General features: G+C 47.4%; 55 protein-coding genes and 2 riboswitches (2 of these 57 only partly in view). Of the genes, 8 read left to right on the forward strand and 47 right to left on the reverse strand.

The genetic code is table 11. The features are described 5' to 3' along the window. The 14 genes from AXG56_RS15940 to AXG56_RS16005 form a co-directional block, all read right to left on the reverse strand. Positions 1-1450, reverse strand: the 5' portion of a protein-coding gene (locus AXG56_RS15940) for a M4 family metallopeptidase (RefSeq protein WP_062515422.1). It extends 209 nt beyond the left edge of the window; only the first 1450 of its 1659 coding nucleotides appear in the window; it begins with the start codon at positions 1448-1450; its stop codon lies beyond the left edge, outside the window. A gap of 43 nt (positions 1451-1493) precedes the next feature. After that, positions 1494-2090, reverse strand: coding sequence for a CalY family protein (locus AXG56_RS15945; protein WP_008633821.1), 597 nt, complete (start codon positions 2088-2090; stop codon positions 1494-1496). Between the two features lie 54 nt (positions 2091-2144). Then, complete coding sequence (sipW, locus tag AXG56_RS15950) at positions 2145-2711, reverse strand: signal peptidase I SipW (protein ID WP_008633823.1); 567 nt, start codon at positions 2709-2711, stop codon at positions 2145-2147. Then, the gene (locus tag AXG56_RS15955) at positions 2708-3460 is read right to left on the reverse strand and encodes a hypothetical protein (RefSeq protein WP_062515424.1); all 753 of its coding nucleotides are present in this window, start codon (positions 3458-3460) and stop codon (positions 2708-2710) included. The genes sipW and AXG56_RS15955 overlap by 4 nt, the downstream gene beginning before the upstream one ends. A 164-nt stretch (positions 3461-3624) precedes the next feature. Next, positions 3625-4275 carry a response regulator transcription factor gene (locus AXG56_RS15960; protein ID WP_062515425.1) on the reverse strand — a complete coding sequence of 217 codons (651 nt, stop codon included), beginning with the start codon at positions 4273-4275 and terminating at the stop codon, positions 3625-3627. Between the two features lie 288 nt (positions 4276-4563). Next, entirely contained in the window at positions 4564-6987 is a 2424-nt protein-coding gene (locus AXG56_RS15965) for a bifunctional diguanylate cyclase/phosphodiesterase (protein WP_026578666.1), read from the reverse strand. A gap of 161 nt (positions 6988-7148) precedes the next feature. Continuing rightward, positions 7149-9341: a Z1 domain-containing protein gene (locus AXG56_RS15970; protein ID WP_062515429.1), complete on the reverse strand. Its 2193-nt coding sequence runs from the start codon at positions 9339-9341 to the stop codon at positions 7149-7151. 68 nt (positions 9342-9409) lie between these two features. After that, positions 9410-9844, reverse strand: a complete 435-nt coding sequence (locus AXG56_RS15975) for a YkvA family protein (protein ID WP_008633841.1) — start codon at positions 9842-9844, stop codon at positions 9410-9412. A gap of 110 nt (positions 9845-9954) precedes the next feature. Further along, positions 9955-11274 (reverse strand): alpha-glucosidase/alpha-galactosidase, encoded by a 1320-nt coding sequence (locus AXG56_RS15980; RefSeq protein ID WP_008633842.1) that lies wholly within the window; start codon positions 11272-11274, stop codon positions 9955-9957. A 26-nt stretch (positions 11275-11300) separates the two neighbouring features. Continuing rightward, positions 11301-12131, reverse strand: coding sequence for a carbohydrate ABC transporter permease (locus tag AXG56_RS15985; RefSeq protein ID WP_026578669.1), 831 nt, complete (start codon positions 12129-12131; stop codon positions 11301-11303). Then, positions 12128-13072, reverse strand: a complete 945-nt coding sequence (locus AXG56_RS15990) for a carbohydrate ABC transporter permease (protein WP_008633844.1) — start codon at positions 13070-13072, stop codon at positions 12128-12130. The genes AXG56_RS15985 and AXG56_RS15990 overlap by 4 nt, the downstream gene beginning before the upstream one ends. A 56-nt stretch (positions 13073-13128) precedes the next feature. Continuing rightward, a complete protein-coding gene (locus tag AXG56_RS15995) occupies positions 13129-14382 on the reverse strand; it encodes an ABC transporter substrate-binding protein (RefSeq protein WP_062515431.1) in 1254 nt (417 codons plus the stop codon). Positions 14383-14600: 218 nt separating this feature from the next. Further along, entirely contained in the window at positions 14601-15650 is a 1050-nt protein-coding gene (locus AXG56_RS16000; protein WP_008633849.1) for a LacI family DNA-binding transcriptional regulator, read from the reverse strand. Positions 15651-15889: 239 nt separating this feature from the next. After that, a complete protein-coding gene (locus AXG56_RS16005; protein WP_008633850.1) occupies positions 15890-16087 on the reverse strand; it encodes a cold-shock protein in 198 nt (65 codons plus the stop codon). 331 nt (positions 16088-16418) lie between these two features. Here AXG56_RS16005 and brnQ point away from each other — a divergent pair, with 331 nt between their 5' ends. After that, the gene (gene brnQ / locus AXG56_RS16010) at positions 16419-17783 is read left to right on the forward strand and encodes a branched-chain amino acid transport system II carrier protein (protein ID WP_035388630.1); all 1365 of its coding nucleotides are present in this window, start codon (positions 16419-16421) and stop codon (positions 17781-17783) included. Positions 17784-17944: 161 nt separating this feature from the next. Here brnQ and AXG56_RS16015 read toward each other — a convergent pair whose 3' ends face one another. The 16 genes from AXG56_RS16015 to AXG56_RS16090 all read right to left on the reverse strand — a co-directional run bounded on the left by AXG56_RS16015 (position 17945) and on the right by AXG56_RS16090 (position 32901). Further along, positions 17945-18358 carry a bifunctional adenosylcobinamide kinase/adenosylcobinamide-phosphate guanylyltransferase gene (locus tag AXG56_RS16015; protein WP_026578673.1) on the reverse strand — a complete coding sequence of 138 codons (414 nt, stop codon included), beginning with the start codon at positions 18356-18358 and terminating at the stop codon, positions 17945-17947. Beyond that, a complete protein-coding gene (locus AXG56_RS16020; protein ID WP_008633858.1) occupies positions 18289-18927 on the reverse strand; it encodes a histidine phosphatase family protein in 639 nt (212 codons plus the stop codon). Before AXG56_RS16020 ends, AXG56_RS16015 begins: the two co-directional genes overlap by 70 nt. Continuing rightward, on the reverse strand, positions 18879-19646 hold the full coding sequence (locus AXG56_RS16025; protein WP_008633860.1) for an adenosylcobinamide-GDP ribazoletransferase: 768 nt from the start codon (positions 19644-19646) through the stop codon (positions 18879-18881). The genes AXG56_RS16020 and AXG56_RS16025 overlap by 49 nt, the downstream gene beginning before the upstream one ends. Then, the gene (locus AXG56_RS16030) at positions 19643-20182 is read right to left on the reverse strand and encodes a bifunctional adenosylcobinamide kinase/adenosylcobinamide-phosphate guanylyltransferase (RefSeq protein ID WP_008633862.1); all 540 of its coding nucleotides are present in this window, start codon (positions 20180-20182) and stop codon (positions 19643-19645) included. Before AXG56_RS16030 ends, AXG56_RS16025 begins: the two co-directional genes overlap by 4 nt. Beyond that, on the reverse strand, positions 20167-21234 hold the full coding sequence (cobD, locus tag AXG56_RS16035; protein ID WP_062515432.1) for a threonine-phosphate decarboxylase CobD: 1068 nt from the start codon (positions 21232-21234) through the stop codon (positions 20167-20169). The genes AXG56_RS16030 and cobD overlap by 16 nt, the downstream gene beginning before the upstream one ends. Positions 21235-21252: 18 nt before the next feature. Continuing rightward, positions 21253-22212 carry an adenosylcobinamide-phosphate synthase CbiB gene (gene cbiB, locus AXG56_RS16040; RefSeq protein ID WP_026578676.1) on the reverse strand — a complete coding sequence of 320 codons (960 nt, stop codon included), beginning with the start codon at positions 22210-22212 and terminating at the stop codon, positions 21253-21255. Continuing rightward, a complete protein-coding gene (locus AXG56_RS16045; protein ID WP_062515434.1) occupies positions 22212-23663 on the reverse strand; it encodes an adenosylcobinamide amidohydrolase in 1452 nt (483 codons plus the stop codon). Before AXG56_RS16045 ends, cbiB begins: the two co-directional genes overlap by 1 nt. Continuing rightward, positions 23660-24730 (reverse strand): iron ABC transporter permease, encoded by a 1071-nt coding sequence (locus AXG56_RS16050; protein ID WP_008633876.1) that lies wholly within the window; start codon positions 24728-24730, stop codon positions 23660-23662. Before AXG56_RS16050 ends, AXG56_RS16045 begins: the two co-directional genes overlap by 4 nt. After that, complete coding sequence (locus tag AXG56_RS16055; RefSeq protein WP_026578678.1) at positions 24693-25676, reverse strand: ABC transporter substrate-binding protein; 984 nt, start codon at positions 25674-25676, stop codon at positions 24693-24695. Before AXG56_RS16055 ends, AXG56_RS16050 begins: the two co-directional genes overlap by 38 nt. A 143-nt stretch (positions 25677-25819) precedes the next feature. Further along, a riboswitch (cobalamin riboswitch) is annotated at positions 25820-25994 on the reverse strand. 83 nt (positions 25995-26077) lie between these two features. Next, a complete protein-coding gene (locus tag AXG56_RS16060; protein ID WP_062515436.1) occupies positions 26078-27553 on the reverse strand; it encodes a cobyric acid synthase in 1476 nt (491 codons plus the stop codon). Further along, on the reverse strand, positions 27550-28905 hold the full coding sequence (locus AXG56_RS16065) for a cobyrinate a,c-diamide synthase (protein WP_062515438.1): 1356 nt from the start codon (positions 28903-28905) through the stop codon (positions 27550-27552). Before AXG56_RS16065 ends, AXG56_RS16060 begins: the two co-directional genes overlap by 4 nt. Then, on the reverse strand, positions 28905-29450 hold the full coding sequence (locus tag AXG56_RS16070) for a cob(I)yrinic acid a,c-diamide adenosyltransferase (RefSeq protein ID WP_008633884.1): 546 nt from the start codon (positions 29448-29450) through the stop codon (positions 28905-28907). Before AXG56_RS16070 ends, AXG56_RS16065 begins: the two co-directional genes overlap by 1 nt. 186 nt (positions 29451-29636) lie before the next feature. Beyond that, entirely contained in the window at positions 29637-30170 is a 534-nt protein-coding gene (locus tag AXG56_RS16075) for a GNAT family N-acetyltransferase (protein WP_062515440.1), read from the reverse strand. A 96-nt stretch (positions 30171-30266) separates the two neighbouring features. Further along, positions 30267-30566, reverse strand: a complete 300-nt coding sequence (locus AXG56_RS16080; RefSeq protein WP_062515442.1) for a hypothetical protein — start codon at positions 30564-30566, stop codon at positions 30267-30269. A gap of 86 nt (positions 30567-30652) precedes the next feature. After that, the gene (locus AXG56_RS16085) at positions 30653-32005 is read right to left on the reverse strand and encodes an MATE family efflux transporter (protein ID WP_062515445.1); all 1353 of its coding nucleotides are present in this window, start codon (positions 32003-32005) and stop codon (positions 30653-30655) included. Between the two features lie 56 nt (positions 32006-32061). Next, positions 32062-32901 carry a MerR family transcriptional regulator gene (locus AXG56_RS16090; protein ID WP_026578684.1) on the reverse strand — a complete coding sequence of 280 codons (840 nt, stop codon included), beginning with the start codon at positions 32899-32901 and terminating at the stop codon, positions 32062-32064. A 118-nt stretch (positions 32902-33019) separates the two neighbouring features. On the opposite strand from AXG56_RS16090, the gene AXG56_RS16095 reads away from it, so the two are divergent. Both AXG56_RS16095 and AXG56_RS16100 read left to right on the forward strand, forming a co-directional pair. Then, positions 33020-33211, forward strand: coding sequence for a helix-turn-helix transcriptional regulator (locus AXG56_RS16095; protein ID WP_008633898.1), 192 nt, complete (start codon positions 33020-33022; stop codon positions 33209-33211). Then, positions 33211-33684 carry a hypothetical protein gene (locus AXG56_RS16100; RefSeq protein ID WP_026578685.1) on the forward strand — a complete coding sequence of 158 codons (474 nt, stop codon included), beginning with the start codon at positions 33211-33213 and terminating at the stop codon, positions 33682-33684. Before AXG56_RS16095 ends, AXG56_RS16100 begins: the two co-directional genes overlap by 1 nt. Positions 33685-33765: 81 nt before the next feature. Here AXG56_RS16100 and AXG56_RS16105 read toward each other — a convergent pair whose 3' ends face one another. The 10 genes from AXG56_RS16105 to mmuP form a co-directional block, all read right to left on the reverse strand. Continuing rightward, positions 33766-34866: an NADH:flavin oxidoreductase gene (locus tag AXG56_RS16105; protein WP_062515446.1), complete on the reverse strand. Its 1101-nt coding sequence runs from the start codon at positions 34864-34866 to the stop codon at positions 33766-33768. Positions 34867-35020: 154 nt separating this feature from the next. Then, positions 35021-37249: a YhgE/Pip domain-containing protein gene (locus AXG56_RS16110; RefSeq protein ID WP_201029324.1), complete on the reverse strand. Its 2229-nt coding sequence runs from the start codon at positions 37247-37249 to the stop codon at positions 35021-35023. 25 nt (positions 37250-37274) lie between these two features. After that, positions 37275-37715, reverse strand: coding sequence for a MarR family winged helix-turn-helix transcriptional regulator (locus AXG56_RS16115; RefSeq protein WP_062515448.1), 441 nt, complete (start codon positions 37713-37715; stop codon positions 37275-37277). A gap of 160 nt (positions 37716-37875) precedes the next feature. Continuing rightward, positions 37876-38304: a MarR family winged helix-turn-helix transcriptional regulator gene (locus AXG56_RS16120; RefSeq protein WP_008633915.1), complete on the reverse strand. Its 429-nt coding sequence runs from the start codon at positions 38302-38304 to the stop codon at positions 37876-37878. A 162-nt stretch (positions 38305-38466) separates the two neighbouring features. Further along, a complete protein-coding gene (locus AXG56_RS16125; protein ID WP_008633916.1) occupies positions 38467-39879 on the reverse strand; it encodes an NAD-dependent succinate-semialdehyde dehydrogenase in 1413 nt (470 codons plus the stop codon). Between the two features lie 15 nt (positions 39880-39894). Further along, positions 39895-41286 (reverse strand): APC family permease, encoded by a 1392-nt coding sequence (locus tag AXG56_RS16130; protein ID WP_062515449.1) that lies wholly within the window; start codon positions 41284-41286, stop codon positions 39895-39897. Between the two features lie 18 nt (positions 41287-41304). Next, entirely contained in the window at positions 41305-42663 is a 1359-nt protein-coding gene (gene gabT, locus AXG56_RS16135; protein ID WP_062515450.1) for a 4-aminobutyrate--2-oxoglutarate transaminase, read from the reverse strand. Positions 42664-42682: 19 nt separating this feature from the next. Further along, on the reverse strand, positions 42683-43333 hold the full coding sequence (locus AXG56_RS16140) for a GntR family transcriptional regulator (RefSeq protein WP_062515452.1): 651 nt from the start codon (positions 43331-43333) through the stop codon (positions 42683-42685). A 186-nt stretch (positions 43334-43519) separates the two neighbouring features. Further along, positions 43520-44470 (reverse strand): homocysteine S-methyltransferase, encoded by a 951-nt coding sequence (gene mmuM, locus AXG56_RS16145; RefSeq protein ID WP_062515453.1) that lies wholly within the window; start codon positions 44468-44470, stop codon positions 43520-43522. Next, complete coding sequence (gene mmuP / locus AXG56_RS16150; RefSeq protein WP_008633923.1) at positions 44436-45842, reverse strand: S-methylmethionine permease; 1407 nt, start codon at positions 45840-45842, stop codon at positions 44436-44438. Before mmuP ends, mmuM begins: the two co-directional genes overlap by 35 nt. A gap of 89 nt (positions 45843-45931) precedes the next feature. Continuing rightward, a riboswitch (SAM riboswitch) is annotated at positions 45932-46041 on the reverse strand. Positions 46042-46243: 202 nt separating this feature from the next. Here mmuP and AXG56_RS16155 point away from each other — a divergent pair. The 4 genes from AXG56_RS16155 to AXG56_RS16170 are packed head-to-tail and all read left to right on the forward strand — an operon-like array spanning position 46244 to position 49449. After that, on the forward strand, positions 46244-46879 hold the full coding sequence (locus AXG56_RS16155; RefSeq protein WP_008633925.1) for a hypothetical protein: 636 nt from the start codon (positions 46244-46246) through the stop codon (positions 46877-46879). A gap of 17 nt (positions 46880-46896) precedes the next feature. Further along, positions 46897-47445 carry a DUF4247 domain-containing protein gene (locus tag AXG56_RS16160; RefSeq protein ID WP_026578693.1) on the forward strand — a complete coding sequence of 183 codons (549 nt, stop codon included), beginning with the start codon at positions 46897-46899 and terminating at the stop codon, positions 47443-47445. Between the two features lie 23 nt (positions 47446-47468). Continuing rightward, positions 47469-47891 carry a DUF350 domain-containing protein gene (locus tag AXG56_RS16165; protein WP_008633930.1) on the forward strand — a complete coding sequence of 141 codons (423 nt, stop codon included), beginning with the start codon at positions 47469-47471 and terminating at the stop codon, positions 47889-47891. A gap of 22 nt (positions 47892-47913) precedes the next feature. Then, complete coding sequence (locus AXG56_RS16170) at positions 47914-49449, forward strand: polyamine aminopropyltransferase (RefSeq protein ID WP_008633932.1); 1536 nt, start codon at positions 47914-47916, stop codon at positions 49447-49449. Positions 49450-49491: 42 nt separating this feature from the next. On the opposite strand, the gene AXG56_RS16175 is transcribed toward AXG56_RS16170, so the two are convergent. The 4 genes from AXG56_RS16175 to AXG56_RS16190 form a co-directional block, all read right to left on the reverse strand. After that, on the reverse strand, positions 49492-51000 hold the full coding sequence (locus AXG56_RS16175) for an alkaline phosphatase (RefSeq protein WP_062515455.1): 1509 nt from the start codon (positions 50998-51000) through the stop codon (positions 49492-49494). A 139-nt stretch (positions 51001-51139) separates the two neighbouring features. Then, positions 51140-52579, reverse strand: coding sequence for a YdiU family protein (locus AXG56_RS16180; RefSeq protein WP_062515705.1), 1440 nt, complete (start codon positions 52577-52579; stop codon positions 51140-51142). A 102-nt stretch (positions 52580-52681) separates the two neighbouring features. Next, on the reverse strand, positions 52682-53524 hold the full coding sequence (locus AXG56_RS16185; RefSeq protein ID WP_026578696.1) for an aldo/keto reductase: 843 nt from the start codon (positions 53522-53524) through the stop codon (positions 52682-52684). 90 nt (positions 53525-53614) lie between these two features. After that, a complete protein-coding gene (locus AXG56_RS16190) occupies positions 53615-54508 on the reverse strand; it encodes a LysR family transcriptional regulator (protein ID WP_062515456.1) in 894 nt (297 codons plus the stop codon). 110 nt (positions 54509-54618) lie between these two features. Between AXG56_RS16190 and AXG56_RS16195 the strand changes: the two genes are divergently transcribed. Further along, entirely contained in the window at positions 54619-55170 is a 552-nt protein-coding gene (locus AXG56_RS16195; protein ID WP_062515458.1) for a flavodoxin family protein, read from the forward strand. Between the two features lie 76 nt (positions 55171-55246). Here AXG56_RS16195 and AXG56_RS16200 read toward each other — a convergent pair whose 3' ends face one another. The 3 genes in view from AXG56_RS16200 to AXG56_RS16210 are tightly spaced (at most 13 nt apart) and all read right to left on the reverse strand, a layout consistent with a single transcriptional unit that may run on beyond the window. Then, on the reverse strand, positions 55247-56218 hold the full coding sequence (locus tag AXG56_RS16200; protein WP_008633950.1) for an ABC transporter ATP-binding protein: 972 nt from the start codon (positions 56216-56218) through the stop codon (positions 55247-55249). Then, positions 56215-57186: an ABC transporter ATP-binding protein gene (locus AXG56_RS16205; RefSeq protein ID WP_039870743.1), complete on the reverse strand. Its 972-nt coding sequence runs from the start codon at positions 57184-57186 to the stop codon at positions 56215-56217. Before AXG56_RS16205 ends, AXG56_RS16200 begins: the two co-directional genes overlap by 4 nt. Positions 57187-57199: 13 nt before the next feature. Beyond that, a protein-coding gene (locus tag AXG56_RS16210) for an ABC transporter permease subunit (RefSeq protein WP_008633954.1) crosses the window boundary here: on the reverse strand, positions 57200-57671 show its 3' portion. It continues 407 nt past the right edge of the window; the window shows 472 of its 879 coding nt (coding positions 408-879); its start codon lies beyond the right edge, outside the window — the gene reads right to left on this strand; the stop codon is at positions 57200-57202.

Consider the following 57671-nt stretch of genomic DNA (forward strand, 5'->3'; position numbering starts at 1 on the left):
CGCCTTCTGCAAGGAGATACGCTGCTTTGTTATTGATACTCGAATTGATGTGAACGCCTCCGTTATCCAGATCGCCTGTGTACAATTCGCTGTAGTGATCCGGATATCCTCGATCCGGATAGAATGGATGTGGAATAGAGGACGGGTCTTCCATAGAACGAAGCGGCTCACCGTCGACGCCTACTTCTTCCCCCATCAACCAGTCGTCCCGGTCGACCATCGCTCCGAAAATGTCCGACATCGATTCATTGAGTGCCCCTGGTTCATCCTGATAAACAAGATCCGCAGACCGGTCTGTGACAGCGTGCGCCAATTCATGGGCAATGACATCGACTGCTCCGGAGAATGGAAGGTATGTTTCCCCGTCACCGTCGCCGTACATCATCTGCACGCCGTTCCATGCGGCATTATTCCACTTATCTCCGACATGGACAGAAGAAATCATCCGGGCACCTTCGTCATCAAAGGAATCGCGGTCGAAGGTATCTTTGAAGTAGTCATAGACAATGCCGGCATTCTTATGCGCACTGACCGCAGCCGGATCGCTGAAGAACTTATGGTCGCTTGTCACTTCATCTCCATGATAGCCCAACAGCTGGGAGAATAGATTGAAGAGGAACGGATCCATATTTAAAGCGTCAAATGTGTGGATGCCATCGCCCCTCGTTTCATCGAACAAGTAATAGCTTCCCTCTTCGTAAACGGCTTCGAACATTGCCTTGTCTCCATTTACTTCTTCACCGAACGCTTTGACATGATCGATGGCATTATAATGGTTCACAATGTCACCTGTTTTAGCGTCAACGAAATAATGGAAGTATCCCGGTGCCGGCTCAGAAGTGGAGGCTTTCACTAAGAACGCAAGGTGGAAATCACCTTCATATTCATAGAAATACAAATCACTGGACGGCTCCGCATCATATGCTTCTACTTTTCCGATTTCGTCCTCAATGGAAGCCTTGGCAATCTCTACTGCTTCCTTATCCGTCAGTTCCGGTTTGGAATCCAGCTCTTTCGCTTCCAGATTGGGAACGACTTGACCAAAGAAAGCCTGCACTTCTTTCTTATCGTTCAACGCGACCGTCTGATGTGCCCCATATACAGGTACGCCGTCATATTGTTCGATCAACCTTACATGGGATGTCCCGTTCTCTTCATCCTTTAAAGTATCAAGCACTTGGAAGTTGTCCTTGCTGTTCCCTTTCAGCTTAAACAAATCACTCTTATAGTTCAGATAAGAAAGAGCGATGCTTTCGACTGTTGCTTTCTCACTGGAAGCCGCCTTCATCTTCGGCATTTCCCACTTTTCTATGATATACGATGGTGTGCCGTAGGTATCATTGTTCTTCACCTTCGCTGCCTCTTCTGCAGAGACGCTCCCTGCTCCGAAACCGAAACCACTTAAAGCCAGTGTCAAGGCAAGTGTCGACGTAACGACTCGTTTCTTCATTCCATCACTCCTCGATTTTTTTAAAAGAATGGCTGGTATTCATTTATTCGTGATCGACGCCGTCTTCCTGATTCGCCTGGAATTTCCATGTGAGATTCATGCTGTCACCCTGGAACACATTCTGGTCCTCTCCATTATCGACGAATTCAAATTGCACCCAAAGTGTGTCTTCTGCACCGACATCAAGTCCCCCGCGCTGCTTCCATAGAGGATCAAATACGTCTTTAGCTACTGTATCTGGATCCATCGCTTGGAGCTCGCTTAAAGTCGTCTGAAATACAGGCTCGCTCTCCTTGTCCCAGTTCCAGAGGAAGTTCACCCGGATATGATCTCCCATATCTTCTCCGGCATTATCACCGGCAGCATCCGTCACACTGTAGTCTGTCAGTAGATTGATAGACTTGATATCAAGCGTTCCTTCGTTACCCAGTTTAAATTCACGAAGCACCGTATCGCCGGGCTTCAAATTATCGATATCAACGATAACCTCAGGATCCACGGAAACATCCAGTGTCCCTAACCCGAATGTGTTACTCGTCTCTTCCGTATCACTGAAATACGCATATGTCCCTCCTCCCATCAAAGATAGACCTAAAGATGCAGTCACCACACCAGCACTAACCTTCTTGAAAAAACTCATGACATCTCCTCCTTATATGATTAGACTCTTATGTAGAAAAACATAAGAAATGGATCACCTTTGTGCAGGTTCTGTCTGTTCATGCTGTTTCTTGAAATCAACTACGGCTTTTCTAAAAGTCAAACCGCCGTATAAGAACAATAGGATACCTGGGACGAATAGCAGCAAAGCCGATCCCATTTTGGACCCGGCATAATTAAGGACGAAGCCGAGGTAAGGAATTGTGAAACCGGTATAGGAGCCAAGGACATTCCCGGAAAGGACTGGATCGAGATCCGCGCCGTCGTTATTGTCTCCCTGCGTCGTGTACAAAACATCCCCGCCTGCCTCCTGTACGTCTATCACCCGGTGTGTGACGACCTGCTCCTTTTTATCAATGAAAGTAAGGACGTCCCCTTCCTTATAAACAGACGGATCTTCCGTCATTTCAATCGCGATCACAGACCCGGTCTGAAACGTCGGTTCCATCGATCCTGACAGCACCGTCTTCATTTGATAGCCGAATAGTGTAGGCTCGCCGCCGCTCGCCTTGACCGCAATGACGACGATTGCCAAAGCAACAATCAAACCAACAGCCGTCACGGATAACGTCTTATAAATCATGCGTAATGCCGTTTTCATGAAGCATCCTCCTTTTCCTTCTCTTCCTGTAATTCACCTTCCGTCGTTTCCGTATCTGCAGGGCTGTCTGTTTCTTCTGTCTCCATGTTTTCTGTATGGGATGGCTCCGCCTCTGCATTCTCCTCTGCTTCCGTTTGCTCTGTCTCAACCGAAGGCTGTGATGGTGATTTTTCCTTTTCTTTTTCCACTTCCGTTTCTTTCCGGCCCTGAACTTCCTGTTGTTCTTTTGCCTTTTCCTGTTCTGCTTTCTTTTTCTCTACTTCCTTCTGTCGCTTCTCTTCTTCCTCCGCCTTTCCTTTCTCCTCTACCAGCGCTTGTAAGGAACGGCTGTCCATTTTGGCGTACTCCATATGGAGGGTGTCTAAGTCCATAAGTGCTTCCGACACATAGTCGATATCATCCTGCCCTGCCCAAGCATGGAGAGCCTTCTCATACAAACTCTCGTAAACATCGGCTGCCCGTTCAAACTCCTGCACACTTTCCTTCAATTCTGCCAAAGAATGGTCTGCGGCCTGTATATCATCGTATAGAGACGCAGCTTGCTCGTATGCTTCCCTGATGTCCTCCACCGTCTCCTGAGCAGCTTCCGGAAAAACCGAAGCCGTTTCGATCGTTATAGATCGCTTCTCATAATCATGGAACGAAGCTTCTGTACCGGATACCAAATGAGCTGACAAGGAGAAGAACATGGGTATGTATAAAACAGGGAGGATCAGAGGAACGATCTTGCTTCTTTGTTTCCGTTTCATAAGAACCTCCCAAACTCTAATGTCTTATATCTATCATCCTCTACATTCCTCGACGTTACCATTCGCCATCCGGTATATTTGCATACGACATAGGTTGTAAGACGGATCTATACCAAAAGTAGTAGCCTGCTCCAAAAAAGAAAAAACCCTCCATAAATGGAGGGTCACTCAAAAGATTCTATCGGCAGCAGCAACTGATTCCTGACTGCATAGAGGATCGCCTGAGAACGACTTTTCACCTGAAGCTTCCGATAGATATTACTGATATGAATTTTCACTGTTTTATCGCTGATAAACAAGGAGTGTGCTATTTCTTTGTTCGTAAAGCCTTTGACAAGCTCCTGAAGTACTTCCTGTTCCCGCTGTGTAAGCGTAGAGGGCTTCTTTGTATGACGGCCGCCCGTTTTATCTGTTAACAAATGGGCCGTCATGGAAGGAGGGATCACGCAGTAGCCTTTGTACACGTTTCGGACTCCGTGGATCAGCTCTTCACTTGATGTTTCCTTCAATAAGTAACCGGAGGCCCCCGCTTGCAGTGCTTGCTTCAAATACATTTCTTCATCCTCAATCGTCAGCATCAACACTTTCATTTCAGGGTATTCATCCCTTATAAACCTGGTAAGCTCAATCCCCGACTCCTCCTGAAGATGGATGTCCATCAATAGAATATCCGGTTGGACAATCGGCACCTTCCTTCTTACTTCCTCCGCAGTACCTGCCTGAGCAACGACTTCCATATCCTTCTCTAACTGGAAGACAAGGGCGATTCCATCACGCAGCACAGCATGATCGTCTACAATCATTACTCGAATCATCTTTCGTAAAACCTCCCATAGTTAGACAAAATCAGATCCTTCTCTTTCCATCATTCGACATAACGAACAATCATTCATCCACTTCCCTCTTAAAACAGAGCAAGTTACCCTAAGACAGAAGAGCACCTGCACAACGTTTTAGGAGGGTTTAGACGTATCATGCACCTACCCTAACCTCTATGTATGATACATATTTTACCATCAGGTATACATTTTTTCTACTGCCTGTGTAATATTTCGTTCTCAATCGCGTTCATCTAGGAACTCCAGCTTATACAGGAGTTCCTATTATTGACTAAGCGCACACTTTTTCAGTAGAGTCCACACTTTTTCACTGGAAAGCGGAGGGCTGAAATAATATCCCTGGTACTCTTCACATCCGACTCCTTGTAAATATTCGAGCTGCTCGAGTGTTTCTACCCCCTCTGCAATGACAGAGAGATCAAGCTTGGCAGCGATACTGATAATAGCATCAACGACCGCACGTTCCTTATAGTTTTCATTTATCGTCTGTATAAACGATTTGTCGATTTTCAGGGTGTCGAGCGGGAAGTCTTTAAGATAGCTGAGAGAAGAATATCCGGTACCGAAATCATCCAAAGAAAGAGTGAACCCCCGTCGTTTAAGTTCATGCATGACGGGAATCGCGGTTTCAGAATCCTGTACAATAGATTCCGTTAACTCAAACTCCAAGTGTCGGGGAGCCATTCCCGTTTCTTCCATCACTCTTTCTACAACCTTTAAGAAGGAGGGCTGGCGAAACTGAACCGAAGAAAGATTGACTGCAATCCGTTCTACTTTATACCCTGCGTCCACCCATTTCTGAAATTGAACACAGGCCTCCCGCAATACCAGTTCCCCCAAAGGAATGATGAGCTTCGTTTCTTCTGCAATAGGGATGAATTCAGCCGGGGATATCATACCCAGATGCGGGTGACGCCATCTTACTAATGCTTCAAATCCAATCACATCCCCCGTACTGACTTTAATCTGAGGCTGATAATGAACCTCTATTTCGCCTCTCTCCACTGCTTTTCTAAGACCTGCTTCCAGCTGTACTTTCCTTGAAATCATGGCACTGATTTGATTCGTGAAGAAGACATATTGATTTCCACCGCTTTGCTTCGCCTGATACATCGCAGTATCGGCATGCTTCAATATAAGCTCCGAATCATGTCCATCTTTCGGAAAGAGCGAGATTCCAATAGATACAGACATGTAGATTTCCCGGTCATCAATAAGAAATGGCAAAGCCATTGCTTTCATGATGCTTTCAGCCTTCCTGCGGGCTTCTCCCTCAGAAGGCTCCGGTAGAACAACGACGAATTCATCTCCACTCTGCCTGACAAGTAAATCCTCCTCGTCGAGACAGCCTCTCATCCTTTCGGCCGTTTCGCTCAGAAGTAAATCACCGATCCTATGACCATACACATCGTTCACATGTTTGAAGCGATCCAAGTCAAGGAACATGACAGCCGATGAAGCATCGCTCTTTTCCTTCTGCATGGATTCAAACAAATATTCATACAACGCACGACGGTTTGGCAGCTGAGTCAAATCATCCTTGAAAACGAGCTCTTGTATCCTTGCATGAGCTTCCTTTCTTTCGGTTATATCACGAATGATGCCTATGTAAAAGACCTTTCCATGGTCATCGATCTTAGCCAGTGACAATTCGACTGGAAACGTATGGCCGGCTTTATGCAGCCCCTCCAGCTCTACTGTCCTTCCGATTACTTGAACCATCTTAGAAAGGTCACCTTCTTCGTAGGGACCCGGAGTGAGCTTCCGAAGACTTTTTCCGTACATATCTTCTTTTCTGTGACCGAAAATCCGTTCCGCAGCCCTGTTCCAAGAGAGGACACGACCCGACGCATCCGAAGTGATCACCGCATCGTTCGCTGACTCCACGATGGACTTGTACATCTGATTCGCCAAATGAAGACGGTCGGTCGTGGACTCCATCTTCGTATCAAATGCAATCAACTTAATGAGAAAACCGATGGTCGCCATGACACCAAAAGCGATACACAAACCGAGAAGGGTCGGATCGATCACCGGTACTGCGGAGGAAATTTTTTCTTCCTCCATTGGATGGAAAGAGGCCGAATACATTCCTGTATAATGCATGCCGGAAATGGCTGCTCCCATGCCTAAAGAACTTCCCCACCATTTTAAATTGGTATAGTCGGCTTCTTCTCTCTTTACGTTCGCAGAGATCGTAAATAATTGGAGTGCAGCAAAAGAGGCAGCCAATGCGATACCAATGGATAGGGCGACCCAAAGGGGGTCATACTCAATACGCATCCCCATTTCCATCGCGTCCATCCCTATATAATGCATGGAGACGATACTCAGTCCGATCAGGACACTCCCCAAGATATGATGAAACCATCTTCTCTCTTTCCTGCTGATAAGATAGAAGGCGAGAAAACTGGAGAATATTGCTGCTATAACACTAAGCGTTACTCCCCATGCTTTATAGGTAACGACCATATCCATTTTGTACGCGAGCATGGCGACGAAATGCATCGACCAAATACCCACTCCGAAGGTCAAACTTCCGATAAGCAGCCACTTCCAGCGGACAGCTCCTTCCGTCTGCATCATCCTCCTTACGAGGAGCAGTGCTGTATATGAAGACAGAATGGAGACGGCGATGGATAAGACCACCAGCCACCAATTATACTGTCCCAGTATTTCTTCATGCATGAACTTTCTCCCCTTTGCTTCCCGATCCTGCATACCAGGTATATATTCCTATTATACATCAGCATCCGAGAAATCGGCCAAAGTTCCTCCTTCTTCTCTTCCCACCTTATGAGAAAAAAAAAACCCGAACGGAGTGACCGTTCGGAGTTTTTCATACGCTGTTATTTTATGATTTTATCCGCATAGACCGTTGGGGCGATTCGGGCCTGGGCAATGAGGACAGGCCACCAGAACGGACTTCCCCGCCACCCGTTCTCTTTCTTTCCTTCCTGTCTCAACATCAGGAGTGCGGGGGAGCTTTCCGCCACTTTTCTTGCCAATGCAAGCTCTCCGCTGCCTTTACCTGGAGTATCCGGAGAGTTTTCGAACTTCCCATCCTTCTTGAACCGCTTCACCTGTCGATGAGTGCGGGATAACAACCATACATAGTCACCGTTATCGGATTCTGCACAAAGGTAATCGATCAACGCTTCATACTCATCCAGGTGGAACGTGTACCCTTCTTCCATTTCCAGCGTTTCATACACAATCCGAAGCATCTCTTTAGCTTCGGATTTACGGATGAGGAAGGCTCCGTTTTCTTCCCGGACAGCAGACGCCTTCGCCTTATCTATCAGCTTGTCCAAAGTATGAATATGCTTTTGAATATTCGTTTTGTATCCCGTCTGGAAGCCTGTCGGAAGGATCCTTTTATGCGGTTTGATCATTGTCAGACTGGAGAGCATGATCTTATTAGGGCTGCAAGGCAGGATCTCTTCCTTTCCATCCCTTTGTATGAAGACAACGCCCTGCTGATGTCCGCCTTTCTCAAAGACACGGCGCAGCTCTGCGTCAAATTCATGAATCCTCTTCATCACATCATAAATCTTTACCGTCGTATAGAAACGGGTAACAGCAAGATCTGCGACAGGACGGGCTCCGTACATTCTTGAATGTTGGAGAACCGTATCCTGTTGAAAAGATTTCGGGTTCCTTCCATAGAAGAAGCCGATCAAATGATGAACGGTCACTCCACGGTCCAGAATCTGTCCACCAATAAAAATGTTCATCGGGGCGCGCAGCTGCAATTCTCCCTGATCATCAAGCAAATCACGGATATCTCTTTCCGAGTTGACGACACTGCTGACCAGATGCTCCTCAAGCAGGGAATGGCGTACCTCTTCATAAATATCAGGAAACTCAGGGACCGGATGCTTCTTCAACTTACTTACGGAACGAATGATTCCGTCAAAAGAGGTGCGGATCAATTCCCGGAACAATTCGGACTGCTTTTCCGCTTCCGTGGTCAGAAGCGTCCGGAACCCGTCCATCAATTCCGCCTGCCAGCTGTGGGCGCTTTTCCCTCGTTCCGTGTGGATGATAAAGGCATACTTCTTCCGCTTCTGCCCCATCGCCCGCTGCTGCCAGCGGCGAATGCTTGCGCCTACAAGGAAGTTCATGACGGCATGACGGATATTCGCAATAGACTTCTGGGTGAGCAGACGGTCCATCTTCACACGGCGTCCGTCCATTTTCTTCATTACTTCCAGCTCTTTCTCCTCGACCGGATGAAAAAGATAGGAAGCAAGATGACCTTCCTGCTCACTCATTTCGAAGTAGACTTCCCCTCCGATATACCGGTCGTGAACAGGGACTAATTCCGTGAACGCAGGCCGGACCGGTTCGAACACCTTCCCTTTATGGAACGTTAAGTCTTCCGGCTGCAGATAGAGAGAATACGGTGTCGCCGTTACCTGAAGAAATGCCGGTTGGGCAAGCAGCTGCCGCAGTTCATTGATTTTTGTTGCGATGACTCGCAGCTCGGTAATGTTCTGATCCCGCTTATGTTCATAGGCAACACTTGCGAAATCCGCTTCATCATCGATGAACAGTACGCGTTTTCCGGCTAGCTCCGGATACTTCTCAAGCATGGTTTCCTTCAATCGATCGAGATTGCGGGTTTCCTTTTTTACGACAAATGCCAGCTTCTGAGACCATTCATATTTAGAAAGTCGATCCGGCATTTTCATAATGTCATACACCCGCATGGCGTCCGCCTTCAGCGGAGCTTCGAACTCCTCCTCTAACCGGCTGCATGTCTGTCTGACGAGCGCATTCGTTCCTTTCGTCAACAGGATGACGACATCGAATCCGTTATCATACATCAGTCCCATCACCCCAAGGAACGTCCTCGTCTTCCCGGACTGTACCTTGCCGAGAAGCATACCCGGACGGCTTTCACTCGTCGTTGTGTCCAGCAGCTTCGCAGCTGTACGAACCATACATTCTCGGAACGGCTGTTTATATTTATTTTTTATATTTAAATGTTGAAAAAAATCCCCATCGGTTATCAAGGGCTTCGTCTGCAAAGGCATGTTCATTCTCCTTTTTCTCAAAACACGCCTATTATATCGTACTTTCCTGCATCGCTAAAGCACAAAGTCTACCGCTCAGCCCGAGGAAGCGTCCGCTCCTCTTCATCCAAGTCCCTTCCGAAAAGCCTGCTGACCCGCTGTTCCGCTTTCCTCTCGACCTCTTCATCAATATGGGAAATAATCTGGGAGATGGCATAGGCAATCACGGCACTGTCATCCGCTAAACCTACACCGGGTATGAAGTCCGGAATGAGGTCTACCGGAAGAATCAAATAACCGAGGGCACCCATAATCGTGAGCTTCGCTTTCTTGGGCGTTTCCGGTTTTCGGAAGGCATAATAGAGGAGCAGGCTGTAGTAGACGACCTTCGCGCCGAGGCGTCCACTGTACCGGCGCAGTTTCTCCCCATACTCTTTTTCTGAGAAATGAGCGCGCCCTTTCTCTATTGCCTGCTTCGGATTTAACTGCTTAAGCCTTTCTTTGTAACTTTTCGTGGATTTCATAGGTTTTCCTCCTCTTGGTGTACTTTTGACGAAACCCATCCTTCTTAAACCTTTCCATTCATTAATAGATAAAACCGCAGAGGAATTTTCCCCTGCGGTTCTTCCTTTAATTATACAAGAACATTACTTTTTTCAAATTTTGGAATCCAAGCCCCGTGCGCATCTATGAGCTCATCGCAAAGAGAGACGATATCATCGAGCGACAGCTCTGCAGCCGTATGAGGATCGAGCATCGCGGCGTGATAGATATGATCACGCTTGCCGGTGATAGCTGCTTCGATCGTCAACAGCTGGGTATTTATATTCGTGCGGTTCAAGGCTGCCAACTGCTCCGGCAAGTCACCGATACGGCATGGAGTGACACCATTTCTATCGACAAGACAAGGGACCTCTACGACCGCCTTGTTCGGAAGATTTGAAATAAGTCCTCCTGTATTTAATACATTACCATGAAGGCGGAACGGACGATCTGTTTCCATCGCATCGATGATATACGAAGCATATTCATGTGTCCGCTCATGGGTCAAATTCGAATTATGCACGACTTCCTCCCTCATCTTCTCCCAATCGCTGATCTGCTTCACACAGCGGCGAGGATATTCATCAAGAGGTATATGGAACCGCTCAATCAATTCCGGATAACGACCTTTGATAAAGTACGGATGATACTCCGCATTATGTTCCGACGATTCCGTCACATAGTATCCGAAGCGGTTCATCAATTCAAAACGCACCATATCATCATGTTTCTCTTTCTGCTTTTCCTGTGCACGCCTTTTGATTTCCGGATAAAGATCTTTGCCGTCCTTCTTCACTTCAAGAAGCCATGCCATATGATTGATGCCGGCAATTTTCCACTGGATGTCCGTATCATCCATATTTAACGATCGAAACAATTCGGGTACTGCTGCTTGAACGCTGTGGCAGAGGCCGACCGTTTGGACGGAAGTGTGGTGGAGCATTGCCCCTGTAAGCGCGGCCATCGGGTTCGTATAATTAAGGAAGAGAGCGTCTGGACAAACTTCCTCAATATCCTGAGCAAAATCCATCATTACCGGAATCGTGCGCAAAGCACGGAATATCCCGCCAATCCCCACCGTGTCTGCAATCGTTTGACGCAGGCCGTATTTCTTCGGAATGTCGAAGTCGATTACGGTACTTGGCTTATACCCTCCAACTTGAATCGCATTGATGACATATTTGGCGCCACGAAGAGCTTCTTTACGATCCGTATAAGCTTTCACGGTCACGGTACTCCCCGTACTCTCTTTCAAGTTTTTCAACATTCGCTCCGACTCACTCAACCGCTGCTGGTCGATATCGAACAGGGCAAATTCAAATCCTTGAATACTCGGAGTGAGCATACAGTCACCAAGTACGTTTTTAGCGAAAATCGTGCTTCCTGCACCTAAGAATGTAATTTTAGACATGATATATTCTCCTAACTCTTAATAGATTAGCCTTTAATTGATCCTGAAGATAGACCAGCGACAAAATACTTCTGTAGAAATAAAAACAGAATCGTCATTGGAAGCATGGACATAAGAGCAGCAGAGGCGACCAGATTTAAGTTGTTTTGATTCTGCCCGAAGAAGCCGGCCAAGGCTACCGTCAGTGTCTGTACTTCTTTATCCTGAAGGAAGAAGATTGCAAATTGATAATCATTCCAGATAAATACACAGGAGATGATTAATACCGTCGCGGTAATCGGCTTGAGAAGTGGAAATACAACACGGAAGAAAATCATCAACGTGTTGGCCCCATCCATTTTTGCTGCCTCTTCCAGCTCCTTCGGTACAGTCGACCGGATGAAGCCCGCATATAAGAAAATCGTCAAAGGAAGAAACGCAGCCAAGTTATTCAGAATGGCAACCGTCCTCGTGTTCATCAACCCGATATCCACGACCAGCTGGTACAACGGAACAAGTGCAGTCAATGGTGGAATAATCATGATAGCGATAAAAAGAAAATAAACGAACTTATTCAATCTCGTATTCAAACGCGCCAAAGGATACGCTGCAAGCGAGCCAAAGATAATCAACAGGACGGCTGCACATGCAGTAATCACCATCGTATTAAAGAAGGCTGTACCAAGACTCGCTGTTTCCCATGCTTGGGTAAAGTTCTGGAAACTCCACGATTCCGGTAAAACCCAACGCGAACTGAAATCGTTATTCGCTTTAAAAGCTGTCGTTATGAGAATGTAGAAAGGAATAAGGTGAACGATCGAGATGACGATGGCCACGATCGTCCATAGTTTCTTAGATTTCTTCCCGGAATCATTCACGATGCATCGACCTCCTTACGCTTGAAGTAGACAAGAGCGAGCAGACTCAATATCAGGATAATAAATGCCATCAGCACACCCTGGGTCGCTGCATAACCGGCATCCTGTCTGTTGAAGTAAAGCGAGTACATGAATGTCGACATCGATTGCGAGGCGTTTCCCGGGCCACCGTTCGTCAGTGCCACGATCACATCGAACAACTTTAGTCCGCCAATGATATTTAAAACCATATTGATAGTAATGGCGGGCATCAACAACGGCAGGGTAATGCTCTTGAATTTCTGAAGAGCGGATGCTCCATCGATATTCGCCGCTTCATAGTAATCTTTAGAGATCCCCTGAAGGCCGGCTAAGTATATGATCATCGCAATTCCAACGAACTGATAAGTATTCACGAAGACAATGATCCACGGGTTCAAGTCAGGGTTACCGAGCGCATTGACACTCTCCATTCCAAAGAGCATCAATACATCATTCAACGCCCCATTCTGATATGCGAAGAAGAAATACCAAATGTAACCCATGACAAGCGGGCTGATGATGACAGGTAAATATACAATCGTTCTCGTCACTGCCTTAAAACGGATGCTTTGGTTAAGCAGAAGTGCATAAAGCAGACCGATCACATTTTGAAAGATTGTACTTCCGATACCATATAGCAGCGTATTCTTTACAACGAGCCACGTATCCGGGTCTTGAAACATTCTTGTATATTGCTCGAACCCCACCCAGTTTTTCGTCTGCGAGAACCCGTTCCAATCTGTAAAGGATACACGAATCCCGTTCAAGAACGGATAAAGGATAAACACAGATACGACGAGGAGGGCCGGTAAGTACATCCACCAAAGGGACCCGGATCTGCTTTTCTTCTGTCGTTTTCTCTCTGAACGATCTTGCTCCTTAACGAGCGTCCTTTCTGTTTTTCGAACCATTTCACTCATGATATCCATCTCCTATAATAGATGCTGGATTTTCAAGGAGGGTTGTCACCCTCCTTCTATTCTCTCAATCTTGTATATTCTTCGGACATTTTCTCTGAAACTTCCTTCGGACTCATGGAATCGGACAACAACTCCTGGCCAGTAGCCCCCATAACATCCCACATACCGCTCGGTAGATAGATACGGTCAAAATAAGGCTCGACCATCACACCTTCATATTTGTCATAGTATGCTTTGAAATAGTTGTCTGCATCGATGCCGGTCAATCCAGCAGGCAGAGAGGTTCCTTCCGCTACTTTCTTGGCAACTTCCGGACGCGCCAAGTATTCAATGAATGTCTCCGCTTCTTCCATGTGTTCCGTATTTTTTGAGACAGCGACAGTATGACGCTCGCCGCCGATCCAGCTTGGTTCATCTCCATCATGAATGATCGGCATAGGAATAACTCCGACCTTAACATCAGGATTAAGCTCTTCTACAGCTGTCCCGATGGAGCCTCCGCCAAACACAAAGCCAATCTTTCCTTGCGCCATCAATTGTGTACGCTGTTGTATTTGAGCTGTCAATACATCTTTATTCAATAACTCTTCATCTTGCATTTCCTTCAATTTTTCCGGAAGATACGTATAGTTGGACCAGTCAAACGTGCCATCCAATAGTTCTTCTTCGTAATTATTCTCTTCGTCTGTAACCAGTAACGGTGTTGCAAATTGATCGAAATATTGTCCGAAAGCAGATTTGTCCGAACCATTAATCCAGAGCGGCGTCACTTCTCCACCGCTTTTCTCTTTAATAGTCTCTAAAGCTGCCATGAACTCATCAAATGTCGCAGGAGGTTCGATTCCATACTCCTCCAGTAAGCTCTCGTTATAATTTATTCCATCTTTCGCCTGATTTAATGGATACGCATATACCATTCCATCCTCATCCTTAAGAATGGTATCAAGAGCAGGATCCAGTCGTTCCACCCACTCCATATCACTTAAATCAGCCACATATTCCCCATACCTTTGCCGTGACCAACCATGGGTATCAAACAGATCCGGCATATCGTTTGCAGCCATTTTCACACGGATCATATCTTCATATCCGCTCCCCGGATAATTGTCTTCAATGTCGATGTCCGGATACTCTTCTTCAAATTCTTTGATGGTTTCCTGTAATACCTGCTTATCTTCTTCCGTAGTCGCCGTCGAATAAAAAGTAAGTACCGTTTTATCCCCATCTCCGCTGGCAGAGCTGTCTGAGCAGCCGACAAGGAAAACACCTATAATGGCTATGACAATAAGGCTGTACCATCTATTGTTCATCGTTGTTCCTCCTAAATGTAGTCATTCTTTACCCATACGAGCGAAACATTTGATTCCCTTATAAGTAATCCGATATACTTTAAGCGCTGAAGCTGATCCCTAAGCAAGACAGTCTTCAGCTGTTTACCACTGTGCATCTGCCTGTCCTTCCCAAAACAGGTGGATGTACGAATCATTTCTTTCCCCCAAGGCCTCACCTCCTTAAAGCTGTAAAGGTATTAGGATATCCCCTTTTTTTGCAAATCCCTTTTCCTGCTCCCACAGCTTTCACGAATAATTAATTCGGTAGGAAGAACCACCTTCATTGGGATGTTGCGGCCTTCCAAGCGGTCGATCATAAGCTTCACCCCGGTCTTCCCCATTTCTTCTGTATGCACTCGAACTGTAGTAAGTGGTGTGCTCGCATAGCTAGCCAACTCGATATCGTTGAACCCTATGATCGCTACATCATCAGGCACTTGATAATTGTTTTCTTGAAGTGCCCGCAGCGCGCCGACCGCCATCGCATCACTGGATGCAAACACTGCTTCCGGGACTCTGCTGCTCTCAATCATCTCTTTCATCAGCCGATACCCCTCCGAAATACGGAACTGCCCAACCAAACATTTTTCTTCGGCGAATAGCCCCTTTTCCTCCATAATCTTTCGAAACGTGGCTTTTCTTCCTTCTTCCAGATCTTCCGTCCTGTCCACGAAATGCTCTACTTCCTGTCCACCTATGAAACCAATATCCTTATAGCCAAGTTCAAGCAGGTGTTCAACCGCCTGTCTGGTTGCATGTTCAAAATCAATTACTACCGCATCGTACACATCATCGTTCGTCGAATGGTTTATATAAACGACATTCTCCAAATGATCCGTAAGCGCCCTCAGAAGCTCTTCACTTATTCTCCCGACAACGATCAAATTTTTGATTTCATCACTTATTTTTCCAGCCTTCAGTTGACTCAATCGAAGAACCTCTGCCAGATCCAGCCCTCTCTTTTCACACTCACTTTCCACCCCCTGTCTTATATGGATAAAGTACGCGTCATTCAATTCCTCTTCAAGGGAATGGCAGATGAGAACACCTACTTTCCCGGGAATTGTCTTCGAAGTATTCGTACCTTTTCGTTCCTGCACAGTCTTATAACCTAATTCTTTCGCTATACTCAATATTTTTGATCTCGCCTCCGGTGAAACGGAAAGCGTCGTATCATGATTTAACACTCTTGAAACGGTGCTGCTTGAGTAATTGGCACGCAAAGCTATTTCCTTGATCGTAGTCATGAATTACTCCCTCTCCAAACATTAGTAAAACTTTAGTAAATATTATCGTTACATGAATAATACCAGAACAATTAAGCGCTTTCAATATTATTTTCAGAAAAATTAAACGATTATTGCCTGGTTTTGTCTCCTTTCTCTCCCTGATCTATATCCACCCGATAATTACCTCTAATAAACTTTAGTAAATTTACGCATAAAAAAAAAGCTTCCGGGGTTAGCCGGAAGCTTTTCTTTAGGACTTATTTTTGAACGTTAGCCGCTTGTGGGCCACGGTCGCCTTCAACGATTTCGAAAGAAACTGTTTCGTTCTCTTCAAGAGTTTTGAAACCTTCGCCTTGGATTGCAGAGAAGTGTACGAATACATCATCTTGACCTTCTACTTCAATAAAACCGAAACCTTTTTCTGCGTTGAACCATTTAACTGTACCTTGTAACATATTGTTACCTCCTGCGTGGAATAAATCCACATTGTATTACTATTATTGCTCTGCAAATTCATTCAAGACGAAAGTGACTTAACAGTTACTTAAGCTTTCATTCGTAAACGAACAAGAATAATTAACTTTAACTATATAGGATCTTAGGTCATCTGTCAAGCGCCTGTGGATTTTCTTTTTAATATCCATTCTTTTAAACCATAACCTAAGACGTTTACTTCCAATAATATCAATAAGAAAAATGGCATTGTATCCGGAAAGAATTCTTGTTATTATAGTCTCTATTATCAAAAAACTTCAACAATTATTACACCAAGAAGGAGCTATACTTATGGAAAAAAAGATCCCTTTTTCAACCTATGCCGTCATCGGCACGATGCTGTTCGGAATGTTTTTTGGAGCAGGGAACCTCATCTTCCCCATCCAGCTCGGACAGCTGGCGGGTACAAACTTCTGGCCGGCTTTAATCGGTTTTCTGGTGACGGCGATCGGCCTTCCTTTCATGGGAATATTGGCCATCGGGTTATCCGGAAGCAGTGGTCTGCGTGATCTTGCCGGAAGGGTTCATCCCATCTTCGGTCTCGGATTCGCAGCAGTCCTTTATTTGACGATCGGACCATTCTTCGCTATTCCACGGACAGCGACCGTACCTTTCGTCGTCGGTTTCGAGTCCTTTATTCCGGAAGGCCAAACCACCCTTTGGCTTGCTGTTTTCAGCTTTGTGTTTTTCGCAATCGTCTATTATTTCTGCCTGAATCCCGCAAAAGTGATGGATTACATCGGAAAATATCTGACACCGGCCTTTTTAGTGTTCTTATTCCTATTAATTATCGTAGCACTTGTCAGACCGATGGGCAGTTTCCAGCCACCATCCGGAGACTACACTGATCTTGCCTTTATGACCGGATTCACGGAAGGATACAATACAATGGATGCTCTTGCTTCCCTCGCCTTCGGTATTGTTGTCATCAATGCTATTAAGAGCAAAGGCATCACGGATAAGAAAGCTGTCGCCAAAGCGACTTGGAAGTCAGGAATTTTCGCCATGGGATTGATGATGCTTATTTATGGTTTAATCACCTACATGGGCGCTTCAAGCGTTATGTCCATCGGCTTGTTCGACAATGGAGGCGTCATATTCGCTGAAGTGGCTAAGCATTACTTTGGATCGTTCGGAGCTGTTCTTCTCGGTATCATCATCGTTCTTGCATGTCTAAAGACAAGCATCGGCTTAATTGCTGCGTGCAGCGAGTTCTTCCACGAAATTGTACCGAAAGTCAGCTATAAAACATTTGTGTTTCTGCTTTCTTTCGTATCTTTTTTAATTGCAAACCTGGGATTGACAAAAATTATCCAATTCGCAGTTCCTGTGCTGATGTTCTTATACCCTATCGCCATTGTCCTGATTTTACTCGGACTCGCTTCTTCGTTCTTCGGTAATAAACAAAAAGTCTACACCGTTTCCGTTGCTTTCACATTCTTCGTCAGCGTCATCGACGGCTACAATGCTTTGAAAGACAGCCTGCCGAATGCCGCTGTTTCGTTTCTTGATGTCGTGGACAGCGCCTATGCGGCCTACCTTCCGTTTTATGATATCGGCCTTGGATGGATCGTTCCGGCAGTCATCGGTGCTGCCATCGGTTTACTTTGGCCCGGGCACAATGATAGAGGACATACCGTTCCCGTTGATGCATGACCATCCAACTTTACGGAAGAAAAGGTTTATCTTAAAGAAACAAAACGCACCAAAAGCCCGCGCTTTTGGTGCGTTTTTCTATTCCTGTTCCCTTTTGTTTCCATGATGGAGCATCGACTCCTGCAAGACGCATAAGCTTTCGAATGACACCGTCATGGGTGTCATGCTTTGAGCGTCGTCCACAAACCGTGCCAGCAATAGGTCACTTCATCCGCGTTTCCTGTCAACTTCTGAGTCAGCCAGCCTAACAAATCCCTTCCATCTCTGTCCAGTTTCTCCATTGGGACAATCCCCCGACCTGTCTCCAAAAGGATAAATACGACCGAACGTCCGGCATGCCTGACGTCCTCGACGAAGGTGAAAAAAAGTTTCTTTACCTCCTCCAGCGTCATTCCTTGCTGAAGGGCTTCTCTGATCCATACCTCGAACCCTTCGAGAACAAGCGTCCCGTCATGCACAGTCTTCCATTCACACCATTGCCGGGATTCATAAGCACTCACCCAATTTAAAGAAGGGAAGTGTTCTCGGACGTATTTTCGTTTTCCTGAACAGGCACCTCCGACCACGACGTGCATGACCATCCCTCCTCTGATTTACTAACTCTAAAATAGCAGCCTTTTCCGTGTGGCGGACTTATATCCCAGAAGGATGCTTCCGGATGAAGGTGTTGATATAAAGAACGAATAACTCCCCCATGCGTAACGAGAAGAATCTGATCATAAGAAGATGAAACCATTTCCTTTAAAAAAACACCCACCCGATCGTGGAACTCAGGAAATCGTTCTCCTCCGTCAGGACCGGTATTCTGCCAATCTTTTAACCACCTCTGATAAGAAGGATCCTGGACAAGGTCTTCGTGTCTTTTCCCCTCCCATTTTCCGAATGATATCTCACGAAGACGGACGTCCTTCCACCCTTGCAGATCCGGCCTTAAATAGTGGAGGGTCTGCAGGCAGCGCCTCCTGTCACTTGTGAAGCAGGCATCAAAAGCGACCGTGGATAAGCTTTTTTTCAACTCAAACATCTCTTCCATCCGCTCTTCCATTACCGGTTCGTCCAAATGGCCGATATAGCGCTTCTCTATATTTGCCTTCGTCAGCCCATGACGAACCACATACAAATCCAAAGTACGAACAGCCCCCATAATTCTCCCCCCTCTATCGTTAATCCGATTAAATCTCCATTTACGCCACGGAAGTTCCTGACAATCCACCAACGTAAGATAAAGTAGTAGACGGCATAAGCTGCCATGAGAACGATCGTCCAAATGGATAACGCTCCCACACATACAACGACACCTACACCTATGATGACATCCCTTCGGTCCATATGCTTCTTCCACTCGAAAGCGAGACCCTTCTCCCGCATCAATGGAAGCTGATACAGAACGATCAATGCCGCTGCTCTGCTTAACGCAGGGATGAAGAAGATAGAAAAGAGCAGATTCTTATCAAGTCCATAAACGAACAGGCCGAAGATGAAGCTTGTTTTCCATGCCAGATGGAAAACGAGCGCTAATATCCCGAAACTCCCAACGTGGGGATCTTTCATGATCTCCCATTTACCTTCCAGTGGCTTGTTGGATCCTTTCGCATCGGCTGCATCCATCAGCCCGTCGAGATGAAGGCCGCCGGATACATATACCCACAGGGAAATGACCGCCAGCCCGCCAAACCATATAGGAAAGTAGAGCACCGTCCCCCACCATAGGGCTGCGAGCAGCATACCAATGATGAAACCTGCGATTCCATAAGATCGAAGAGCGCTTTTGATTGTCCTTTGTTCCCATGGACATTCGATGGTAAGCGGAATACGCGTCAAAAACTGAATGGCGAGAATCAAACCGTAAACGCCCGTCTTCAACCTATTCCTTCTTTCCAGGAAAGAGGGATGCCGGAAATGACCTGAAACGCTTCATCGGCTTTAGCTGCCAGGAGCTGGTGCACGTCCTGAAGGGTTCTTATGTATTCCATGACAGAAGGTTCCTGCACCGGAGTTCCCTCATTGACATCGTTGGATACGAAGATAAGCTGCAGCCGCTTCTCACGACCGATTCGCAGCAGTTCCTTAACCTTTTCCAGAATCATGCCCAGGTCCTCCTTTTCGTCATACATTAAATGACTGACCCATATGGTGACACAATCAATCAGCACAGCAGAACCCTCTTCCACATTCATTAAGTCCCCTGCTATATGAACCGGCGCTTCCATAGTGCGCCACTCTATCCCACGATCTTTGCGGTGCCGTATAATCCGGTCTTCCATTTCTTCATCCACTACTTCAGCTGTCGCAACATAAATAAGCTTTCCTGTGCTGGATTTAACCTTCGCCCTGCTCTCAGCAAAAGCGCTCTTGCCGGAACGGGCGCCTCCAGAAACGAACGTCACTGTCCCTTCCAAGCTGCCAGCACCTCCAACAGTCGATCGTTTTCTTCCTTCTTTCTTACAGCCAGCCTTATATACGTTCCTTCCAGTCCGGAAAACGTATGAGTGTGACGCGGAATGATTCCATTCTTAACCAGATAAACGAACAAAGGGTCGGAATTTGCCGCGGATGCATCCTTCAACAGATAGAAATTAGAAACAGATGGTGAAACCGTAAATCCAAGTTCATGCAAAGAAATCACTAATCGCTCCCGCTCTTCCTGTACAAAACGGCGGGTTTTATGTATATAGTCTGTTCGAGCGAGCAGATCGGGCAGTAAAGAAGCAACCACTCCGTTTACACTCCATGGGATCTGCACCCCGGCAACCCGCTTGATTTGTTCGGGTTGGGCCACTATGTACCCAAGGCGAAGACCCGGAACCGCATAGATTTTCGTCAAGGAACGCAGGATAATCAAGTTTGGAAAACGCTCCATTAACGGGAGGATATTTTGTTCCTCCAGCGGAAGGAAGTGAACAAAGGCCTCATCGACCACCACTGTCACCTCGGACTTTTCCGCTTCTTCAAGCATTTGTATGAGCCGATCAATCGGGATTATTGTACCCGTAGGATTATTAGGTCGACAAAGAAAAAGCAGGTCTGTTTGTGGGATCGCTGTCAGCACTTCCTGCACGGGAAAACCAAAATCCTCTTTTAAATTAAGACGCGTCACATCTATTTGATATGCTTCACATGCTCTTGCATACTCGGAGAATGCCGGCTCGATGATCAGCGCGGATTTACCCGCAAACAGATGTGCCACGAGGAAAATCGCTTCTGCTCCTCCGTTAGTAAGGCGAATCATGTCCGGTTCGACCAAGAGCGCATCGGCAAGCTCCTGCACTTCGCTGCGGTAATCAGGATCGGGATAGACATCCAAGGTACGGAATGCGGCAGCCAGAGAAAGATCGGGCGGTGGTCCCAGCGGATTTAGATTTGCACTGAAGTCCATCACCTTCTTTTCCCCCATATCATATCGTTGCATTATTTTTAACGGATTCCCGCCGTGTTCCGGCCATTCTTTCATCCTTTTCCTCTCCCTCCATCAGAAATAGTGAGTGATACCAATGACTATACCAACAAGTGCCAACACCACCACCCATGTACCGTGCATATACCGAACGGTTATTAATATGTCCGCCGCCTTCAGCTTCCTTCCTGCTGTTCCAAGCTCTGCACGGTAAGAAGGAATCCCTTCATAGAAATTCACACCTCCGAGACGGACACCGAGAAGCCCGGCACACATAGCTTCCGGGAATCCGGCATTCGGGCTCGGATGCTTTGCCGCATCCCGCCGTACGATGACAAGACCATTTTTACGCCTTGAATCTCTGACATGAAAAGAACCAATCCACATGGCTGCCGCTGTCACCCGTGCAGGCAGCCAATTGACGATGTCATCAAACCTGGCGGATGCCCAGCCGAAATTAAGGTAGCGATCATTCTTATAGCCGACCATCGAGTCCAATGTATTTGCTGCACGATAGGCGAACGCAAGCGGTCCACCGCCGATCAGTGCCCAAAGAACTGGGGCAATGACTGCATCGACCGTATTTTCGGCAACAGTTTCCACGGTACCACGCGTCACTTCGTTTTCATTCAGAGCTTCCGTATCCCTGCCTACGATCCAGCTGAGCTTTTCCCTGGCGGCTTCGATATTCCCGGCGCTTAAAGGCACCAGCACCTCATAAGCGGCCTTCTGAAGCCCTTTGATGGCAATAGTGGAAGATACAATATACCCTTCCACCAGAAAAGCCAGAACTGGATGGACCGCTTCCGCCAGAGTAATCAACACAAAGCTGATACTTGCAGCCCCTCCTACGATGACGATAACGAGCATTACACCCTTCTCCCTAAGACGTTCACCATTGTTCCACTTACCTTCAAGTCGACCGATAAGCTTTCCGATTCCGATTACCGGATGGGGAATCCACTTAGGGTCACCAATCCATAAATCCAGCCCTATTGCAAAAAGCAGAATATAGTAGTGATAAAGCCAGTCCATCAACGGGATCCCCTTTTCTCATATTTATCGAGGGACTCCCGTACACCGCGGTAGACAATCGTACCGATTGCCTGCCCGACGGCCGTCCCTGAGCCGGCATAGGGAGTCAGTGCCCCTACCTGTGTGGAGGCGACGACGGTACTATCTGTGGATGTACCGGTCGCTGTCGATCCCGTCACTGGATCCAGGACAGACCGGTCTGCCAACGCTTTCACCTTAGCTTCTGTCACGGATTGAACGGCATTGACGAGGGCACCGTCTGTCAAATGAGCATCAACAAAAACCATAATGTTGATCGTACCCGGCTGGATTGCACCCAGTTCTCTTCTTCTCGAAATATCGACCGCATTACCGACCCCTGCCGTCACTACAGCCATTACACCGATACCCTGAACGTTTTCTTTACAGATGACATAGTCCTGCAGATGGACAGCGGTCATCATTCCAATTGTTTGAGCGGGATCGACGCCTCTTGTTTTCATCCAGCTGATGACATCCGTTTCCGGTTCCCGGCAGTCGTAGGATAAATCTACATGAAAATTACAAAAGTCCGTAGACCAGCCGATACCACCGCCAATGACGCTGTTTGCCATCGTCCGAAGCGGCCGGGTAAATTGGAGATGTATCCATTCCGCATTTTGAATGATTTGATAATCCGGGATCGTACCCGTCTCCTGATTGGGTGTTACCACGATTTGTGACTTCGGTATTTCCGGGTGATAATGATGATGGACAGGAACATCGTACACTTCCTGCAATAAATCCTCCTGCTGCAGCAAGGACAGATCCCCTGTTGCGACTAGTTTCCCTTGCTGCAGTAACCCGACATCATCTGCGAACAACGCGGCCGTATTCAGGTCGTGGAGGATTGCCACAATCGTCAGATCATGATCCCGTTGATGCTTCTTCAAATGTTCCAGCATGACGACTGTATGCTTGATATCTAAATGGTTTGTCGGCTCATCCAGGAAAAGGATCTTCGGCTGCTGCGCCAATGCCTTTGCGAGCAGAACCCGCTGTTTCTCTCCACCGCTCAAGGTACGGAACGGTTGATTCTCATAGCGGCGGACATCCGTCTCTTCCATTACAGCATCCACGATACGAAGATCTTCTTTCGTCGTGTGCTTTAACCACCCTCGTTGATGAGGATATCTTCCAAGCGTAACGATTTCTCTGACCGTAAAGTCGAATTCCACATACGATTCCTGGGAGAGCACAGCCATCATTCTTGCCTTTTCCCGGGGAGAAAACGTATGCAGAGACCTGCCGAACAGTTGAATAGTTCCCGTCGCTGCCGGCAGTATCCCTGTAATTAATTTAAACAGGGTCGTCTTTCCGCTTCCATTCGGACCAAGCAATGTAAAGAACCGGCCGGTTTCAATCGACAAATCAATATCATGGACAATCCGTTTGCTTTGATATCCTCCTGATACACCTTTCATCATTATCATGATTCGTTCCTCCTGAATCGCTCTCTGATCATAAGTAAAGCAAAGATCGGTGCGCCGATCAGGGCGGTGATGACACCAATCGGCAATTCTTCCGGTGCCACAATCGTCCGTGCAAATAAGTCGGCGAGAATCAGGTAACCACCGCCGGCAAGCGTGGATAACGGCAGGACATGGCGGTGGTTGGGCCCAACAAGCATTCGGATGAAATGAGGGATGACCAGTCCGACGAATCCTATTTGTCCGGATACGGCGACGGCAGCCCCTGTCAACAGCGATGCGCCGACGATGACCATCACTTTCCCTCGATTCACGTGCACTCCCAAGTGTTCGGCAGACTCCTCACCAAGCGCCATCGCATTTAATTCGCGCGTTTTGAACAGGAGAAGCAGGACCCCAACGACGAAAAACGGAAGAAGCAATTGGACATGACTCCATCCCCGCATCCCGACATTCCCCATCAGCCAATAAAGAATCTGCCGCATATCTTCTCTTGAACTCAAGGCAATGATTAAGGAAATGACCGCACTGATGAAAGAACTAACGATAATACCAGCCAGAATGATCGTCTCGATCGCAAGCGTTCGATTGGCCAGGTGGGTCACCCCGAAGACGATAAGCATCGTGATGAATCCGGAGATAATCGCTACAACCGGCAGCGTGAATTCGCCTAGAAACGAAATCGTAATTTGGAAATACAGCACGCATACAGCACCGAGGGCGGAACCGGACGAAACGCCGATTGTGTACGGATCAGCCAGCGGGTTCCTCAACAATCCTTGGAAAGCAGCACCTGCAATGGAAAGGGAAGCACCTACGAGAAGCGCCAGCAGTACCCGTGGAAACCGTATTTCCCAAATGATCAGTTCGGTGGATTTCTCGACTGTCTCTTCCCGCAAAGTAATCCCGAGCGTTTTATTAAGCAGAAGATCGAGGACAACCGGGATCGGGAAATCGACACTGCTGTTTAAAACGCCAAGAAGGGTCGCACCAAGTACGAACCCTCCCAACAAGATGTACATCCACCCGATCTTATTCAGTAAATACTTCTGGATAAATGAGCTTTCCAAGCGTCTCTACTCCATCGATCAAACGCGGTCCCGGACGCGTCACCGTATCGTTATTCACATCGAAGACCTGTTCCTGCTTCACGGCAGGAACTTCCGCCCATCCCGCTCGGTCAAGCACCTGCTCCTCCGGATTATCGACATAGTAGCCGTAAGTGGTGATGATGACATCAGGATTCTTCTGTACGGCTTCCTCTTCCGTCATCTTCACCCAACCTTCCTGGTCGGCAGCCGTATTTTCGGCATGGATCGCCTCCAGCATCTCATTCATGAAGGTTCCTGTACCGGTTGTATAAATATCAGGACTAGGAGCGACCTCCACCCAAACCCGTTTCTTTTCCTCGACAGCTTCTGCCTTCTCTTTGATCTTTTCCAAGCTGGACTGCATGTCGCCTACAAGCTCATCCGCTTCTTCGGATGCCCCTTCCACATCACCAAGCAGTTCGATATGGTCATATACAGCATCAAAAGACTCCGCACTGTCGACAACAACAACGTCGATACCGGATTCTTCGAATTTATCTAGAATATCGCGATTATTCTCCTGGTGGAAATCTGTCACCAGCGCAAGATCCGGATCTAAAGATAAAATCTTCTCCACATCCATTTCCTGAGCTCCAATTTTTTCTATATCATTTGCTTCCTCCGGATAGTTGCTGTATGTATCGACACCAATCAACTTATCGCCCTGACCGAGCGCAAATGTAATTTCTGTGTTGCTCGGTATTAAGGATACGATCGTCTCCGGCTCCTCTTCGATGGTAACTTCCTCTCCACTTCCGTCTGTGACCGTGACCGGGAATTCGGCAGAATTTCCCTGCTGATCAGTCGTTTCCTCCGCACCAGCATCTGCGCCCTGCTCCGTTTCATTGGAATCATCACTGCAACCGACAGCAAACATCAGAAGCATACCCATAACAAACGGCATGAACCAGTGTGTTCTTTTCATGTATCTTTCCCCTCCCTATTTTTGCTCACAAAAAAACGCCATTCTCTAAGAAAAAGGCGGTCGTCGAAGGAGGCGGAATGATACACGCTGATAAATAAACGCACACATCACGCTCGTTCGAAGCAGACCTTTAACCCGAAAGTCTCTTCTCGAACACGTCAGGCAGGTCTCCTGGCTCCGTTTCATCGTCAAGCTGCCCTTCCCGTACAAACAGTGGCACGCAGCTTTCCTCAACGTTACAGTGGCGGGACCGCATCGGATTTACACCGATTTCCCTTTTCACCTACAGCATGTAGGACCTGATCGCGGAATATTCGAATTTTTGTGATGATTCTATTATAGAATCCCGTCGGAAAAAAGTAAATCTTGTCATAGCCTTCATAGGGGCCCTGCTTCTGCTCCTATCTACGCTGGTACTGCTCCATTATGTCTTCCAGTCTATCTACGTCTAAAAAACCTGTGACGTGCGCTGCTAAACGATCATAAGCTTCCAACCGGAGTTGTTCATACAACACGTGCGCTTCCGCCTCCTGCAATCCTTTTCGTTTCCTGAGCTGGTTGAGAAACAGATGGCGGAACTTGTCGTTATGGAACACACCGTGAAAATACGTCCCATATGCTCCGTCGCTTACGGAACCATCAAGGAAGGAATCGACATCCCCCGTCCTCTCTGTCTGTCCCATATGGACTTCATAGCCTTGAATATTCAGCTCTTCTCCCGAGAAATGAACCTTCATGCTTGAGCGAACCGTCCGTTTCTCTGTAAGCATTGTCGTCTTTAGTGGAAAAATCCCGATCCCTTCCACTTCGATGGCTTCAGATTCTACTTTTTGAGGATCATGGATCTTCTCCCCCATCATTTGATAGCCGCCGCAAATCCCGAAGATGATGGTTCCTTGAAGGTGAAGCCTTCTGACAGCGCGGTCCAACCCCAGCTCCTTCATGAACTGACAGTCTTCCAGCGTATTTTTCGTTCCGGGAAGAATGATCAAATCGGGTTTTCCCAATTCTTCCGGCTTTTGAACAAGCCGTACGTGGCAGTCCGTTTCAAACCGAAACGGATCGATGTCTGTAAAATTAGAAATGCGCGGAAGATGAATGACAGCGATATCCAAATCCTTGGCATCGTCGGGGAAACGGCTGTATTGATGGAGACTTAAGGAATCTTCCGCATCCATCGCAGCATCTTCCAGGAACGGAACGACACCCAGAACCGGGATACCTGCATACGCTTCAAACCAATCCAAACCGGGCTGAAGCAGAGACACATCTCCGCGGAATTTATTGATGATTACACCGCACACTCTCTTTCTATCAACCGGATCAAGCAGCTGCAGGGTTCCGACAAGGCTTGCAAATACGCCTCCTCTGTCGATATCCCCTACAAGGATGACCGGAGCATCCGCCATTCTTGCGATACTCATATTGACAAGTTCACGGTCGTTTAAATTCACTTCTGCCGGGCTTCCGGCACCTTCGATTACGATTCTTTCAAAACGACCAGCTAAAGATTGATAAGCTTCTCGTATTACCTGTTTGGCAGTCTCGTAATATTCCTTCCGGTACTCGGATGCTTTCATATTCCGGAGCGGCTTCCCATGGACGACAATTTGGGATTCATCATCCTTCGTCGGCTTGATCAATACAGGGTTCATCATCGTCTCTGCCTCGACACCGGCTGCTTCCGCCTGCACCCCCTGCGCGCGTCCGATTTCTCTGCCATCTATAGTGATATAGGAGTTGAGCGCCATATTCTGCGACTTGAACGGGGCGACAGCATATCCTTTTCGTGCAAAAATCCTGCACAAAGCCGTAACCATCATACTTTTCCCCGCATCTGAGTGTGTGCCCTGGATCATAATTGGTACGGCCTTCATGAATTGCGAACCTCCCTGCATTTATTCAGGAAAGCATCCACAACGGATGGGTTCGATGCAAAGTGTATATGCGTGTACCCTGCGACAATATTCTTATGAATGACTCCTTCTGTCCCTTCTCCGAATGTTCCTTTAACGAAGTAGGCCGGCGTATGCTCCTCATCCGGGCGATATACAGAATAGTGGAACTCGTGACCTCTTGCGGTTTCCCCTTCAGGAAGAAGAAAATTCCCGGGTCCTCCATGGATTTCCCTGTATCCGACAGCAGCCAGCTTTTCCTGCATATGCATGTCCCCGGAAATAGCCCCAACCATGGCATGTCCGTTGATGGCCTTTGTTAAAAACATGAATCCTCCACATTCCGCTAGGACAGGAAGCCCTTCTTCGACGCGAGCCAGGAACGCTTTTCTCATGTCTTTCTGTTCCGAGAGTCGTTCGGCATAAAGTTCAGGAAAGCCGCCGCCCAGATAAACGCCGTCCGCCACTTTAGGAATTTTCTCTCCAGCTAACGGAGAAAAACGAAGCACTTCTACACCGCGCGCCTCCAAAAGTTCGAGATTTTCCGGGTAATAGAAGTTGAACGCCTTATCCTCCGCAATCGCTATCTTAAGAGAAGAAGAAGCCTGCTGTTGAAATAACGGCGAAGGGGGAACCTCCATCCAAGGCTTACTCTCACTTATCTGCAGCAGTCGCTCCATATCTACGGTTTCCATGACGGCTCTTCCCATCTTGTTAAAAAGGTCATCCAGCTCTCCCCTTTCAATGGCTGGGATCAACCCAAGGTGTCGTTCCGGCATCTCTAACTCTGTCATGCGAGGGAGGTACCCGCACACCGGAATACCGCACTCCTGTTCTACCGCTTCTTTGATAATCCGATAGTGCCCTTCGCTTCCGACTTTACTTGCAATGACACCGGCAATGTCCGTCGTGTCATCAAATAACTGGTATCCTTTCACGATGGCTGCGGCGCTTCTTGCCATCTTACTGCAGTCAACGACAAGAATGATAGGTGCATCAATTTTCTGACTGATTTCCGCGGTCGACCCTTGATTGGATGTCGCGTACTTACCGTCGTACAGTCCCATGACTCCTTCGACAATCGAGATATCTGCCGTGTCACTTCCTTTTTGAAACACTTCCGCCAACACGTCATCCGGAAGCATCCAACTATCCAGGTTCCGCGCCGGCCGCCCCGTTACCGCTTTATGAAGACTGGGATCGATATAATCCGGTCCGCACTTGAATCCCTGTACGTTCCATCCCTGCTGCTTCCATGCCGCCATTAACCCGAGTGTAATCGTCGTTTTACCGGCACCGCTGGCTGCGCCGGCTATCACCAAGCGTTTTCTCATCAATATTCAATGCCGCGCACCGCCGGCACTCCTTCATCGTAGTAATGCTTCTCGACGTGCACATTGGAAACAAGATCGGCCAGCTCCTTAATTTCCTCCTTGGCACTTCTCCCTGTAAGGACAAGATGAACGTGCTCCGGTTTATGGCGGATCAGCTCCTGCACTTCCTCCAATGGCAGTACATCATCGACCGGGAATGTGTCGATCGCCAGGGCATTGTTTATTTCATCAAGGACGACCACGTCATACTCGCCGGACATGACGGTTTGTTTCGCTTCCGCCCACCCGGACTTCAACGCTTCCCTATGTACATCCGGAGTTTTCAGCCAGGTGAACCCCTCTCCGAGCTGCACCATTTCCACACCCAGCTTCTCAAGCGCCTTCATTTCTCCATAGCTCCGTTTCTTCGATTTGATGAATTGGAGGATTTTTACGTTCATTCCCTGCCCGACCGCTCTCACCGTCAGTCCGACGGCAGCTGTTGTCTTTCCTTTTCCATCTCCGGTGTAAACCAGAGTCAATCCTTTCCGTTTTGCTCTTGCCATGTCATTCACTCCTTTTTATTTTTTCTGAATAATCACACAGAATCTCTATGATCATAGCAAAGGAACGACATTAAAAAAAGCAGGCGCCCTTTTCTTTCACACGAAAATGATGGACAGAGCGGGATTCAAGGCTGAACAATTTTTTTCAACAAAAAAGCAGGCCGCCGGCCTGCTTTTTATTTCTGCTCAATCATGGAACTTCCTTTTAACATAACGAAGCATTTCTTCCTTCCCGCCAGTGGCTTCATCTTCCTCCCATAATGTGCCTGAAAAGATAAAGCCAAGCTTCTCCAACAAGCGGGTCGATGGTTCATTCTGAGGATGTACTTTGGCTTCCACCTGCTCCATCCCCCAGCGATGAAACGCATGATCTACAAGAGTGGAAACTACTTCTGTACCATAGCCCTGCCGCCAGTAAGCCTTGGCGATCTCATACCCGATTTCTACTGTTCCGGCACTATCGTTCACCGCATTATAACCACAGGACCCGATGATACGTCCTGCGTTTTTAGTCTCGAGGGAATAACGAATGGCTTCTCCCTTTTCAGCCAGTGCATTCATAAGAGCGATCATACGGACGGCTTGATCCCGGCTGGAGAATGGTTCGATATTCATAAATTCCGCAACCTCCGGATCGGACCATACAGCGAATAGGTACGGCGCATCTGCTTCTTTACATGGACGCAGATGTAATCGTTCGGTGTACCATTCTTCTATCAATCTCTTTCTCTCCCTTCGCTTCTGTTCTACTCCTTTAGAAACGTCGGTTCTCTGCGCATCGTTTCCCCCTTCCCTAACTCTTGTTCTACGTTCGTATTAGAAATCGGCTTCAGATCCGGACGCTTGAAACACGTCCCAATGTCCGTTCATCATGGAGGTGTAAACCCGTTTCACGATATGATCTTCGTCTCCGGTCGTAATCTCGAACGTGTCCGATCCTAAGTAGTTAATAGAATCAATGTCTTCTGATTGAAACTGATCGCTTTCTTCCAAGTAATCCGCCAGAACCCCTTCTTCATTCCATTCATAGTAAAGATTGTAAGGCCCGAAAACATTACATCCGGCGAATACCAATAAAGCAGCGAAAACAGTCAGAATCACTATACGCTTTCTCATAGTCACTCTCCTCTATTCTCTTATCGATAGATTCCGAGTTTCATCATATATCCTAGAATTAAATTTGTAAATATTACCCAATACGATCAACCTGTTTCCGCACCGCCTATGTGATTTACTACGCGTCTTCTCACATAAATAACCAACAAGAATGCAACAACCATCTCCGCCATCGGCAAAGACAGCCAAACGCCGGCTGGCCCGAGGAACAGCGGCAGAATCCATAAGAACAGAAGCAGAAGTACAAAGCTTCTGAGCAGAATGATGAGGGTGGAAGAGCGGATCTGTCCGATCGATTGAAAATAGGTCATATAAACAAAGTTGAAGCCAAGGAATAAATAAGCAATAAAGAACAATCGAATTCCGTCTACGGCGAGCGAGCGGACGTGTTGAGACTCAAGACCGAACAACGATACGAGAAGCGGCGCTGCGAGAAGTCCGACAACAAGCAGTACGACGCCCATTACCAAAGCAGTAACCTCCCCAATCTTCACACTCTCCCGAATCCGGCCTCTCTCTTTAGCGCCGTGATAATAACTGATCATCGGTTGAAGCGCCGATTCGATTCCGAAGAACGACAGGAACATGAAGCCGTGCAAATAATTGATAACGGAGAAAGCGGCGACTCCATCCGTTCCGAGCATGCTTACGATTGCCAGGTTATACGCTGCAACAAAGACAAGCGCCCCCGCCTCTGCAAGGAAGCTTGGAAATCCGATCGAGAAAATCGCACCCAGACCAGACCAGCTCCACTGGAAAGCAAAAGGTCGGAGTTTTGTGTCACTGCGAAAGAAATGGATGAGTAAAACAAAAATACCGAGAACACTCGCAAGAATGGTGGCCAAGGCAGCACCAAACACGCCCAGACCCAATATGAAAATCATATAATAATTCAAACCGATATTGGTGACTGCTGTTATCCCAAGTGCAACCATCGAAAGCACAGGGCCTCCATCGTTTCTAACGAATATACTAAGCAGCTGCTGCAGGGCAATAAGCCACCCAAGGGAGAAAAGGACCTGTAAGTACTCCACTGTATGTGAGAGCGTCTCTGCGTTCGCCCCTAACATTCGGGCTGCCGCTTCCACTTGAAAATATCCGACCGTACCGATGAGAGCAAGGATGAGGATCGTCGTTATAAGAGACAGAGAAAAAACACTCCGCGCCTGTTCCATCTGACGTTCCCCGATCCGGATGGAATACAGCGTTCCGCCACCGATACCGATCCATAAAGCAATGGAAAAAATAAGCGAGAAAACCGGCATGGCTAAATTGACGCCGGCAAGACCTTCCGCACCGACCCCGTTACCGACGAAAATTCCGTCGATCAGGATATTGATGGACATCAGCATCATTCCGAACAAAGAGGGAAAGAAATACTGGAAGAATACTTTTTTTACTGGTTGATGCTGCAAAATGCTGTGTGTATTTGTCATCATGGTTCCTCCCGTATCTGTTTACAAGAGAAAGTATAAACCTTCAAGTTACTTCAAGGTCAATCATTTTTACGGACAGGTATTTGGATCCATGTCATATAATCCTTCTCATTGCGGATCACCGATTCATCAAGCAGGCTGATTTCCACAGCGTTTCCTATTATTTCACAGCCTTCTATTTTCAGCTGCTCCAACATAAACCGATAACTTTGCTTTATTGCTTCATACTTCCCTTTATGGGGATAACACGCATACATCCCTTCTGCTAAAAAGGAGGACTCCGGTTTTTCCTTATCCTTGTGCAGGAGTTCAAAGACTGAGCGATACTTTACCGGTCCCTCACCATCCAGACTATCCATATCTGCAATCGTGCCGAAGTCCCCCGTGAAGAATCCGTCATACATGATCCCTGACAAGGAATGATATTCCAAATCTTTCACGTAGATGTCGTCGGAAGCCTCCTTCAAATCAATCGGCTCATCATTATATATATAGGAAACGGGCCGTTCAGGAAACCATTGATAGGTCATAGAGGGCTGCGACATTAATGTAAGGCCCTGTTCTATGGTCGAAATTTTATTCTTAATCTTTTCTTCTACTATCGATAGCCGCAGCTTTTCCATTCTCACTTCATCCAGCTTCCGCTCCAACCGTTCTTTCGTATTTTCAGGAGTCCTCTCTTTCAGCTGCTCCTGAATATCCTTCATAGTAAATCCATTCTTTTTCATAAAGATGATGGTATCCAATACCGGAAACTGATCGACGGTATAATAACGATATCTGCTTGAGTCATCCGTGTATTTCGGCTTAAAAATGCCGATTTCATCGTAATAACGCAGCGTTGAAGCAGGTAACTGGAAGAGGCCGGCAATCTCTCCTATACGGAACTTTCTTCTCATAAACATCCCATCCATTTTTTCTTTTATTATTCCTTATACCCTTGCAGAAATCAATCGCTGAATGTAATATATAAATTACATAAGCAATATATATTTAACATGATTGGGTGATACGAAAGTGAACAAAATCAAACTGGCACGTCTAGAAAAGGATTTGACTCAAGCCCAGCTTGCCAAACGTGTCCAAGCGACAAGACAGACAATCGGCCTGATTGAGAAAGGCACCTATAACCCCAGCCTTCAGCTCTGTATCGCGATTGCCAAAGAACTTGATAAAACATTAGATGATTTATTCTGGGAGGAATCATAATGGTCCAGTCATTTCTCAACTATTTCTTACCGAAGGATGAATACAAACGTTCACAAATCGTTTACTTTATGGCAGAAGCGGCTTTTTTGACTGTACTTCTCCTTCTGCCACTTACACTTATGAACAACATATGGTGGAATTCCCAATCTTTTAATGAAATTTCCGTCCTGCTTACCCCTGTATTCGTGATGGCATACACCTATTTCCGTTATGTATTTAAAGGGATAGAGCATACCGACATCTCTGAAGAGAAAACCTATCGTGCACAACGCCGCCTGAATAGGAAAAGAGCCCTTTTCTTCGCGGCCATATTCATGATCGTGCTTTTGATCAACAATGGAATACCGTCTACGGGCATGGAAATTCTCGACATAGCCGGTCCCGTCTTCCTCGGCTTCCTGTTCTATCTGCTCTTTGACTACATCTCTCTTAAACGATCCTATAATAAAAATAAAGACCTGCTTGATGACTGAATCAGGTTCACAGCAAATCCAAAGCCCCTCTCCCAAAAACAAAAAAAGAGGACTCCTTTTGCAGGAGTCCTCTTTCCGCTATTAATATAACTTCGTTAACGCGTCTTTATCAAATGGAAGCAGATCATTTACTCTGCCTTCCTCTACTTTCTTAACCCATTCCGGATCTTGAAGCAGAGAACGACCGATGGCAATCAAATCGAATTCGTCCTGGTCCAGTTTTTCAATGAGACCGTCCAGACTCGTCGTATTTGCCGCCTGAAAACTTGTAAATGTTCCGTCCAATCCGACAGAACCGACAGAAATAGCAGGTTTTCCGGTCAGTTTCTTCGTCCATCCGGCAAGGTTCATTTCAGAGCCTTCAAATTCCGGTTCCCAGAATCGACGGGTAGAGCAGTGGAAGATGTCGACTCCAGCGTCAGAAAGCGGCTGAAGGAATTGATTTAATTCCTCTGACGTTGCTGCAAGTTTTCCTTGATAGTCATTCATTTTCCACTGACTGAAACGGAAGATAATAGGGAAATCCGGGCCGACGGCTTTACGGCATGCCTCAATGACTTCGACTGCAAATTGCGTACGGCCGACCAAATCACCACCGTAACGGTCGGTGCGCTTGTTCGTATGCTCATAGAAGAATTGGTCGATCAAGTATCCATGTGCTCCGTGAAGCTCGATGGCATCAAACCCGATACGCTTCGCATCGGCAGCAGCCTGCGCGTATGACTGAACCAGCCCCTCGATTTCTTCGACCGTAAGCGGTTCGGATACTTGCACCCCATCAAGGGTCAAACCAGACGGTCCGATTGGTGCGGCTTCTTTGTTCGGCAGTTCTCCAGGTTTTCGTGTCATTCCGACGTGCCACAGCTGTGGAGCAATTTTCCCTCCCGCTTCATGCACTTCTTTTGCGACTTTAGCCCAGCCGTCCAACGCGTCTCCGTGGAAGAGCGGGATGCTGTCACCGGAAACAGAAGACGGATGATTGATTCCGACTCCTTCGGTGATGATAAGACCAACATCCCCTTCAGCGCGGCGGCGGTAATAGGCAGCCACGTCTTCGCCAGGAATGCCTCCCGGGGAGAAGCCGCGCGTCATCGGCGCCATCACCGTACGGTTTTTTAATTGTATTTTGTCACTATGGAAAGTTTCAAATAAAGGTTTAACAGATACATTCGTATTACTCAATGTCGTTTCCTCCTTTTCCTGTTGCATCTTCTATTCTCGCAAATGCGGACGGAAATGAAAAATCATCTGTTTGCCTTCCCCCCCCAATGCATCAAAAAAGACGGAAGACCCGTTTCAGATCATCCGTCTTTTTCTTCCTATTGTGGTTATCTCTTTAATGGAACAATCCTGATTCCCGTGATTTCTTCATCAGACTCCGCGTACGCTTATGGAGCGGCCCTTTCAGGAACGTACCGATAAGCAGGAATGCTGCGCCGAAGATAGACAGAAAGATAAAGTCTGTCTTCACCCGGGCTGGTACGATACCGCCTACCGCTTCCCGCATCAGGTCGATTGCGTAGGAAAACGGAAGAAACGGATGGATATTCTGGAAGAATTCCGGGAGTAAGGCGACTGGATACGTCCCGCCTGAACCTGCAATCTGCAGAACGAGACATACGATCGCTGCTGCTTTCCCAACGTCCCCAAGAACGGATACCAGTGTAAACACAATGGTCATAAAGACAAAACTCGTTGCGAATCCAAACAAGATGAACGGAAGCTCTGCAGCTATATCTACATTCAGGATGTAAATGTTACCAAGCGTTACGACAAGCGTCTGCAGAAATCCGATGCTCACAAAGGTAGCAAGCTTCCCGAAGTACTGCTGGTACTTTCGGTATTCTTCGCCGTGATGAGGATCCGTCGATAACAAGGATACCAACAACAATGCTCCAACCCACAAGGATAACACGGTGTAGAAAGGCGTCATCCCCGTACCGTAGTTGGCAATCGGGAACAAGGCGTTCTTACTCAATACGACCGGCTCTTCGAAAAAGCTCTGTTCGGCCTCCGGATCATTTTTCAGAAGCTCGATGATCTCATTAATGTCCGTTTCCCCTTGAATATCACGGATTCGATCCGCCATTTCATTCACTTTGTCGTTGACGTAAGGATACTCATTCAGCATATATTCAAGGATATCCTGACCTTCGGCAATGTTTCCTTCGGTACTGTTCAGTATTTTTTCAATCTCCGGAATAGTCGATTGGGCGTCAGCCAGAATGCTTCTCGCATTAGCAAGCGTATTCTTCGCCTTATCTATTTCCGACAATACTTTCGGTTCAATCGAATCATTATATTCTTTCACAAAAGCATCAATCCGGTCCGCGGTATTTTGGGATTTCTCCTGCAGGTCGGCAAGCACAGCATCGATTTCTTCCTGCTTCTCACCCAGCTGCTGTTCGATCTTGCCGCTGTCCGCCTGGACCGTCTCCAAGTCTCCTCGAATCGTTTCTATTGTGGCAAGCGCCTGATCGATTGTTTCTGTGGAAACCTCTGGAGCAGGAGGCTGTTCTTCTCCATCTTCTGAATTGTCCCCGGAGTCTGCCTCGGCATTTTGCTGCTGCTCCTCCTGCTGAGCTTTCACTTGCTTCAGAAGCTGCTCTACCTCATTCAGACGTTCCACGGATGCATCCGTCTGTTCACCGATTCGGTCCTTGATGGCGTTGACCGTATCCAAATCCAAATCAATGGAACGCACATCAGTAAGAAACGCATTTACATCCTCTGCTGTCTGCTGGGCAGCTTCAAGATCCTCTTGTACTTGTGGTGCCAGTTCATTTAGTCGTGCCTCTGCATCATCTATGAATCCTGTCGTTTCATCAATGGTGGAAATACCGTCTTTCGTCACTTTCGTGGCTTCCGGAAGCAGAGCCTGCACGTCATTAATGACGTCCACCGCACTTTTCGAATCTTCATAGGAACTGCTGATCATATCATGGATTTCCGGTAAATTCTCTTCCAGTTTAAACACATATTCTTCAAAGCGTTCAATATCCGGAAGGTCCTTCTCAAGCTCTACTCCTAAATCGTTGAACAGCTCTGCGATCGTGCCGTTCACTTCCGATATAAAATTACTTTTCACTTCTTCGACGATGACGCTGGCACCTTTTTCCGTAATTTTCGGTGCGATGGCGTTCACTTTCTCATTGACGTAATATTCGACTTCCGATTTCTCAGGGCTGTCACTGATAACCGTTCCAAGCTTCTCAGAGAAATTCTCGGGGATGACGATAACCGCGTAATAATCGCCGTACTCCAGCTTATCCATCGCCTCTTCTCTGTCATCAAAATGCCAGTCCATGCTGTCGTTATCCTTCAGGTTATCCACTACTTCCTGACCAACGTCAATATCGGTATCCCGGACAGTAGCTCCGGTATCCTCATTGACGATTCCGACAGGCAGCTGGTCCGTCTGGCTGTATGGGTCCCAGGATGCTTTAATGTTAAACCAGGCATATAAAGACGGTAGAACGATTAAGCCGCCGATCAGGATCATCGCGACCCAGTTCTTCGATATATTTTTCCAATCTCGGCTGAAAATGCGCCATATGTTCTTCATAAGGATGCTCCTATTCTCATTTCCGTTATTCTTCCCGCTCTTTTAACTTCTTTTTGACATGCTCGAACAAATGGATGAAAGTGGTGACGTCTTCATCCTTCACCCCCTCAAAAAGAAACGAAAAGCTGTCATAAATCTGTTCATCTGCACGGTCTACAATCTCTTCCCCTTTTTCCGTAAGTTGTACGAGTTTGGAGCGCTTATCTTCCTTCGTTTCACTCCATTGAATCAGTTCCTTCTCCATCAACTTCTTTATCCGGTTCGAGATCGCACTTTTATGGACACCTTGTATGTTGCTCAGCCTCCCTGGCGTAAGAGCCGCTTCTACTTTGATGATTTTTAACGTTTGCAGTTGTTGGGAGGATACATTCTTCAAAGGTCCGCTCTCCTCCAGCTTTCTCAAATGTTCACTCGCACCGAAATACACTTCTATGAATAAGTCGATGACTTTCCTCGAATCAGGCATGTGTGTACTCCCTTCATAAAATAGTTCACACCTATAAACTAAAAATAGTTTACACCCATGAACTATTTGCGTCAATGATTTTATCGTCCACTGATCCAACTATTTTATGCAAAAAAAAAAAACGACCGGATGGCCGTTCCTTTGAAAAACAGCTGCTTCCTCACTCGTCTATGCTCTGCTGCATCTTGAGGAGGAGCCTGTCCAGTTCATTCATCTCTGCTTCTGTCATCGTCTGATTGACAACCTCGTTAATTTCATCGGTAACTGCTGTGACTTTCGCTTCAAGCATCCGCCCGCTTTCCGTCAAGTGCAGCTCCAGAGAACGCATGTCGTCAATCCGAAAGCATCGTTCAATATAGCCTTTCTTCTCCAGACTGGAGGCCATTCTGGCAATGTTAGCCTTATCCTTACCTAAGTAATTGGCGATCTGATTCTGGGTCAACCCGTCTTCCTCCCAAAGAAGCATCATGATCAAATTCTGCTCCGGCGCCAGATTGTAAGGGGCGAGCTTCGCTTTTATGAAGCTTGTCAATTTTAAATCGGTTTGATGGAGTTTTATACTGATGTGGTTCTGAAAGCTACGTTTCATGGAGGCTTTTTACCTTTCTCACGTACGGTGGACGTTATTTTTCAAAAACATAATTATAGGCAGAAAGAATTCCATTGTCAAAGGTATTAATTGGATAACAGCCGAAGAAAAAAATAAAACCCGCAAATGATAAAACCGCCCCTTAGCAGGGACGGCTTTTTATCATAGTCCGATAGAGATATATTTCGTTTCTAAGTATTCTTCAATACCGAAGTGACCGCCTTCTCGACCGAGTCCGCTTTCCTTAAACCCGCCGAACGGTGCTTGAGCCGTAGATGGAAGTCCATCATTTAACCCGACAATACCATAGTCCAATTCCTCAGAAAGACGCATCGCTTTGGAGAAATTCTCTGTGTACAGATATCCGGCCAAACCGAATGGAGACTCGTTTGCACGGCGAATCGCATCTTCTTCATCAGAGAAAGAAGCGATCGGAAGCACAGGCCCGAACGTTTCCTCCTTCATACAGATCATGTCATCCGTCGTATGAACAAGCACGGTCGGTTCAACGAAATACCCCTTATCCGATTGGGAAGATCCGCCTGTTACAAGCGTTGCTCCATTATCCAGAGCATTCTGGATATGCTTATTGACCTTATCAAAACCGTCTTTATCAATAAGCGGACCGATGTCCGTATCAGGATCGAGGCCATCTCCCACATTCAGCTGCTCAACAGCAGTTTTCAATTTCTCTGTAAATTCATCCAATACAGATTCATGCACATAGAAACGGTTGGAGCAGACACAAGTTTGTCCAGCATTTCTGAATTTTGATGCCACTGCGCCTTCCACTGCCTTATCCAGATCCGCATCCGCAAGAACGACGAATGGAGCCTGACCGCCGAGCTCCAGTGAGATACGCTTCATCGTATCCGCCGACTTACGCATCAAGAGCTTTCCGACCTCTGTCGAGCCTGTGAAAGAAAGTTTACGTACGCGGGAATCAGATAACCATACATCGCTGATGGTTGCAGCATCTCCTGTAAGGATATTAATAATTCCTTCCGGCGCTCCCGCTTCCTGAGCCAGCTCCACCAGACGAATCGCAGTCAGAGGCGTCTGCTCTGCCGGTTTGATAAGGACGGTACAGCCTGCAGCGATTGCCGGCGCCACTTTTCTTGTAATCATAGCTGCCGGGAAGTTCCATGGCGTAATGGCTGCCATGACTCCGACAGGCTGTTTTTGGACAAGAATGCGCTTGTCCCTGCTCGAAGCGGGAATCGTTTCACCGTAGATACGCTTCCCTTCTTCTGCATACCAGGCAAGGAAGCTGTTCGCATAACCGATTTCACCGGCTGCTTCCTTCAGCGGCTTTCCCTGCTCTTTCGTCATGATTTCCGCTAACTCTTCTTTATGAGCTTCTATCAGTTGATGCCAGCGCATCAAAAATTCAGCACGCTCATAGGCGGTCGTCTTCTTCCATTTAAGAAAAGCAGCATGGGCGGCATCCACCGCCTCCTGCGCTTCTTTCTCTCCCGCATCCGGAACGTGATCGATCACTTCCAGTGTGTAAGGATTCGTTACTTCTATCGTCTTCTCTGAGGTCCATTCTTTCCCGTTCACAATAAGATTCAACTGGAATACCCCTTTCTAAAGTGCTTTATTCTGAATAGTAGCATTTTTCTTTTCGTAAGTCCCACGATTCATCTGAATGAAGAAGTACGCACCGATAAGCGCCCAGCCGCCGACCATGATCCACTCATACGGCCAGATAAGAGCAGCAGGCATTCCAGGCAGGTACAAGACGATGAAACCAAGACTAAGTATTAAAGCTAAATACCCGAACACCGGAGATTTACCAGCGCGGAACGGACGCTCCATTTTCGGTTCTTTCCTCCTTAATAGAATAAAGGACATAGCGACAAGGAAGTAGGCGACAACAATGCCAAGGCCACCGGCATCGACAATCCAGACCAGGGCAGATCGCCCAAGGAGTGGAGCAAGCGCAGATAGAATACCGATGAACAGAACGGCGTTGGAAGGTGTTTTATATTTAGGGTGCAGTTTGCCGAACCATTGTGGTATCATTCCTGATTCAGCCATCGCATAAAGAACCCGGCTGCCGCCGATGACAAAGGAGTTCCAGCTCGTGACAATACCTGCTACACCACCGAGAATCAAGATTTGGGCGAAACGTTCAGATCCGAACAAAGCTGCCATCGAATCGGCAGAAGCAAGTTCTGAAACGGCAAGTTCTTCCGGACTCAGCGCAAGGCCTACACCGAGTGCGATCGCCAAATAAAATACAATGGCTGCAATGACAGATATAATAAGGAAGGAACCGATTTTCCGTCTGGGGAGGTTCGCTTCTTCTGCTACTTGAGGAATGACATCAAAACCGACAAATAAGAAAGGAACCATGACGAGCACAGTCATAATGCCACCCGCTCCACCTTCAAATAAAGGCGAAAGGTTGGAAGGTTCTCCGTAGGCAGCGGACCCGAAAATCAGCACAAGTCCGACAGCAACAATCATTAAGGTAAACACCGTCTGCAGAACCGCTGCCTGCTTTAGACCTATAAAGTTGATTGCTGTGATAATGACGGCCCCTAGTGAACCGATGAGTACCCAGTTCAGGTGCACGTCCCAACCGGCAATCGTCCATAGATAGCCGGCCTGGTAGTCAGGAAGCAGGTAGTCGATAACCGTCGGTAGTGCAACTGCTTCAAAAGTCGCTACCGAAATATATCCGAGCGTAATTGCCCACGAAGCAACGAACGATGCTTTCTTGCCAAGTGCCCTGTGGACATATTCGTGCTCGCCGCCTACTTTAGGCATCGCCGAAGCTAATTCCGCATAATTCAAGCCGACACAGATGACCAGGAATCCACCAATGATAAAGGCAATGACCGCCCCTAGCGAACCTGCCGACGTGATCCACGTACCTGAAAGAACGACCCATCCCCAGCCGAGCATCGCACCGAGAGCCAGAAACAACAGATCAAAGGACGATAATACCTTCTTTAATTTCTTATCTTCCATTAAGCATCCCCCCTTATTTTATACCGAAAATTCCGTCTTCTTTTCCAACACGGACTCCATTGCGTCACGCAGGATATCCAACCCTTCGTTCAATTCTTCATTCGTAATGACGAGCGGCATCAGGAAGCGGACGACATTTCCATAGACTCCTGCACCAAGTACCAGCAAACCGCTGTGTTGAGCTTTGGAAATAATTTCAGACGCAAGTGCTTTATCCGGTGTTTTCGACGTACGGTCTTTGACAATCTCTACAGCCACCATAGCTCCAAGACCGCGGATATCACCGATGCAGTCAAATTCTTCTGCAAGCTTGGTGAACCTGTCCTTAACCGTTGCACCAATTTCGACAGCACGCTCGTTCAAGCCCTCTTCTTCAATGACATCAATCGCCGCAAGGGCTGCTTGACAGGCAACCGGGTTACCACTGTACGTACCTCCAAGTTCTCCCGGACCGGCAGCATCCATGACTTCCTGACGTCCAATGACTCCACTGATCGGCATACCGGCACCCAATGATTTCGAAACCGTGATCAAGTCCGGAGTAATACCAAAATGCTCAGAAGCAAAATAGCTGCCCGTTCTTCCGAATCCCGTCTGGATCTCATCTGCCACGAACAAAATACCGTGCTCCTCACAAAGCTGCTTGACCGCATGGACGAAACGCTTCGCCGGTACGATAAAGCCGCCTTCTCCCTGGACAGGTTCCATAAATACAGCAGCGATTGTTTCCGGTGCGACTTCTTTCAGGAAGAAATCACGGAACTGTTCGATCATGAAATCGATATAAGCCTCTTCTGACATTCCCTCAGGACGGCGGTAACTGTACGGGAAAGGAGCCTTGTACACTTCCGGTGCGAATGGACCGAATTCATATTTATACGGCTTTACTTTGCTCGTCATGGACATCGTCATCAGCGTACGCCCGTGGAACGCATTGGCAAATGTGACGATGGCTTGTCTGCCAGTATATTTTCGAGCAATCTTAACGGCATTTTCTACAGCTTCTGCACCACTGTTCTGCAAAAGCACCTTCTTCTTATGAGATCCAGGAGCAAGCTGTGTCAATTTTTCAGCAAGAGCGACGTACGGTTCATACATCATTACATTGAATCCGGTATGAATGAATTTTTCAATTTGATCATGGAGGGCCTCTTTTACTTTCGGGTGACAGTGGCCGACGTTGATCGTACCGATCGCACCTGCGAAGTCGATGAATGTATTACCGTCCACATCCGTGATTTTGGCTCCTTCCGCTTTCTGTGCAAATGTTGGAATGCCGTAGCTTACTGAATCAGGAATTACTTGATGACGGCGTTCCAGCAGCTCGCTCGCTTTTGGACCTGGGATGTTTGTTTGGATAGATACGTGCTTAGACATGTTTAACCACTCCTTTTAATTAATAGAAAACCGATGTTCGTTCAGACAAATCACTCAGTGTCGAGAGCAAATGGTTACGAATTGCTGCCTCCGCTGCTTCAGAATCCCTCTCCTGCAAATGTTCGAATATCACCCGATGTTCGGGAATCGATTTAACCTCATTCATTGGTGTCGAGTAAAATTCATCTCGGAGGATTAAATAACAGTCCGACCACTGATTCAACTTGTCGACTTCCTGTAGAAGGAATTCATTGCCGGATACCTCGGATAAGAACGTATGGATCAAACCATTGACCCGAAGGAATTCCTCGAAATTCTTGGACTTGTAGGTTTCCAGTTCATCGGAAAGTAGAATTTCAAGCTGTTCCAGATGAGCATCATCCAGCTTAGGAACCGCAAGTCTCGCTGCATAAGTTTCTAAAACAATTCTCAGTTCAAAAACGTCCCGAAGCTCTTTGTTGGACGGTTTGTAAACAATCGCCCCCTTATTGGGAACCAGTTCTATCAATTTCTCACTTTCCAATCGCTTGAAAGCAGCTCTTATCGGAGTTCTGCTCATATTTAACTCTTTACTTACCCAATCTTCCGTAATTCGCTGTCCCGGAACAAGCCGTTTCAGCATAATGGCACGTTTCACCTTTTCATATGCTCTCTCTTCACTACTACTCATTTTGCATCCCACCATTGTATTCGAAGATTGTATACAATTTACTTCTAACAACATGTTATCTTAAAATTCACAAAGTTTCCACATAATTTTCTGAATTTAGTGATTATTGCATAAAAATTCATCCGCTTGTCTAGTGCTTTTTACACATAAAAAAAGACCTTCCCAATCAGAAAGGCCTTTCTCTTTTTACCTATTCTGCCAGCGCCTTGCCAGCGATTGAATGTGATCAGGAGTCGTACGACAACAGCCTCCTATGATCGTTGCCCCGGCTTCCACCCACCGATCGGACTGCTCATCGAAACGCTGGCAGGAGCGTTCCCCGTACCAGTCATTCGTGTCGGGATCGTATGTTTCTCCCGAATTCGGGTATAAAATAATCGGCTTATCTGTAAGAGCCCGGATATGGCCGACTGCCTCTGTCGCATCAGGAATCGGAGCACAGTTCACTCCGACTGCTACCACCTGCTCCCTCCCTTCGATCACATCTATACAACGTCTCCATTCCGTTCCATCACTGATTTGGCTGCCATTCTTCAAGGAAAAGGAAAGCCACGCACTGGCGCCCGGATACTCGCCCAATAATTCCGTCAGTACTTTCGCCTCCTGGAGGGAAGGAATCGTTTCAAAGGCAAGCACGTCGGCACCCGCTTCGATGAGCGCTTCTATTCTGGGACGGTGAAATTCTTTCAGCCGCTCATCCGTGACACCATAGTTCCCGATATATTCTGAGCCGTCAGCAAGGTAGGCGCCATAAGGGCCAACCGAACCTGCAACGACAGGATAAGCTCTGTCATCCGCTTCCCTCCAGACATCCGAGCGTGCTTCCTGTGCCAGGCGAACGGTATCTTTAATTAATGTGCGCGCCTTATCTTCGTCGATCCCCCGCTGCTTAAACCCATCAATGGTTGCTTGATAACTAGCGGTGATGGCAATATCCGCACCATTACGGAAATAATCGGCATGAACCTTACGGATAGCATCCGGATTCTCAAGCAGCACACGGGCGGACCAAAGTGGATCATCAAGGTCGAAGCCGTATGTCTCCAATTCTGTCGCCAACGCCCCATCGAGAATAATCGTTTTCTTTGTTTCCAATAGTTGTTTAATAGGATTGCGCTTGTTGATTCTGTTCGACATGTTCTACTCTCCGTTTCTTCTTGGATTGTGACAGATAATACCCTGCATAACAAAGGATGATGAATGGAATTCCACAATACAGGGCGATCCGCTGTGTCGGATCAAAGGCGATTCCGATGCAGGCGGCAAGACAGAGCAGGAACGATGCGATCGGCACCAATGGATAAAGCGGCGCCCGGTATCCCAGGTCCTCCACCTTGTTCCCAGCTTTCACATAAGCCCGCCGGAAATTAAATTGAGCAAGACTGATGCTCATCCATACGATAACGACTGCAAGTCCTGAAATCGATACCAGCACGATATAGACGGTATCGGGCGCAATGATGCTGGACAACAGAGCCAGTCCCCCACCAAGCATGCTGAATAAGATGGCGTTCAGCGGAATGCCTTTCTTCGTCATTTTCGCGAATTTCGGAGAGATCGTCTTCCGATCCGCGAGAGACCACAGCATACGGGAGGAGGCATATAACCCTGAATTCGCTGCAGACAAAATAGCCGTGATGATGACAAAGTTCATGATATCTGCGGCAAATGGAACACCGACTCTTTCCAAAACGGCAACGAAAGGACTCTCAATGACTCCGGCTTCCGAACTCGGAAGCAGCGCGGAAAGCACAATAATTGTTCCTACAAAGAAAAGAATGAGCCGTACGAGCGTCGTCCGGATGGCTTTCGGGATTGTTTTCGCGGGATCGACCGTTTCTCCCGCCGCAATACCGATCAACTCTGTACCGGAGAATGCGAAGTTGACCGCCAGCATCGTCATTAAGATGGCGAAAGCCCCATTCGGAAACAAACCGGCTTCTGTGAAATTAGAAAAGAACGGAGCTGGTTCAGAATCTGCAAGCGGCACAATACCGAAAATTCCAGCCAGACCAAGTAGAATAAATAGAAAAATGGCGATGACTTTGACAGAAGAAAACCAAAACTCTGATTCTGCAAAAAACTTCACGGTGAATGCATTCAATCCGAAGATCAAAATCGCGAATAAAGCGCTCCATATCCATACACTTATATCCGGGAACCACCGCTGCATCATCAGTCCGGCAGCTGTGAATTCCGATCCCAGCGCCACTGTCCAGGTGAGCCAGTAAAGCCAGGCAACCGTAAACCCCGTTCCCGGACCGATATACTTCGCGGCATAACTGTGAAACGCACCAGTCTCAGGCATATGTACAGACAACTCACCAAGACAGAGCATCACTAAGTAAACGACCAACGCACCAATCAAATAGGCAAGCACCGTCCCAAATGGTCCTGCCTGCTGGATGGTGTATCCGGAACTGAGGAACAGCCCGGTTCCGATGACTCCACCGAGTGACAGCATCACAAGGTGGCGTGTTTTCATTTCTCTTTTGAAGTTCTGTTCCATTTTCTCTTCCCCTCCACTTTCTCTTCATCTAAAAATACATAAAAAAACGCACCCTGGAGCGGGTGCGTTTACCGACAAATAAAAGGAAGCTCCTATCTATCAGGGTTATTCAACACCCGCTGGAATTAGCACAGTGTCTGCATTCAGACCTGTTGCTGAGGCTTCAAAGGGCCAGTCCCTCCACCTCTCTGGATAAGAAATATGTATTTTTTAAATACTCTAACAACGCAAATAAAAAATGTCAACGCTGAATTTTATTCTTACGCTGCAACTTGAATGTTCCGAATATCCTCGAATTTTGTTGTTTCTAGATTCATAGGAACGTATAATGAGAGTGGTTAAAATGGATGAAATTGCCTTAACACTCACGTTCCGTTCCCTTTCTGAGGAGGTGATAGACAATGAAAACCTTCATAAAAATACTAAAAATATCAGGAATCGTCATCGGCTCCATATTCGCACTGCTCGTGCTCATTGGTATGTTCATGCCGGGAGAAATTGATGTCTATGGAGAAGGAGATTCAGAGAAACCCGACAACCTGACTGTATCAATGGATACCTACATCACAGATGAAGACTATGAGCCTACTGAAGTTGCTTTTCTCACTCATACGATAGCTGCGTTAAACGAGATCGACAATCAAAATTGGGGTGCTTTGGATGCCTATTTTTTGTATGAACGGGTTTATGAAACCGCTCTTCGTGACGTTTATATGAACAAAGAAGTCGATCCGGAGCACATCACAGATGTCCATTACACCGTACGGAACAAGCAATTTCAATCTTATTTGGATGAACAGCCGGTGAGCCCGCTCAGCACCGAAACCGATCACGGGGTGGAATGGGCGACCTTCCAATATGATGTGTGGGTAACCTTCTCCTTCGAATTGGAACGGGTCATCACGGATGATGAAGACCGGACATATACCGATCGCTTCGAGGTGCAGGGAGACTACCCTCCACATTGGCAGTCCAGTATGAAGGAAACACACTGGCGCTTGAATTCCTTAATGCTACGCCCTCTAGAAAATGAATAAAACAGGAGATGAAGAGTATGAAACTCAAATCCATCCCGGTTATTCTGCTCGGCCTGCTGTGTTTGACGGCATGCTCCAACGTAGTGGATGCAGTCGGGGATCAATACCCAATGGAGGATATCGTATACGATGATGTGGGCAACAAATCGGAAATCTTCCGCGCTTATGATCAGAAGCCGGAGAAAGTGGCAGCCGGCATCACCGACTCTGAAGAGGCCGTACATAAAGCCTCCAAAGACGGTCGTGATTTAATGCTCTACGACGATTACCTCGTGCAGGTCTATCAGGACACCCAGAAAGAAGAAGATACCATCATCGAAGTATCGGATAAAGAATTCGTCCGGAACAATTATGATAGTGATTTCTTTTCGGACTACGGCATAGAAGAGGAAGCAGAAGAGGTTTATGCTATGGACCTCGATAACCGCGGCGGCTTCTTTTATACAGGGTATATCGGCGGCAGCGGTGGAAGTTATGTGAAAAATGCCGGGAGCAGTCCATCCGTACGCCAGTCATCCAGCACATCCTCCGGTGTCCGCGGCGGCGGCCCCGGAGCAGGAAAATAACAAAAGAACAGGAGCGAAAAACCATGTTTGAATTCGATATTTCGGAAGTACTGAATGTTTATGACCTTCTATTGACCTTGCTGTATTGGATCGTCATGCTTGTCCTGGCAGGAATTTGTATGGCCATCTTTGAAAAATTCACCCCTTATAACGATAAAGAAGAGCTGCTGAAGGGCAACGTCGCTGTCGCTTCTCAGTTCGCCGGGAAGTTGATCGGTCTAGGTATCATTACAGAATCTTCTATTGCCCACAATTTAAGTATTTGGAGCGCCTCTATCTGGATCTTCATCGGCTTTCTGTTGATGATTGCCGGCTACTATTTGTTCGAGTGGATCACTCCGTTCAAAGCGGAAGAGGAAATAAAGAAAAACAACATCGCTGTCGGCCTTGTAGCGGCATCTGTCAGTATCTTCATCGGTTTTGCCGTAGCAGGAAGCATTACATAAGAAGAATAAAGGAGGACCAACCGTGAACGCACAAAAGTATCTTTATCTGTCATCAGGAATCGTTTCAATCTGCGGAATCGTCTTCCAAGTTCTTTATGGTGCTGCAGGCAGCTACTTATTCGGGGACAGCGTTCTTTATTACTGTATAACCATCGGGCTGTTCATGATGGCCATGGGAATCGGAGCAGCCCTGAGTGAAAAACTGAAGAACTGGCTCGTCACCCGCTTCGTTCAGGCAGAGTACTTGATCGCTCTCGTCGGGGGCTTTTCCGTCTTTGGATTGTTTTTTTTCACTGCTTACTTCGATGACGGCGTTGCCCAGATCTACTTGTACACCGTCATATCTTTGACCGGGTTTCTGACAGGTCTGGAGCTCCCGATCCTGATACGAAGGGTTCAGGAAATCCGTGAAGATATAAGTAAAAGCACAGCGAGGGTGCTGTTTTTTGATTATGCCGGCAGTCTGATCGGGTCCGTAGGATTCGCTCTCGTCCTGCGTCCTCTGCTCGGTCTGATCAATACTGCCTTTTTCATTGCCATGATCAATGCGATTGTCGCTCTGTTCATCACATTAAGGTTCCGAAAAGAGATGTCCAGGCCCAAAGTCCACCAAGCGGCCGGCTTCCTCATTCTCCTTCTGCTTGTCGCGGGATTCTTATTTGGAGAGAAGTATGCCAGTGTCTTTGAGCAGAAATCTTACGCAGACCCGATCGTTTACACAGAAGAAACAAAGTATCAGAAGATCATTTTGACCAAGGAACCGGGAGATGTACGGCTGTTCTTGAACGGACAGCTGCAGTTCGCAGAAAGTGACGAGTTCCGTTACCACGAAGCGCTCGTCCACATTCCGATGGCGCTTGCCGATCAAACGCGCTCGGTTCTGATTCTCGGTGGAGGCGATGGTCTTGCTGTCCGGGAAGTATTGAAGCATGAAGACGTGGAACAGATTACCCTGGTCGACCTCGACCCTGCCATGACGGACCTTGCCAACACCAACCATGAGCTGCTCCGACTGAATGAAGGTTCCTTGAAAGATAGCCGTGTTCAGGTCATTCATGAAGATGCCTTCCAATACTTGCGCGATTCTAAGGAGCTTTATGATGTTATCCTTGGCGATCTGCCGGATCCCAACGATGAAGGCCTCAACAAGCTGTATACGAAGGAGTTCTACTCCCTTGTACGGAACCACTTGTCACCAGGCGGGAAAGTGAGTATTCAATCAACGAGTCCGGTTTTTGCGACCAAAGTGTACTGGACCATTAACAAAACGGTACAAGCCACAGGCCTTGAAACCGCCAATTATCATCTAGACGTTCCAAGCTTCGGAAACTGGGGATTCACTCTGGCCTCCCGAGAGCCTATATCCATTGACAAGTTGGGTTTCGATGGACTTGATTTAAAATTTCTCAATGAGGAAGTCGCCCCTTCTCTATTTGAGTTTGGTAATGACACGGACGAAGTCATTGAAGAGAAGGGAAAGACATTCGATATCCCCGTCAACAGTCTCAATCGTCCAAACCTGATACAGCTGTATCAGGAAGCATGGGAAAATTACTAAGATGCTGCAAAAAAGCCAGCCCGGGAGGCTGGCTTTTTTGATTCATGCTTTATTCATTTGACGTCTGCGAAACAACAGGATTCCACCGGCACCGGCTATTACGGCACCGAGCACTATCCCCGCCGGATAAGCTGCACTTGTATCCGCAAGCTCTCCGCCTTCTTCATCGGACGTTTTAAGTAATTGAAAGAAATTCTTCGCTTGGTCTGTATTATCAATGTGACCTGCAAACAGATCGGATCCCGGTCCGTAAGCATAGACAGGGACGTCTACTCCCGTATGACCGTCTGTCGTCCAGCCGGTCCCTGACCTTTTATTAAATATTCGTTCGATACTATTATCCACTTCCGTCAGACGGTCTTCTTCAGAAGCAGATTTCATCGCTTCTTCCACCGCAGCCACCTCTTTATCGGATACATCGAAAGCAATGTTATCCTCCAATGTCTGCCTTACTTCTTTTCCTTCTTCCACAATCTGCGCAGCCATAAAATCAGGTGTATGTTTTGCCGCTTTTATAACTTCTGTGTCCCATGTATAAGGCCCGTCGGCTCCAATGGACAGTCCTCCAGTCGAGTGATCAGCCGTTGTCACGACTAACGTTTCTCCATCTGCTTCTGCAAATTCGATCGCTTTTTGGAATGCCTTCTCGAAATCATCCATTTCACTCATGGCTGCAACGATATCATTGTCATGGCCGGCCCAATCAATCTGGCTTCCTTCCACCATTAAAAAGAAACCTTCTTCCTTTTTATCCAGCGTTTCAATTGCCTTTGTAGTCATTTGCTCTAACGACGGTTGTTCTGCCGGCCGGTCAATCGCCTTGTCCAACCCAACTGGAGCGAATAAGCCGAGCAGTTGATCACTTTTGGACGCTTCCATCTCTTTTGCGGTTGTTACATAATTAAAACCGTCTTTTTGAAACTCCTTGGTTAAATCTCGATCCTTCCGCTCAAAGTAATCCGTTCCCCCACCGAGCAGAACGTCTACTTTATGCTCTCCTTTGACCATTTCATCATAATAATCATCCGCAATTTCATTGTAATTCTGCCGGGAAGGATCGTGCGTACCGAATGCCGCAGGGGTCGCATGGTTTATTTGTGATGTAGCTACCAGCCCCGTCGATTTCCCAATTTCTTTCGCCTGTTCCAAAACCGTCTTGGTTTCGTGCTGGTCCAAATCAACCGCAATCGCTCCATTGTATGTCTTCACTCCGGAGGACATGGAAGTGGCTGTCGCAGCTGAATCAGGAATGTTTTCTTTTACATCGTCTTCTCCACCATCGTGATGCGGATCAGCAGAATATACAGACTGCATGCCCACTAAGTGAGAATCGAAAGAAGTCGGCTCCATCTCGATGGTCTCAGGATCATCTTTTATATAACGATGTGCTGTTGTATAAGGTGCTCCCATTCCGTCACCAATCATCATAATGATATTCTTAGGCTTTTCAACCTTCTGTTCCTCTGCGTTTATGTAGTTGGCAGACGAACCAAAAACCATAGCCGACACCGCAGCTGCCATCATCCATTTATGCACTTGCTTGTTACCCATAGTACAACCCTCCATATGTATTGTTTTCCCATCCCCCATACTAGGGTTTGATTGTAAATAGAAAAATAACCGTCTGTTAAAACATCGTAAAAAAAAGAAGCATGTAATTAACTACATGCTTCTTGCAATAGATACCTATTTACGTCCCACAAAAGGTCTGATAGGGTCCTGGCGGGACAGGGATCACAGCGTATTCGATTTGTTCCTCTGAATAAGCGTATGGATCAGAAAGGAGACGGATGAGTTTCTTTACCGGACCGTAGTCCTCTTCCGATACGGCCGCAGCCAACGCTTCTTCTACAAGGTGGTTACGCGGAATAAGAGCGGGATTTGTCCGCTTCATCGTTTCATATGCTTCCGTCTTGGATGCTGCCTGGCTGTCCAGGCGAGCCTGCCACTGTTTATACCACTGCGTGAAAGCAGTGGTGTCCCTCAAAGAGGACTCCTCCATCCTATCCTGTGTTAATAAGCGGAACGTTTCCGTGTAATCAGCTTTATTCTTCTCCATAATATCAAGCAGGTCCTCAATTAAAGGCTCATCCTGCTGCTGATTCTCAGTCAGTCCAAGCTTGGAGCGCATTCCATTGAGCCAATGCTCCTTAAACAGCGAGCCAAAACCACTGAGGATCTCCTGGAGCTCTTCGACTGCTGCTTCCTGCTTTTCGTCAAGGAGAGGAATCAATGTCTCTGCGAAACGGGCCAGGTTCCACATCGCGATAGCCGGTTGATTCTTATAGGCATACCGGCCGCTTGTATCAATCGAACTGAAAACGGTATCCGGATTATAAATATCGAGAAACGCACATGGACCATAATCCATTGTCTCTCCACTGATTGTCATATTATCCGTATTCATGACGCCGTGCACGAAACCGACGAGCTGCCACTGGGCAATCAGCTGCGCCTGTCTCCGGACCACCTCTCTATAGAAACCGAGGTAATCTCCTGCTTCCAACTCTGGAAAATGGCGCTCCGTCGCATACTGTACAAGCACTCGAAGATGTTCGGCATCTCCTTGTTTTGCTGCATACTGGAATGTACCCACGCGCAGATGGCTGGCTGCTACTCTTGTAAGTACAGCTCCGGGCCATTCTGTCTCCCTCTGCACCGTTTCACCAGACGTAACAACAGCCAGGCTGCGGTTCGTAGGCACTCCCAGTCCATGCATCGCTTCACTGATCACATATTCCCTGAGCATTGGTCCAAGCGACGCCCGTCCGTCTCCTCTCCGGGAATAAGGAGTCGGGCCGGCCCCCTTCAATTGAATATCGCATCGCTCTCCACCCGGAGTCATCTGCTCCCCTAGAAGGACGGCTCGTCCGTCACCGAGCATGGTAAAATGACCGAATTGATGACCGGCATAAGCTTGGGCTATAGGTTGAGCACCCTCAGGTATCTCATTACCTGACAGCTGCTCTGCATGTATATCATGCAGTCCAAGAATTCCTGCCAGCGGTTCATTGTACAGGACCAACTGCGGGTCCGCCACCGGTGTCGGGGCCTGCCGGGCATAGAACACCCCGGGAAGTTTTGAGTAGCTGTTAAAAAGATTCCAACCTGCTTTATCGGAATGTGTCATGTTATCTCCTTTATAAGTGTGTCCTACGTTACTTATCATTCGTATGCCCATCCTAACATACCCCAATAAAAAAAGCGCACCCTTGGAGGTGCGCCTGTTTCCTTAAAACTCTTCATAGACAGCAGGATCCTGGTCGTTCATTCGACCATCCGGAACGGACAAGGAGGAAATCTTATTCATTTCCGTATCCGTCAGAGAAAAGTCGAAGATTGCACAGTTTTCCCGTTGACGGGTCGGTGAAGTTGAACGTGGAATCGCTATGGCCCCTAACTGGTAATGCCAGCGGAGGACGACCTGCGTCACCGATTTGTTATAATGGGAGGCGATTTCCTGTAACGTTTCTTCCTCCATCACTTTTCCGGCTCTTGCAAGCGGACTCCAGGATTGAGTCGCAATCGTATGCTCTTCATGGAATGCCCTTTGTTCTTCCTGATTAAAGAAAGGGTGAAGTTCCACCTGATTGATACTAGGAAGCACTCCCGTTTCCTTCTTCAGACGTTCCAAATGTTCGGGCAGGAAGTTACAAACACCGATGGAGCGGACAAGCCCCCATCTCTTTGCATCAATCAACGCCTGCCAAGCTTCTACATACATGTCCTGCTTCGGGTTCGGCCAGTGAATCAAATAAAAGTCATAATAATCCAACCCCGCGCGGTAGAGGGATTCCTGGATTGTCGTGAGTGCTTTGTCATACTCGTGGTATCTGCCTGGAAGCTTGGAAGAAATCAAAAGCTGATCCCGCGATACAGAAGAGCGTCGGACAGCTTCTCCTACAGTTCCTTCATTCTCATAGTTGTACGCACTGTCGAGCATCCGATAGCCTGCATGAATGGCGCTCCCGATTGCTTCCGCTCCCTTATTGCCGTTCAGTTCATATGTACCGAAACCAAGTGCCGGCACTTTCATTCCATCATTCAGTGTTATTTCAGGAAAGCCATTACTCATTACCATCTACTCCCTTCCATTTTAAACCACCATATCACCCACAAGAAAATATATCCAAAATAGTGCATCCGTCTCTGTCGTTGAATGTGCTCAGGAAGTACAATAGATTTTTCTCGTTAAATCAATAAAACCGCTTAACGGAACTGACATCCACTTCTCTTTATGCCATGCTATCTGCGTGTATAGGGGAGGCATGTCCTTTGTCCAGGGAAGTTCGACCAACCGTCCCTCCCTGATCTCTTTCTCTACTACCATTTCTGGAAGTGCAGCCAGCCCCAAGCCCGCAACGGCACACTGCTTGATGGCTTCTATGCTCCCAAACTCCAACAGGTTGGACAAAGAATATCCGTCTTGGTGAAACGAGTGTTCCAACAGCTCCCGATAAGAGCAGCCTGACTCGGTCAACAGAAATGTTTCGTCTGCTAATTCATCCACTCCTACCTTCTTTTTCACAGACAAAGGATGATCTGCAGCAGCCACCACCATCAACTTTTCCTCCCGAAGGGCTTCGGTCACTAAGTGATCTGCTGATTTTTCTTGATCCAACAGAACGGCCACATCCAGCGTCCCGTTCCTTATTTCTTCCCTCACTCGCGCTTCGGAGTGGGCCGGCTTGAATATTACCTTCACTTCAGGGAAGTGTTTTCTGAAGGCAGACAGCACGGGAGGCAGGCGATAGGTGCACTGACTTTCCTGTGCACCTATGACGAGCGTCCTCTGTAATTTTTGCTCATCACCCACAACAGCCTTTGCTTCTGCATATATTCGGACAAGCTGATCCGCGTATTCCTTGAACCGATGCCCTGCGTCTGTCAGGAACAGTCTTCTTCCCAAACGCTCAAACAAAGGCTGACCCAGCTCCTCTTCCAATGCTTTTATCTGTGCCGTTACACTTGATTGAGCAAAATTAAGCTGCTTCGCCGTCTTTGTAAAATTCAGCATCTCAGCCGCTGTTATAAATGTCCGCAACTGCTTGAAATCCATCATCATTCTCCTTAATCATAAATTCCGATCGTTTCAATCATAATAATCCGTTTTTATGTTCAACACATTCATTATACACTGGAAACGGAATATACAAGGAGGGAAGTATCATGAAACTTGCCGTTATATACGGTGGAGGACGCAGGGAAGGAAATACCAGGTATTTAACAGAACGCATCATTGCCGGTATGAAGGTGGACCGGATGGAAGTAGACGCCCACCATATTCTGCCGGTCATAGACGGACGTCACGCTGCAGAGGGATTTCCATCTGTACAAGATGATTATGATGGACTGATGAGACGTGTCATGGAAGCAGACATTCTACTCTTCGCCACCCCCATTTATTGGTACAGTATGACCGCTGCCATGAAGCTCTTCATTGATCGTTGGTCGCAGACGATGAGAGATCCGGCTTTCCGTGATTTCCGGACAAAAATGGCTGAGAAACAGGCATATGTCGTCGCTGTCGGAGGGGATTCTCCTCGCACGAAAGGTCTTCCAATGATCCAACAGTTCCAACATATCTTTGATTTTGTCGGTCTCCCCTTTGCTTCCTATCTAATCGGAGAAGCAAACAAGCCCGGCGAGATCACCACAGACAAGCAGGCACTCTATCAAGCGGATCTATGGAACGAAATGTTCAAACAGATTCTGAAGTAAACCATGATTTCTAAACAGATAAAACACACAAAAAAGACCGCCTGGATATTCTCCAGGCGGTCTTTTTGTTTTTGTATCATTGATCCAACAAGTGACAAGCAGCCGTTTGACCAGTTCCAGACGTCTGAAGCTCCGGAACCTCTGCCTTACAGCGATCAAAGGCAAATGGACACCTCGTATGGAAAGGACATCCGGAAGGTGGATTGGATGGACTCGGGAGGTCTCCCTCCAGAACGATCCGTTCCCGTTTCGCTTTCGGATCCGGTACCGGTACGGCAGACAGCAGCGCCTTCGTGTAGGGGTGCTGCGGGTTTTGGATGACCGCATCCCGCTCTCCTACCTCCACCAGTTTCCCTAAATACATGACGCCGATCCGATCGGAAATGAAATCCACAACGCTTAAATCATGAGCGATGAACAAATAAGTCAAATCCAGTTCCTGCTGTAAATCCTTCATCAGGTTCAACACTTGCGATTGAATGGACACATCGAGTGCAGAAACCGGTTCATCCGCAATAATGAGCTTCGGATTGACGGCCAGAGCCCGGGCGATTCCAATCCGCTGTCGCTGTCCCCCACTGAACTCGTGCGGATAACGATCGGCGAATTTCCTGGACAAGCCGACCGTGTCCAACAATTCGTTTACTCTCGCATCGATGGCCGGTCCCTTAGCGAGCTGGTGAACGATCAATGGCTCACCAATAATTTCCCTTACCGTCATTCTTGGGTTCAACGAGGCATAGGGGTCTTGAAATATCATTTGAAAGTCTTTGCGCGCCTGTTTCAGTTCGCCACCCGAAAGCTGGTCCATCCGCTGCCCATCAAAGGTGACCGTGCCCTCCGTCGGGGTGAGCATCTGCATAATCATTCGTCCGGTCGTCGATTTGCCACAGCCGGATTCGCCGACAAGACCGAATGTCTCCCCTTTTTTAATATCGAAAGAGACTCCGTCCACCGCTTTTACCACTTGACGGGATTGCTTCCTGAAACCTTTCTGGCTTACGAAATGCTTTTTCAGTCCTTCTACCTGCAGTAAGGATTGATTCATGATGACACCTCCTCCTCATGAAGCCAGCAGCGATTCTCTCCGTTGAACAGAGGCGGCTCTTCTTTCCAGCACCGTTCAAAGGCGAACGGACAGCGGTTAGCGAATTTACATCCCTCAGGCCGGTCCTCTACAGTAGGAACCTGACCCTGGATAGAATCCAGCCGATCTTTTCTTTCCCCAAGCTTCGGAATCGACCCGAGTAATCCTTGTGTGTACGGATGCTTAGGATTTTCAAAAATGTCGATGACGTTTCCCTGTTCTACGATTCTTCCTGCATACATGACGGCAACTCTGTCACACATTTCCGCAATGACACCAAGATCATGCGTAATGAACAAGATAGACGTATCGTGCTCTTTTCTCATGTTCCTCATCACATCGAGAATTTGAGCTTGAATCGTTACATCGAGCGCCGTCGTCGGTTCATCCGCAATCAGCAAATCCGGGTCACACGACATAGCCATGGCAATCATTACGCGCTGACGCATTCCTCCTGAGAGTTGATGGGGAAACTCCTTCATGATTTCCGCTGCTCTCGGAATACCGACCTGTTCCAGCATAGAAACAGCATGACGCTTCGCCTCCTGCTTCGTGAGAGACTGGTGTTCCAGAATCGCTTCCACTAATTGCTTGCCTATTTTCACAACAGGATTCAAGGAAGTCATCGGCTCTTGAAAAATCATCGACATACGGTTTCCACGCAATTTACGTTTCTCCCTGGTGGATGCTTTCGCTACATCCTTCCCGTCAAAGAGTACTTCACCGCCGACAATCTCCCCCGGTGTATCTTCCAGCAGCTGCATAATGGATAAGGAGGTCACACTCTTACCGCTCCCGGACTCCCCGACAAGGCCGACGATTTCCCCCGGATACAGCGTAAGATCGATTCCTTCTACAGCTGGAATCATCTTTCCGTCCACCCGGAAGCTTGTGTGCAGCTGATTAATAGTTAAAATTGGCTCTGTCATTTCGTCTTCCTCCTTAATCACGGATTTTCGGGTCGAGCGCATCCCGTAATCCATCTCCTAAAAGATTGAAAGCAAGAACGGTCAAGAAAATTGCAAGCCCCGGAAAGAACGTGACATGCGGAGCATCATTCAGATAGTTACGCCCGTCACTAAGCATGGCTCCCCACTCCGGTGTGGAAGGATCAGCCCCAAGACCGAGAAAACTCAGCCCCGCAGCGATCAAGATTGCTGAACCGATCCGCATCGTGAAATATACAATCAGCGTCGAGACAGTCCCCGGGAAAATATGCTTCCAAATGATCCTCCAGCTGGATGCACCGATAGACTGCGTCGCCTCTACGTAAAGCGTCGATTTAATAGAGAGCGTGGTGCTCCGGATGATCCTCGCAAAGACCGGCACACTGAAAATGGCTACAGCCATGACGACATTAAACAGCCCCGGTCCGAGAATAGCGATAATTCCAATGGCAAGCAGCATCCCCGGA

The organism is Halobacillus sp. KGW1, assembly GCF_001592845.1.
In the GTDB taxonomy this organism is placed as follows: Bacteria; Bacillota; Bacilli; order Bacillales; family Halobacillaceae; genus Halobacillus.

Excerpts from the sequence above, each read along its gene's own strand:
- AXG56_RS15945 (WP_008633821.1), bottom strand. The coding sequence starts at position 2,090 with ATGAGTTTTTTCAAGAAGGTTAGTGCTGGTGTGGTGACTGCATCTTTA.
- sipW (WP_008633823.1), bottom strand. The coding sequence starts at position 2,711 with ATGAAAACGGCATTACGCATGATTTATAAGACGTTATCCGTGACGGCT.
- AXG56_RS15955 (WP_062515424.1), bottom strand. The coding sequence starts at position 3,460 with ATGAAACGGAAACAAAGAAGCAAGATCGTTCCTCTGATCCTCCCTGTT.
- AXG56_RS15960 (WP_062515425.1), bottom strand. The coding sequence starts at position 4,275 with ATGATTCGAGTAATGATTGTAGACGATCATGCTGTGCTGCGTGATGGA.
- AXG56_RS15965 (WP_026578666.1), bottom strand. The coding sequence starts at position 6,987 with ATGCATGAAGAAATACTGGGACAGTATAATTGGTGGCTGGTGGTCTTA.
- AXG56_RS15970 (WP_062515429.1), bottom strand. The coding sequence starts at position 9,341 with ATGCCTTTGCAGACGAAGCCCTTGATAACCGATGGGGATTTTTTTCAA.
- AXG56_RS15975 (WP_008633841.1), bottom strand. The coding sequence starts at position 9,844 with ATGAAATCCACGAAAAGTTACAAAGAAAGGCTTAAGCAGTTAAATCCG.
- AXG56_RS15980 (WP_008633842.1), bottom strand. The coding sequence starts at position 11,274 with ATGTCTAAAATTACATTCTTAGGTGCAGGAAGCACGATTTTCGCTAAA.
- AXG56_RS15990 (WP_008633844.1), bottom strand. The coding sequence starts at position 13,072 with ATGAGTGAAATGGTTCGAAAAACAGAAAGGACGCTCGTTAAGGAGCAA.
- AXG56_RS15995 (WP_062515431.1), bottom strand. The coding sequence starts at position 14,382 with ATGAACAATAGATGGTACAGCCTTATTGTCATAGCCATTATAGGTGTT.
- AXG56_RS16000 (WP_008633849.1), bottom strand. The coding sequence starts at position 15,650 with ATGACTACGATCAAGGAAATAGCTTTGCGTGCCAATTACTCAAGCAGC.
- AXG56_RS16005 (WP_008633850.1), bottom strand. The coding sequence starts at position 16,087 with ATGTTACAAGGTACAGTTAAATGGTTCAACGCAGAAAAAGGTTTCGGT.
- brnQ (WP_035388630.1), top strand. The coding sequence starts at position 16,419 with ATGGAAAAAAAGATCCCTTTTTCAACCTATGCCGTCATCGGCACGATG.
- AXG56_RS16015 (WP_026578673.1), bottom strand. The coding sequence starts at position 18,358 with ATGCACGTCGTGGTCGGAGGTGCCTGTTCAGGAAAACGAAAATACGTC.
- AXG56_RS16020 (WP_008633858.1), bottom strand. The coding sequence starts at position 18,927 with ATGGGGGCTGTTCGTACTTTGGATTTGTATGTGGTTCGTCATGGGCTG.
- cobD (WP_062515432.1), bottom strand. The coding sequence starts at position 21,234 with ATGAAAGAATGGCCGGAACACGGCGGGAATCCGTTAAAAATAATGCAA.
- cbiB (WP_026578676.1), bottom strand. The coding sequence starts at position 22,212 with ATGGACTGGCTTTATCACTACTATATTCTGCTTTTTGCAATAGGGCTG.
- AXG56_RS16045 (WP_062515434.1), bottom strand. The coding sequence starts at position 23,663 with ATGATAATGATGAAAGGTGTATCAGGAGGATATCAAAGCAAACGGATT.
- AXG56_RS16055 (WP_026578678.1), bottom strand. The coding sequence starts at position 25,676 with ATGAAAAGAACACACTGGTTCATGCCGTTTGTTATGGGTATGCTTCTG.
- AXG56_RS16060 (WP_062515436.1), bottom strand. The coding sequence starts at position 27,553 with ATGAAGGCCGTACCAATTATGATCCAGGGCACACACTCAGATGCGGGG.
- AXG56_RS16065 (WP_062515438.1), bottom strand. The coding sequence starts at position 28,905 with ATGAGAAAACGCTTGGTGATAGCCGGCGCAGCCAGCGGTGCCGGTAAA.
- AXG56_RS16070 (WP_008633884.1), bottom strand. The coding sequence starts at position 29,450 with ATGGCAAGAGCAAAACGGAAAGGATTGACTCTGGTTTACACCGGAGAT.
- AXG56_RS16080 (WP_062515442.1), bottom strand. The coding sequence starts at position 30,566 with ATGAGAAAGCGTATAGTGATTCTGACTGTTTTCGCTGCTTTATTGGTA.
- AXG56_RS16085 (WP_062515445.1), bottom strand. The coding sequence starts at position 32,005 with ATGATGACAAATACACACAGCATTTTGCAGCATCAACCAGTAAAAAAA.
- AXG56_RS16090 (WP_026578684.1), bottom strand. The coding sequence starts at position 32,901 with ATGAGAAGAAAGTTCCGTATAGGAGAGATTGCCGGCCTCTTCCAGTTA.
- AXG56_RS16100 (WP_026578685.1), top strand. The coding sequence starts at position 33,211 with ATGGTCCAGTCATTTCTCAACTATTTCTTACCGAAGGATGAATACAAA.
- AXG56_RS16110 (WP_201029324.1), bottom strand. The coding sequence starts at position 37,249 with ATGAAGAACATATGGCGCATTTTCAGCCGAGATTGGAAAAATATATCG.
- AXG56_RS16115 (WP_062515448.1), bottom strand. The coding sequence starts at position 37,715 with ATGCCTGATTCGAGGAAAGTCATCGACTTATTCATAGAAGTGTATTTC.
- AXG56_RS16120 (WP_008633915.1), bottom strand. The coding sequence starts at position 38,304 with ATGAAACGTAGCTTTCAGAACCACATCAGTATAAAACTCCATCAAACC.
- AXG56_RS16130 (WP_062515449.1), bottom strand. The coding sequence starts at position 41,286 with ATGGAAGATAAGAAATTAAAGAAGGTATTATCGTCCTTTGATCTGTTG.
- gabT (WP_062515450.1), bottom strand. The coding sequence starts at position 42,663 with ATGTCTAAGCACGTATCTATCCAAACAAACATCCCAGGTCCAAAAGCG.
- AXG56_RS16140 (WP_062515452.1), bottom strand. The coding sequence starts at position 43,333 with ATGAGTAGTAGTGAAGAGAGAGCATATGAAAAGGTGAAACGTGCCATT.
- mmuM (WP_062515453.1), bottom strand. The coding sequence starts at position 44,470 with ATGTCGAACAGAATCAACAAGCGCAATCCTATTAAACAACTATTGGAA.
- mmuP (WP_008633923.1), bottom strand. The coding sequence starts at position 45,842 with ATGGAACAGAACTTCAAAAGAGAAATGAAAACACGCCACCTTGTGATG.
- AXG56_RS16155 (WP_008633925.1), top strand. The coding sequence starts at position 46,244 with ATGAAAACCTTCATAAAAATACTAAAAATATCAGGAATCGTCATCGGC.
- AXG56_RS16160 (WP_026578693.1), top strand. The coding sequence starts at position 46,897 with ATGAAACTCAAATCCATCCCGGTTATTCTGCTCGGCCTGCTGTGTTTG.
- AXG56_RS16165 (WP_008633930.1), top strand. The coding sequence starts at position 47,469 with ATGTTTGAATTCGATATTTCGGAAGTACTGAATGTTTATGACCTTCTA.
- AXG56_RS16175 (WP_062515455.1), bottom strand. The coding sequence starts at position 51,000 with ATGGGTAACAAGCAAGTGCATAAATGGATGATGGCAGCTGCGGTGTCG.
- AXG56_RS16180 (WP_062515705.1), bottom strand. The coding sequence starts at position 52,579 with ATGACACATTCCGATAAAGCAGGTTGGAATCTTTTTAACAGCTACTCA.
- AXG56_RS16185 (WP_026578696.1), bottom strand. The coding sequence starts at position 53,524 with ATGAGTAATGGCTTTCCTGAAATAACACTGAATGATGGAATGAAAGTG.
- AXG56_RS16190 (WP_062515456.1), bottom strand. The coding sequence starts at position 54,508 with ATGGATTTCAAGCAGTTGCGGACATTTATAACAGCGGCTGAGATGCTG.
- AXG56_RS16195 (WP_062515458.1), top strand. The coding sequence starts at position 54,619 with ATGAAACTTGCCGTTATATACGGTGGAGGACGCAGGGAAGGAAATACC.
- AXG56_RS16200 (WP_008633950.1), bottom strand. The coding sequence starts at position 56,218 with ATGAATCAATCCTTACTGCAGGTAGAAGGACTGAAAAAGCATTTCGTA.
- AXG56_RS16205 (WP_039870743.1), bottom strand. The coding sequence starts at position 57,186 with ATGACAGAGCCAATTTTAACTATTAATCAGCTGCACACAAGCTTCCGG.